Raw genomic sequence first — 57189 nt, forward strand, 5'->3', positions numbered from 1 at the left:
GCGGTCGCCTGCAGTTGATCATCTCCCCGGATGGGGCCAAGGGTTCGCTGTCGGTACGCCAGGATGCGCGGGTGTACGCCGGGCTGTTCGACGGCAAGGAAAGCGCGACCCTGGAACTCGCGGCCAATCGTTACGCCTATGTGCATGTGGCTCGTGGCAGTGTTGAGCTGAACGGCGTGCAGTTGCAGGAAGGCGATGGTGTACGGGTTCGTGAAGAACAGGTGCTCACGCTGAGCAATGGCGTGGATTCGGAGGTGTTGGTGTTTGACTTGCGGCCGCAGGAATTGCCGGAAATGCCATAACAACCACATGCCCCCGTAGCAGCTGTCGAGCCCCGGCGAGGCTGCGTTCGGCGGCGAAGCCGTCGTCAAATCAGCCATCGCGGTGTTTCAGGTACACCGAGGTAGCCGGATTGACGACGGCTTCGCCGCCGAACGCAGCCTCGCCGGGGCTCGACAGCTGCTACAGGGCTACGGGCTACTCGCCTGTACCGGAAAACCCCGCCACAATCTCATCAATCACCGCCCTCACCCGCGCCGTGTGCCGCAAATCGGCGTGGGTCACCAGCCATACGTCATACGGCACCGGTCGCGTGCGTTCCGGCCACAACCGGACCAGCCCGTCCCGCTCACCCATGTACACCGGAATCTCGCCCACCCCGATCCCCGCCGCAATGGATCGACGCACCAGCAGCCCGGACCCCAGGCTCGACACAATCCGTCCACGGGTCAGCGGTTCCGAGACCAGCGTCATCTCCTTGTTGCCCGCCAGATACGGCTGATACACCACCAAATCATGCCCTTCAAACGCCGAGCCCGGCTCGGGCACGCCGTGAGCGTCGACATAACCTCGGGAAGCGAACAATCCCACCGGCCAGCGCGCAATGCGCCGGGCGATCAGGTCCGGGTTGTCCGGCCGCGCATTGCGCACCGCGATGTCGGCTTCGCGCTTGGCCAAGCTGATCATTTGCGTAGAGGCATCGAGTTGCACCTGCACATCCGGGTGTTTGTCGTGCAATCGGGCAATTGCCGGGATCAGAAAATCGATGGCCAGCGAATCCGTGGTGCTGACCCGCACCGTGCCGGTCAGCCGATCATCCAGGCCCTGGATCTGCCGTTGCAGGTCCAGCGCCGACACCTCCATTTTTTCCACAGCTTGCAACGCCGCTTCGCCCACCGCCGTCAGCGCATAGCCTTCGGAAGTACGCAGGAACAGCGTCGCGCTCAAGGATTTTTCCAGCGCCGTGACCCGTCGCCCGACCGTGGCCTGATCGACCCCCAGCACCCGCGCCGCACCGCGCAACGTGGATTCGCGGCACACCGCCAGAAACACCCGTGCGTCATCCCAATTCATACCGTACCCCTGCGATGCATATATGCATCACTGTAGCGCGAAATCGCTGCAATACTGCATCAATCATTCTCGGTAGGCTGGAGGCCAGAGATAACCTCACAGGACTGCTCTCATGCACAGCACATCGACCACCTCACCCAGGGCCATTTGGCTGCCGATCTTTGCCGGCCTCTGCGCCAGTCTGGTCAGCATCGGCCTGGCGCGTTTTGCTTATACGCCGTTGATTCCTTCGTTGATCCAGGCGCAATGGTTTTCCGCCAGTGACGTGGTGTACCTCGGCGCCGCCAATCTGGTGGGTTACCTGATCGGCGCGCTGATCGGTCATCCAATGGCCCGCCGGATAGGCAACAGCAGCGCCCTGCGCCTGATGATGCTGGCGGTGACGCTGTCGTTTTTCGCCTGTGGCTTTCCCTTGTCGGTGAGCTGGTTCTTCGGCTGGCGTTTGCTGTCGGGCGTTGCTGGCGGCGCGATCATGGTGCTGGTGGCGGCGACCGTGTTGCCGCATGTTCCAGTGTCCCGTCGAGGCCTGGCCAGCGGTGCGATTTTTCTTGGCATCGGCTTGGGCATTGCCGGCTCGGGGACGATTGTTCCGCCGCTGCTGAGCCTGGGTTTGCAGAACACCTGGTTCGGGCTCGGTGCGCTGGCGCTGGTGCTGACCGCAGCGAGCTGGTTTGGCTGGCCGACCTCGACCCCGCAGCACGCCGCGCCAGCTCACAATGACAGCGTGAAATCGTCAACCCCGCCCGCTCTTTACCTGCTGTTCGCCCAATACGCTTTCATGGCGGCGGGCCTGGTGCCGGCAATGGTGTTCCTGGTGGATTTCGTCGCTCGCGGCCTCGGTGCCGGGGCGCATGTGGGTGCGCTGATTTGGGTCATGTATGGCCTGGGGGCGATTGTCGGGCCGGTGAGCTACGGTTTTCTGGCGGACAAACTCGGCGCGCGGTTGAGCATTAGGATCGTGCTGGTGGTGCAGGCGATTGCCTTGGGTTTGCTGGCGGTTTCCAATTCGTTCCTGGCCTTGGCGTTGCTCGCCGTGATCCTCGGCTCGTTCCCGCCGGGCATCGTGCCGCTGGCCTTGGCCCGGGTGCATGAACTGGTGCCCAATCACCATCAGCAACAAATCGCCTGGAGCCGCGCCACGGTATCGTTCGCCACATTCCAGGCGCTGACCGGGTTTGCCTACTCGGCGATTTTCAATGCCACTGGCGGGCATCACGCGCTGTTGTTTGTGATCGCGGCTGGGGCCATTGTTGTGGCATTGGTTTTGGAGTTGGCGATGCGTTTATTCAACAACCCCCAATCCCCTGTGGGAGCGGGCTTGCTCGCGAAAGCGGCGGCCCATCCAACATAAAAGGTGGCTGACACACCGCTTTCGCGAGCAGGCTCGCTCCCACACTGAATTATTCGATTGCTCAGGCGATCCCATTTACAAATCCCTTTCACCACAGGAACCCAAAAATGACCCTGCCGCAAACCATGACCCTGATCGAAATCACCGAACCCGGCGGCCCCGAGGTCTTGAAACCTCGCGATGTGCCCATGCCCACCGTGGCCGCCGGTGAAGTGCTGATCCGCGTGCACGCCGCCGGGGTCAATCGCCCGGATGTGCTCCAGCGCGCCGGCAAGTACCCGATGAAACCTGGCATGAGCCTGATCCCCGGCCTGGAAGTGGCCGGCGAAGTCGTGGCCATCGGCAAAGGCGTCAGTGAGTTTGTGCTGGGCGACAAGGTCTGCGCCCTGACCAACGGCGGCGGCTACGCGCAATATTGCGTCGCCCCGGCCAGCCAGACGTTGCCGATCCCCGACGGCATGGACTGGATTCAGGCCGCCGCCATCCCGGAAACCTTCTTCACGGTCTGGGCCAACCTGTTCGAAATGGGCGGCGCGAGCAAAGGCCAGCGTGCCTTGATTCACGGCGGCACCAGCGGCATCGGCACCACCGCGCTGATGCTCTGCCGCGAGTTCGGCGTTGAAGCATTCGCCACCGCTGGCAGCGAAGAAAAGTGCGAGGCGATTCGCAAGCTCGGGGCCAAGGCGATCAACTACCGCGATCAGGATTTCGCCCAGGTCATCGCCGAGAAAACCGGCGGCAAAGGCGTCAACGTGATCCTCGACATCATGGGTGGCTCGTACTTCAACAACAACGTGGCCGCGCTGGCGATGGAAGGCCGACTGGTGATGCTCGGCTTCCTCGGCGGCGCTCACGCCGACGGCGTCGACTTGCTGGCGATCATGGCCAAGCGCGCGATCATCACCGGCTCACTGCTGCGCTCGCGCACCCGGGAAGAGAAAGCCGCCATCGCCCAAGGGTTGTACGAATACGTCTGGCCGGTGCTGTCCGCCGGGCGTTGCCTGCCAATGATCGACAGGGTCTACCCGTTCACCGACGCCGCGCAGGCTCATGCGCGGATGGAAGCAGGCGATCACATCGGCAAGATCGTGTTGCAGATGAACTGACATTCAACGCGTCTCCCCTGCCCGGTTTCTGACCTTCAGAACCCGGGCTTTTTATTGGGAAAAACTTGTACAACCTTTTCACACAAACAACCGCTCATCGCTCTATACCGGCCACTCAACAAATAATTAGTTGTACACAGAACTTTTAATGTACAAGAAAAGTCGTAATACGAGACACTATATTGACATCACCCAGGCGATCGCTCCAGGAGCAACACATGCATGATCATCATTCGGAAAAAATTCGCCTGGAAGCAGTACAAGCCCTGGAATGGCTGAAAACCGCAGAGTCGGAAAACTTCGACCGGATCTGCCGCCTGGCCGCCGCCTATTTCAAAGTCCCTACGGTCCTGATTTCGCTGGTGGAGAAAGATCGCCAGTGGTTCAAGGCGCGAATCGGTTTTGACCGGGACGAAACCCCTATAGACCAGTCGTTCTGCGCTTACGCCATTTGCGAAGCCGAGGTGCTCCACGTTCAGGACGCTTCACGCGATCTGCGTTTTTGCGCCAACCCGCTGGTGACTGCGCCCGACGGTATCCGCTTCTACGCCGGAGCCCCGCTGCGCACCCGGTCGGGACACGCCATCGGCAGCCTGTGCATCATCGACAAAGAACCCAAGCAGCTCAGCGATGACGAGCGCCTGGTGTTGCAGGATCTGGCAGAGATGGTGATGGCGCAGATCGAACAACGGCAGCTCACCGACTGCCATGACCCGGTCAGTGGCCTGCCCAATCAGCGGCGGTTTTTTGCCGACCTCCATGATTTGGGCCTGCAAGCCGGTACGGAACAACGGGTATTGGTGCTGATCGATGCCCTCGATTCGCACCGACGCCATGAAATGGCTTTGGAGCTTGGGGCCGGTGCGCTGCAGTCGATCATGCTCGATATTGCCCTGCACCTGAAAAAAAGCCTGGTGGGTATCAGCTGTGCGTACCACGTCAATGATCGGCAGTTCTGCTTCATGTTGCCGGCCACGATGCCAGACTATGAGTTGTTCGTTCACCGACTGATCGACCGCTTGCGCTGCATGACGCAATCGGACAGCGCCCTGACCAGTCCTTCGCCGCGCGCCGGCATGGTGATCTTCGATCACGATGCGCAGTCCCACGCCGACCTGTTGCGCAAGGCCATGCACGCCGTGGAATCGGCCCGTCAGGCCAACACCTATTGGGGACTCTATGATGTCGCGCGGGACTGCGCGTGGCGTCGCGCGTTTGCGCTGGCCAGGGACGTCGACCGCGCGCTGACCACGGATCAGATGTACCTGATGTTCCAACCGCGTTTCAGCCTGCTGGACGGTCGTCGGATCAGCGCCGAAGCCTTGCTGCGCTGGAACCATCCGCAATTGGGCGCAGTGTCCCCGGCAGAGTTCATTCCGGTGCTCGAACGCAATGGCTTGATTCAGCGGGTTACGCATTGGGTGATTGATCAAACGCTGAGCACGATGGCGCTTTGGGACGATGTCGAATGCCGGGTTTCGATCAACCTCTCACCCAAGGATTTTGATGACCAGGACATCGGGGAAATTCTCAGGCTCGCCTGCAAGCGCTTCAACATCGAGCCGCATCGTCTGGAAATCGAAATCACCGAGGGCGAATGGATCCGGTCCAACCCGCATGTGATCCAGCAACTCAAGGGAATACGCGAGCTGGGCATGGACGTGGCGATCGATGATTTCGGCACCGGCTACAGCAACTTTGCCTACTTGCACGAAATCCCGGCCAACATAATCAAGCTCGACAGGTCGATTGTGACGGACCTGCCTGGCAGCCTGCGCAACCAGATCATCGCCCGCTCCATTCTGCAACTGGCCAGGGACCTGGGTTACCGCACCGTCGCCGAGGGCATCGAGGATTTCCAGTGCCTGGCGCTGATTTCCCACTATGGTTGCCACGAAGCCCAAGGCTATTTTCTGTCCCGGCCCCTTACGCAGATGCAGTTCATGGCACAAGGACAAAAGAGCCGTTGCTTGCTGCCCGTCCAGCTTCTGGAGAATGCGCCGCTGGAGCAGCGGATCCCGGGAGCCCTGTGCCAATCCGTCGAACCCGCGGAGGCGCCGCAGTTGGCGCTGCGCTGACTCAGTAGCCCTCGCCCGCCGCCAGTGCTCCACCGATGATCGCGATGCCGGAGCTGCTGCCCAGACGGGTCGCGCCGGCCTCGATCATCGCCACGGCGGTCGGGTAATCGCGCACGCCGCCCGAGGCTTTCACGCCGATGATCGGGCCCACGGTGCGGCGCATCAGGGCCACGTCTTCGACGGTGGCGCCGCTGCGGCTGAAACCGGTGGAGGTCTTGACGAACGCGACGTTCAGCTCGCGGCAGATCTCGCAGGCCTTCACTTTTTCCGCGTCAGTGAGCAGGCAGGTTTCCAGGATGACTTTCAACGGCACATTGCCGCAGGCCTGTTTGACCTGGGCGATATCGTCCTGAACCTCGGCGAACAAACCGTCCTTCAACCAGCCGATGTTCAACACCATGTCGATCTCGCCCGCGCCGGCGGCAATCGCTCGCTCGGCTTCAAAGGCCTTGGTGTCGCTCAGCCCGGCGCCCAGCGGGAAGCCAACTACCGCGCAAACCTTGACGCTGTGCCCGGTCAGGCACTGCGCGGCGTGGGGCACTTGCCCGGAATTCACGCACACCGAATAGAAGCCATGTTCCGCAGCTTCGCGGCACAGGGTGGCGATTTGTTCGCGGCTGGCGTCCGGCGCCAGCAAGGTGTGATCGATGTACTGCGCCAGTGCCTGGGGTGGGAGATGGGCCATCGCAAAAACTCCTGTTTGTATATTCAAATGCCCCTGCGCCACAATCGAGGATCATTTGCGCAAAAACGTTACAAAACTCACAATTAATGTTACTTAAATAACATCAACAATCAACCCCGGAATGCCTGTGGACAGTAAAAAAGCCGAGCGTCTCAAGCTGATTCAACAAGCCCTGCAAGACCAGAGCGCCATTCACCTGCGCGAAATGGCGGCATTGCTGGATGTATCGGAGATGACCCTGCGCCGCGACCTGAGCAAGTACACCGACCATCTGCGCCTGCTCGGCGGCTATATCACCAAAATCCACGACGGCAACGAACCCGGCGATTACCGCGTGGCCGAACAGGACACCCGGCATGTCGAGGAGAAACGCCGCATCGGCAAACTCGCCGCGCGGTTTATCCAGCCCGGCGACACGGTATTTTTCGACTGCGGCACCACCACGCCATTCGTGGTGGATTTCATCCCCGACGAGCTCGAATTCACCGCCGTGTGCAACTCCCTCAACGTGTTGCTCAAGCTCTCGCAAAAACCCAATTGCCACATCGTGGTTTGCGGCGGCACGTTCCATCGCAAGAACCAGGTGTTCGAGAACACCACTGAAACCGGGATCCTCGATGGCGTGCGCCTGACCTGGGCCTTTGTGTCCGCCGCCGGGGTCAGCCAGGACTTCGGCGTGACCTGCTTCAACTTCAATGAAGTGGAGGTCAAGCAGAAGGTCCTGCGCCAGGCCCAGCAACGGTTACTGCTGGCCGATCACAGCAAGTTCGACACGGTGCGCACTGCGCATTTCGCCGCCCTTGAGGATTTCCAGTACGTGGTCAGCGACAAGAAAATCCCCAAGGCCTATCGCGACGCCATCGCCGCCAGCGGTGCACAGCTGATTATCTGATCAGGGCCTGTTGCTCGGCCTTGTTCAGATAACCGGTGGTGACTTTGAACGACGCCGTCTCCCCCGCCGCCAATGCGCGCACATGCCCCTTGGCGGACTCGGCGCGATAGCCTTCCGGCTCGCAAGTGGCGGGCAAGATAAATGCCGCCACTTGCTGATCGGCGTTGTGCAGGATCCAGCGTGCGGCGTGGTCGAATTGGTCGGGGCGATAGCGCGTGTAGAACGCTGCGCCGTCCGGATGACTCAGCAGGAAATGCGCATCGCCATTGGCATCGGCGTGCACGCCGTCGAAGAAAAACACAATCTCCGGGTCGTACAGCTCCGGACGATCCAGGCAACGGAACTGTTCCGGCTCCAGCGCCAATTGCTCCATGTAGCGGCTCCAGACCGGCGTCGGCTTGACGTGGGCCGGCACGCTGCTGCGCAACCGCACCTGTTCAAAGCCCAATGGTTCGACAAATCGCGCGCCCTCGACGTAGGCGTAATTCATGTGCGCCATGTACATCAGGTCCATGGGTTTGCCGGCCAGGTTGGTCACGTGCATGGCGATATCGAACAGGCCTGAATCGGCACGCAACGTGACGCTCGGGCTGGCCAGATAACGGTCGCCAAAACCCTGGGCGTATTCGTACTCGCCACCCAGGCGCAGGAACGCTCCGGCGCTGTCTTCACCGACTTCCAGCCAGGCACGATCCATCGCCGCGCAGGGCATTTCGCCGTGCAGCGGATGGTCGTCCTCGGGCGTCGGGCACCCGTTGCGCAGCAGGCCGCTGTGGAACATGAAACAGCCGTAGGTGCCGATCACTGTCGGACTCGGTCTGGGTTGGCTAAACAGGTTGCTCATGGTCAGGTCGCAACCGTCGAACACGGCGTCCCAGATCATCTGGCCCTGATACGGCAGCACCACCAGTTTTCCGCGGCTGTTGCTCATTTCCAGTGCCAGTACGCCGCTGGGATAAACGCTGGCGCTGACGCTGAATTGTTCGGACTCCAGCAACGTCTTCGGTGCCTCGCCAAACAGCGCCGGATAAAGATTGATCCGCGTGCTCATGAGGTCACCGCCGCACCAACGGGTGCCGTTTCGCTGGCGGAATGACGCAGGCAACGCACGGCGTAAGCGACGATCACGATGAAGCACAACAACGGCACGCTGTAGGCCAGTTGCATGTTGCCGCCGCTGTAATCGGACAGCAGGCCCTGGAAGATCGGGATCACCCCGCCACCGACGATGCTCATCACCAGCAGCGAACCGCCGACGCCGGTGTCTTCACCGAGGCCGTCGATGGTCAGGCCATAAATGGTCGGCCAGCATGGGCCGAGGAACACGCTCACACCGACCGCTGCATAGACTGCGGTGATGTTCGGCACGAGGATGGTGTAGGCCAGCAACACAATGCACAGCACGCCGTATATCGCCAGAACCTTGGCCGGGTGCATTTTGCGCATCAGCACGTTGGCGATCATTTTGCCGATGAAATACGCGGCGAAGGTCGTCAGCAAAAACCACGACGCGCTGCGCTCGTTCATCCCGCCCAATTGCATGGCCAGGCGAATGGTGAAACTCCACACGCCGACTTGTGCACCGACGTACAGGAACTGCGCCAGCACACCGAAAGTGAACCGCTTGTTACTCCACAACCGCGAAAGGCTCTGGCCAAGGCTGGCGGTTTTCTTGGTGGCGGTTTGCACGCCTTTGCACGCCGGAAAACGGGTGATGGCGATCAGGATGAACATCAACACCAGCACCGCGATCATCCATTTGTACGGCAGCAAGGTGGACTGGATCATTTGCAGTTGCTGGACCGCCGCATCCGAAGCGCTCATTTGCGTGAGCTGCTCGCGGGTGGCGTCGGTGTCCTTGAACATCACGAAACTGCCGACGTACACCCCGGCCATCGCGCCGAACGGGTGGAAGGTCTGGGAAATGTTAAGGCGGCGGGTGCCGGTTTCACGCGGCCCCATCAGCGTCGAGTAGGTGTTGCACGCGGTTTCGAGGAACGACAGACCCGCCGCGATCACGAACAGCGCCAGCAGGAACATGCCGTATTTGGCGGTGGACGCCGCCGGGAAGAACAGCAGGCAGCCGAACATGTAGAGCATCAGGCCGATGAGGATGGTGGTCTTGTAACTGAAACGCCGCACCACCAGCGCCGCCGGAATCGCCACGAAGAAGTAGCCGAGGTAAAACGCCGATTGCACGAACGCGGTCTGGAAATCGCTGAGCAGGAAGGCTTTCTTGAAATGCGCGATGAGCACGTCGTTCATACTCGCGGCCGCCGCCCACAGCGCAAAGATGCTGCACAGCAAGATGAAGGCGAACCAGGGCGTGCGGTTCAGGTAGAAACCATCGGGCGTCTGTTGGAGCGGAGGCTTTGTCATTGTTGTTCTCCGGGTGAGCGTTAGGTGGTGAATCGGGTCGGCGTCAGGCGTCGAACTGGCGCTGGAATTCAGCGAATGCAGTGGCATCCGGGTAGGAGGTCTGGGTGCCGAGGCCGGTGACCGAGCAAGCGGAATAGGCCACTGCTTCGAGCATGGCGGCGCGGATATCGCGATCGCGGCTCCAGCGCTGGATGAAGCAACCGATGAAGGCATCGCCCGCGCCGGTGGTGTCGCGGGCAGCGACTTGCAGGCCGGGAATCTGGAATTCGCCCTCCTCGCCGACGTACAGCGCACCTTTCTCACCGAGGGTCACGATCACGTGGCGAATGCCGCTGGCGACCAGGGTTTTCGCGGCTTTCAGCGCGGACTCGGGCGAATCCACGGTCTGGCCGCTGATCAGCGCCAGTTCGGATTCGTTGGGTACGAGGAAATCCAGTTGCGCCAGGTGCTCGCGGCTCAGGCCGGCCAAGGCTGGCGCCGGGTTGAGCAACACCGGGATGTTGTGTTCGCGACCGAAGGCGATGGCGTGGTAGACGGTTTCGACATTGATTTCGAGTTGCAGCACGATCAGGGAGCATTGACGCAGGGCTGGCGCAGCGGCGTCGATGTCTGCCGGAGCCAGGTGGGCGTTGGCGCCTTTGACGATCAGGATGCTGTTGTGGGAATCGGCCTGGACGAAGATCGGCGCCACCCCGCTGGATACGCCGGGGACGCGCTGCACGTAGCGGGTATCGATGCCGAAGCGCTGGAAATTCGCCAGGGTGTTGTCGGCAAACATGTCATCGCCAACCTTGGTCAGCATCAGCACATCCGCCCCGAGCTTGGCCGCGGCCACCGCCTGATTGGCACCCTTGCCGCCGCAACCGAGGGCAAACCCCGGCGCTTCCAGCGTCTCGCCCTGGGCCGGCATGCGGTCGATGTAGGTGATCAGATCCACCATATTGCTGCCGATGACTGCGATCTTGCTCATTGCTATCCCACCTTGTGACGGCTTGCCGGACTGGAGTCGGCGTTGTTGTTTTGTTATTTAAATAACATTTGATGTGATTATTCAATCTTTTTTATTGGATTGGTGGACAGGCAAAGACGAGCGGCTTTGCGCAAATGCGTTGCGGGGCCAAGGCGAACGTGGATCCTCTGTGGGAGCGGGCTTGCTCGCGAAAGCGGTGGGTCAGGCGACATCAATGCTGATGGTCCGGACGCCTTCGCGGGCAAGCCTCGCTCCTACAGGGGGACTGCGGCGAGCATTGATTGGGTGAACGACGCGGAAACACTGTGGGAGCGGGCTTGCTCGCGAAAGCGGTGGGTCGGGCGACATCAATGCTGATGGTCCGGACGCCTTCGCGGGCAAGCCTCGCTCCTACAGGGGGACTGCGGCGAGCATTTATTGAGTGAACGACACAGAACCATTGTGGGAGCGAGCTTGCTCGCGATAGCGGAGTGTCAGGCAACATCCATGCTGACTGTGCCGCCGCCTTCGCGGGCAAGCCTCGCTCCTACAGGGGGCGGCGGCGAGCATTGATTGGGTGAACGACGCGGAAACACTGTGGGAGCGGGCTTGCTCGCGAAAGCGGTGGGTCAGGCGACATCAATGCTGGATGTGCTGGCGTCTTCGCGAGCAAGCCCGCTCCCACAAGGGGATCGGGGGTTATGCATCACACCGTGCAACACTCACGACTGTCGAAATAATTCCCATCCCCGTCGTGCATCTGTTAAAACCCGTGCTTTCCCCTGTTCGACTGGACTGCTGCATGTTTTCTACCCTCATGAGCCGCTTGGGCCGGCGCTGGTTGCCGTTGTTGTGCATGGCGCTGTTGATCGTCGGTCTGCCGGTGGGTTGCGGGGTGCTCAAGTACAAAGAGCGCGAGTTGCTGTTTCGTATCGAGCCGGGCACGGCGGGCTGGTATCACGGTTTGCCGCAGGACGTTCAGGAGTTCGACATCAAGCCTGCCAGCTTCAAGGGCGGTCAAAACCTGCATGCCTGGTGGTGGCCGGCGGCGCGCCGCGATGCACCGTCGATTCTTTATCTGCACGGCGTGCGCTGGAACCTCACCGGCCAGGCGTTCCGCATCGAGCAAATGCGCGCCATGGGCTATTCGGTGCTGGCTATCGACTATCGCGGGTTTGGCCAAAGCAAAGGGGATCTGCCGTCGGAAGCCAGCGTCTACGAAGATGCGCGCGTCGCCTGGGAGCGTTTCACGTCGATGCAACCAGACCCGAACAAACGCCTGATCTACGGCCATTCGTTAGGCGGCGCGGTCGCTATCGACCTCGCGGCCGACCTGGCAACCCAGGCGAAAAAAGACCACGTCCCAGTACCGGTACGCGGGTTGGTGATCGAATCCACCTTCACCACACTGGGCGATGCCGTCGCGCAAGTGGCCGACAGCAACCTGCCAGTGAAATCACTGCCGGTGCGCTGGCTGCTGTCACAGAAATTCGATTCCATCGACAAGATCACCGACATCGACATGCCGTTGCTGGTGGTCCACGGTCTGGCGGATGCGTTCATGCCGTCGCGCTTCAGCCAGCAGCTGTTCAATGCCGCCAACGAGCCAAAGCGCCTGCTGCTGATTCCCGGTGGAACGCACAACAACAGCATGAGCCTGGGTGGCAGTCAGTATCGCCAAGCCATCGAAAACCTGATGAAAGCCAAGCCTGCCCAGGTCGCCGCGGTGAATCGCAGTTCGCCAGAGACGTAAGTTCTAGCGATAACCCCGGGCCTGCAAATCGAACAACTGCGCATAACGCCCACCCGCCGCCACCAGGCTGTCGTGATCGCCGCGCTCCAGAATCGTCCCTTGGTCCAGCACGATGATGTGGTCGGCGTTGCGCACACTGGAAAACCGGTGCGAGATCAGCAGGGTCATGCGGTCCTGGGTGTGCTGGCTGAAATGCTCGAACACCGCCGCTTCCGCTGCAGGGTCGAGGGCTGAAGTCGGTTCGTCGAGAATCAGGATGTCGGCGTCGCGGCGCATGTAGGCGCGGGACAACGCGATCTTCTGCCATTGCCCGCCGGACAACTCCTGACCACCGGCAAACCAGCGCCCCAGTTGCGTGGCATAACCACGATCCAGCCCTTCGATAAACGGTGCGGCCATGCCTTCGGCGGCCGCCGCTTTCCAACGTTGTTCATTGTCAAAAGCCAGGGTGTCGCCGACGCCAATGTTCTCGCCCACGGAGAACTGATAGCGAATGTAGTCCTGGAAAATTACGCCGATACGCCGGCGCAACGCATCTTCTTCCCAGCTATTCAGGTCACTGCCGTCCAGCAGAATTCGGCCCTGATCAGGGCGATAGAGCCGGGTCAGCAATTTGATCAGCGTGGTCTTGCCCGAACCGTTTTCTCCCACCAGCGCCACGCTGCGACCGGGCACCAAATGCAGGTCGATGCCTTCCAGCGCCGCGCGACTGGCCCCCGGATACTTAAACCCGACGTTCTCGAGCCGCAGCCCATCGCCGGGCACTGCGCCCACGATCAGGCTGCCGTTATCGCTCACCACCGGTTCGGCCAGATATTCGTAAAGGGCCGACAGGTACAAACCGTCCTCGTAAAGACCGCTGATCGCACTGAGACTACTGCTGACGGCGGTTTGCCCCTGCTTGAACAGCACCAGGTACATGGTCATCTGCCCGAGGCTGATATTGCCGTGCACGGTGTCCACCACCACCCACGCATACGCCAGGTAAAACGCCCCGGTGCCCAGCAACCCGAGCACAAAACCCCAGCCATCGCGGCGCAAGGTCAGGCGCCGGTCTTCGGCGTAAAGCCGGGCAAACGTGTCGCGATAACGCTTCAACAGCAACGGCGCAAAGCCGAACAGCTTGACCTCTTTGATGTAGGCCTCGTGGGACAGCAGCGTCTCGATGTAACTCTGCTGCCGACTCTCCGGCGCCCGACGGGTGAACAGCCGAAATGCATCCCCGGAAAAATGCGCCTCGGCAAAGAACACCGGCAACGCACCGACCACCAGCAACACCAGCGCCCACGGCGAAAAATGCACCAGCAGCACACCGAAACTGATCAGCACAATCAGGTTCTGGATCAACCCCAACGACTTCATCACCAACGCCAACGGCCGGGTCGAAGCCTCGCGCCGGACCCGCACCAACTTGTCGTAGAACTCGGAATTCTCGAACTGCACCAACGACAACGTCTGGGCCTTTTCCAGAATCATCGTGTTGACCTTCTGCCCCAACTGCACCCGCAACAGCGACTGCTGAACCGACAACGCCCGTTGCGTCCCGGACAACAACGCCAACACCCCCGCCTCGAACAACACATAACGCACCACCGGCCACAACGGCGCACTGCCCTGCTGCGCGTGTAATTGCATGGCGGTAACAACCGCGTCGACGATGCGCTGGCCGAGCCAGGCAGCGAGTGCCGGCAGCACACCCGCGATCAGGGTGGCCAGCACCAGGCCGAGGAATAATCCGCGAGACGTGCCCCAGACCAACAGCAAGGCGCGTCTCGCCTGGTCGAGCAGAGCGGCGAAACGGGTAAGGGTTGGCATGGGGCGATTGGCTCGGCAAGGACGGACGTTGATGAGCCATGGTACTTCAGCATAGCGATGAGAGGAGCTGCGAAAGAACTGTAACGTTTGTTCGCTTGACGCACGCACACGTGCGGCTGAGGATCGCCTGCCATTTAAGCTGCTATGCAAGGAGGCCAGAATTGATACCTGAATGGAATCCACAAGGACTTATTCCTCCAATCAATGAGCACAATCCAGCGGGGATGGACAGATCTCCCTACCAAGTTGATCTAGTAGCATTCGTGGAGCGCTTCGCTATCAACCTGGACCGGTGTGCTATTTTGGAAGGCTATCTCTCACACCGTTCTGAGCTTCATAGAATGGGCATGATTGAGGGTTTCCAATGGTTGGATGGCAGTTTCACAGAGAACATCGAGCTCTCTGATCAACGATCACCCCGAGATATTGATGTCGTTACCTTCACTTTTGAGGGAGACGAGTTCTACGATTGCTTACAGCCTGATCAACTAAGATTATTGGGAGCAACATGGGAGGATCAGTCCTTCATAAAAAATCAATTCAAAGTCGATTTTTATGTTCAATCTCTCAGTGATGCGCCAGAGCGCCTGGTAGAAATAACATCGTACTGGTACAGCATGTGGTCCCATCGAAGAACCAAGCAGTGGAAGGGTTTCCTGCGGGTTGATCTTGCCCCACGCCAGGATCAAGCAGCAATCGCCATGCTGAAGGCTCGTAAAAAGGAGCTCACTCATGAATAGGAATGAATATCTGCATAAATCAGCAGAACTTCTTTTCCTAGAGAAGCAGCTGGAAAAGCCTGGGCTCAGCAAGCTTTCTGCGATGTCCATTCGCTCTCGGATAGCTGAAGCAAAATCGTATCTGGAAACGAATAGTCAGGACACCTATCAGCCGGCCAAGGTCATTCTGACCTATCGTGGCGCGCCTGTTTGGGGAACGCACGGTGTTCTAGCCGAATTTGGCGCAGCTGCCACCCAGGCATTCAGCGAGGCTATTGCCACAATTGCTGCTTCTATCTCCGGCACCCTCGCCGACAAAGGACCTATCCCAAACCGTTCGAGTAATCAGTTGCTCATAACAGGGACCGCTTTGGGCTCTTTTGGATTCGAGCTGGAAGAAGTGCCCGCGCAAACGCAACTTGAGATTGAGGGCACAACCTCAGTGTCACTGGCGATAGATTTGATGGCGGAATTGCTGGAAGCAACGACTAAAAGTGACGAAGAGTTATCCGAGCCTGTTTCACGGCTTGCCGATAGAGCGATATCCAGCGTTTCTGATTTTTTGGGAAAGCTTTCCAGCTACGATGCTTCTTGCTCGCTGACCACCCGCACCAGGCAATTTCAGTTTACCGATAGCGAACAGGTTCGACGCAGCAAGGCCCGACTGAACCTGGATAACATTCAGGAAACCGTAGAGACGTTCACGGGTGAATTTATTGGAGCACTTCCAGACAAGCGCTCGTTCGAATTTAAAACTGCCGATGGATTGGTGATTTATGGAAGCATCGCACGAGAACTCCCTAACCCCAATGCTGTGAATCTGCACCTCTATAAAACCTATGACGTCACATTGAGCACCAAGCGAATCGGCTCCAGCAAACCCCGCTATATTCTGCATCGATTTCCTTGGACTGATTAATTCAGAGACTCGGTTATCCGAGTACAAACAGCCCACCCTGTCATACGAAAAAGTGGGCTGTTTCTCGAAGTCGCAGATAAAACCTCATCTGCGCAGGTTTTAGAGTTGATCTGAATCGGGCCCATTCGCGGCCCTTTCCTGAAACCGCGCCCGATACCGCCCCGGGCTCTCCCCCGTCCATTTCTTGAACGCCCGGTGAAACGCACTCGCTTCCTGAAACCCCAGTTGCTCGGCAATATCGCCCACGCTCGCCTTGCCATGGCGCAACTGCTCAAACGCCACCCCACGACGCACTTCGTCCTTGATCTCCTGATACGAGCAACCTTCGCGCTCCAGTTTGCGGCGGAAGGTGCTGGGGCTCAGGTGTTGTTCGAGGGCGAAGGCCTGCAGGGTTGGCCATTGGCTGTAATGGCTGTTGCGCAGGCGTTGGTGAACCTGGGATGCGAGGCCGTGTTGATTGCGGAAGCGGATCACCAGCCATTGCGGCGCGGTGCGCAGGAATACTTTGAGTGACGCCAGGTCTTGCACCACGGGCAGGCGCAGGTAATGGCTGGCGAACTCGATTTCGGTGCGTTCAGTGCCGAAGGTCAGGTTGGGGCCCCAGAGCAGTCGGTCGTCGCTGAGGGAGACGCGGCCGTGGCGAAAATCTGCGCGATCGATGGGGATGCGTCGTCCGCCGAGCCAGCACAACAGGCTGATCATCAGCACCATGAAGGTTTCTTCGCCCAGGCAACTGACGTCGTTGTCGGTCGAGCGGGTTTGCAGGCTGATGACTGCACGCTTGCCACGCACGGTCAGCGTGCCGCGAAAGTCGCTGAGGAACAGGGCGAAGTAGGCCAGGCATTGGCGCATGGCTTTGTGCAGGTCGGGTTCCTGGATCAGCGCCCGGCAAATCAAAGCGAAACTGCCGAGTGGCATGCCGTGGCTGTCGAGGCCGAAGAACTCGTCGTTGAGCTCGCGTATCTGCAGCAACCACAGCGCGGCAAAAGCGTTGGCCGGAACGCGGGCCGTGGGCTGGTCGAGCAACGCCGGGTCGATATTGGCCTGCTCCAGCACGGCCGCCAGACGCTGCGGATTGTCCTCCAGCCGATGGATCATCGCCCGCACGAAGTAGGCTGCCACTGAATCCTTTTCCCGCATGTGAACGCTTTTCTCCCCATCGCCCGAATGGCAAAAAACACCACTGCCGTTGAACAGTTGCGGCATAGGACAAGCGCCCTGCCGCCTCTAGACTCGCGCCATAGTACGCCTTCGGCTGTTCTGGCGGCCAAGGTATCGAAGGGTTTGATCGCAAGGATTTCAAGCATGCATCTGCAACACATCGGCGTGATTGGCGCGGGCACCATGGGCAACGGGATTGCGCAGGTCTGCGCGGTGGCCGGCTTCAACGTGACCTTGATCGATATCAGCGAGAGCGCCCTGCAAAAAGCCCTCGCGACCGTCGGCAAGAACCTTGATCGGCAAGTCGCCAAAGCGACGTTGAGTGAAGAGCAGAAGCTTGCCGCCCTCGACAAGATCCGCACCAGCACCGACTACAGCAGCCTGCACAGCGTGCAACTGGTGATCGAAGCCGCCACCGAAAACCTCGACCTGAAACTGCGAGTGCTGCAACAGATCGCCGCGCAGGTCAGCGCCGAGTGTGTGATTGCGTCCAACACTTCATCGCTGTCGATTACCCAACTCGCCGCCAGCGTAAGCCAGCCCGAGCGTTTCATCGGCCTGCACTTCTTCAACCCGGTGCCGGTGATGGGGCTGATCGAAGTGATTCGCGGCCTGCAAACCAGCGACGCGACCCACGCACTGGCGCTGGACATGACCACCACCCTGGGCAAAACCGCGATCACTGCCGGCAACCGTCCGGGTTTCGTGGTGAACCGGATTCTGGTGCCGATGATCAACGAAGCAATCCTGGTGCTACAGGAAGGCCTGGCCACGGCAGACGACATCGACGCCGGCATGCGCCTGGGCTGCAACCAGCCGATCGGTCCGCTGGCGTTGGCCGATCTGATTGGCCTGGACACGGTGCTGGCGATCCTCGAAGCGTTCTACGACGGCTTCAACGACAGCAAATATCGCCCGGCGCCGCTGCTCAAGGAAATGGTCGCCGCCGGCTACCTGGGACGCAAAACGGGGCGCGGCTTCCATGCCTATGCCTGAGCGTTGTTCGCGCTTCGCCGAGTACCGGGACAAAGTGCTGGAGCTGTTCGCCAGCAAGGGTTTCGGCCAGGTCGGCATGCGCGAACTCGCCACCTGCCTGGGGCTCGCCCCGGGCTCGTTGTATCACCACTACCCGAGCAAGCAGCACTTGCTGGCGGACTTGATTGAAGAGTTCTACGAAGAGCTGCTGGCGACGCTTGGGCGCATCGAGAAAAAGACCAAACGCGACTTGTTGCCAAGGCTGATTCAGGCGCACCTGAACCTGCACCGGGAAATGCCCTGGCATTTTCGTCTGGCGGAGCGGGACAGCGGTTGTTTGAATGACGATCAGCAGGCGCGGGTCCGGCAGTTGCGCGAGCAATACGAACGCACGCTAATGCAAATGCTCGGCAGCAAATCCCGGCTCGGTGACCCGGCTCAGTCAGCCGTCGGTCACGCAATCGCCAACTTGCTCAACAGCGCACCAGGCTGGCTGACCCAGCATCCATTGGCCGATGCCGAGCGTGATGAATTGCTGGAAAACCTGGTGAGCGGCGCCGTCGAGCGCTTGCTGCGTCCCTCGGCCCCGCGAGCGGTTGCCTGAGGCCCGCACCTTCACGGCATAATGGCGCCCCCTCAAAACACCAAAAGGATTTCGTGTGTTCTCGCGCCTCAATACCCTGTGGACAGGGCTGTTCTACGCCATGAGCTGGCTCGTTGTACTCGTCTTGATGTTGCACTACGCCTTCTACGATTGGTTGTTGATCACACCGATTGATGTTGGCGGCACGTTTATGGGCGGCGGCATGGCCACGCAGCTGTATCTGATGGGCTGGACCGTGGCCACGCTGGGCCTGATCGTCGCCGTGCTGTTACGCCTGCCCGGCGCCCTCTACGGCTGGATCGGCGCCGGCCTGGTGCCGTTGGGCATCGGTGCCTGGTGGCAACTGAACTACCCGGACAATGGGGAAGAAGTGATCTACAGCACCAGCCCCCACGAGATCGGCACCGTGATGCTGATCGGCGTAATGTTGCTGGGCAGCGGACTCTACGTGCGCGCCAAACGCAAACGCTGGGCGCTGGACCGGGAGTTCATGTCGGTGCAATTCATTGTCGCCATGATGCTTGCCGCATTCTTCATTGGCGTGCCCATGGCGATTTACAAGCAGCAAAACCTGCCCCACTGCGCCTTCAGCAAGGAAGGTCAGCAATTGACGGTGTGCCTGGGCGATGACGACAACGAAAGCGTCATCGTCGATTGATCGGGCAATAAGCCGCGCCTTGTCTATAGAAAAAACGTCTGAACAATCCCGGCAAAAGTTGCCCTCTAACGCTTTGCTATTTGAGGTCAAACCCCATTGAAGCTGGCGGCCGCCGTGGCCTCCAGCCAGACTCGGTTACCGGGAGTACAACATGAAAATCAATCCCTACCTGATCTTCAACGGCGACTGCAAAGCCGCGTTCACTTACTACGCCAAGGCCCTGCCCGGCACCATCGACGCCATGATGACCTTCGGCGAAACCCCGGCCAAGGATCACGTACAGGCTGACTATCACAACCTGATCATCCACACCCGCCTGTCGGTGGGCGACCAGGCAATCATGGGTTCGGACACCACACCCGACCGCCCGACCGATGACATGAGCGGCTTCTCGATTTCGCTCAACGTCGACAGCATCGCCGAAGCTGAGCGTGTTTTTGCCGCACTGGCGGATGGCGGCACGGTGCAGATGCCGCTGGAAGCGACGTTCTGGGCGGCGCGATTTGGAATGTTGGTGGACAGGTTTGGCGTGGCGTGGATGGTGAATTGCGAGAAGGATCAATAAACAGAAAATCTCCACCGTCAAAGATTGGGCTGTCTGGCTGACGCAGATTGACGAGTACCTGTGGCGAGGGAGCTTGCTCCCGCTGGACTGCGTAGCTGTCCCAAATTTTTGTGAGCGCTACGCACTCAAGCGGGAGCAAGCTCCCTCGCCACAGGTTCCGTGTTCAACCGGGCCTTGTGGCAACTCCCTGCCCGTCTGCTACCTTCAACACGCCGTCCCCCGTCGCGTCAACGGAGTTCCAATGAATCATCTGCTGATCGCACTGATCGTGTTCACCTGCCTGTTCGGCAGTGCGTTGGTGGGCTCGTATGTGCGGCAGCGCTTGCCCTCGCATCACCTGAGCGATGATTCCGTCGCCGTGCTGAAACTGGCCACCGGACTGATCGCGACCATGTCGGCGCTGGTGCTAGGCCTGCTGGTTTCGTCGGCAAAAGGCACGTTCGAAACCACCAACGCGCAACTGGAGAGCGCGGCGGCCAAGGTCGTCGAGTTTGACCGGGTGCTGGCGCGTTATGGCCCTGACACTCAACCGATCCGCACGCAACTCAAACACAACTACGCCGAAATCGTGCAGGTCCTCGCCTCCCGGGAGCCGTCCCGCCTGGCTCTGCTCGACAGCCCCGAAGCGATCAAACGCTCCGAAGCGCTGCAACAACAGGTCGCCGAGCTGTCCCCGACCACAGACTACCAACAAGCGCTCAAGGCTTCGGCCCTCCAGACGATGAATGCCGTGTTCGCTGCCCGCTGGCTGACCATGTTGCAGGCCAACCAGTCTATCCCGCCGGTGATGCTGGTGATCCTCATCACCTGGCTGTCGATTATCTTTGGCTCATTCGGCTTGTTCGCTCCGCGCAATGGCACGATTGTGGTGGTGTTGCTGCTGTGCGCCGCGTCGACAGCGGCGACGATTTTGCTGGTTGAAGAGCTGAATCGACCGCTGGACGGGTTGATCAGTGTGTCGCTGGAGCCGATGGTGCACACCATGGACCGGTTGGGGCAATAACCGTCCTGTGGCGAGGGAGCTTGCTCCCGCTTGAGTGCGCAGCGCTCACAAGATTTTGGGGCCGCTTCGCAGCCCAGCGGGAGTAAGCTCCCTCGCCACATTGAGATCCTGTTACGCCATCGACTGCACCACGCACTGCTCACCCAACGCATCCATCCGCGGCCGACCAAACAGATACCCCTGCCCCCACTCGCTGCCGCACCCAGTCGCCAACGCACGATCCGCTTCGGATTCGATCCCCTCGATAATCACGCACGGCGCCAGGGTTTTGCACAGTTGCACCAAGTGGCCAAGGGTCTGGGCGTTGTTGGTTTCCAGGCGCGCGCGTTGCAGGTAGCCCTGATCGATCTTGACGATATCGGGGCGGGTCTGGCGGATGAATTCCAGGGTGCCGAGGCCTGCGCCGAAGTCGTCGATGGCCACCCGGCAACCTAGCTCGCGCAGGCACAGGACGAACTCGATGGCGGCCGAGATGCTCGGCGGTGTGGCGCTTTCGGTGATTTCGATCACCAGTCGCGCCGCCACCGAAGGCGCGTCACGCAATTGCGCGAGGATGTCTCGCCAATGACCATCGACGATCGCACTTTGCGCGGAGATGTTGCAGCCCAGGCGCAGGTGTTCGTTTTGCTGCAAGCGCTCGATCACGCTGTGCACCACGCTGCGGTCGAGCTCGCGCATCAGTTGGTGTTTCTCCAGCATGGCGAAGGGATAGACGCCCTCGCCCTGGGCATCGATGTGGCGCAACAACCCTTCCTGATACAGCACCCGACTGCTGTCAGGCAACCAGACCACCGGTTGAAACGCCAACACCAACCGGCCCTGTGCCAACTCTCGATAAAAGCTTCTGACTCTGTGCATGTCATATCCGTAGACAAAGCGGCGGCCGGCCGCGGTTGAGCGTTGACTGCCGGCCATAATCGACGCTCACCCCGCCCTCAGGAAGTGTTCCGGGATACCTTTCGCTTGTCCTTGGAAACCTGCAGATACCGTTTATCGACTGCGATCATTTGTTTATTGCGATCATGCGCCGGCTTGCGCGACATCACTTAGCCATCACCGCGGGAAAGACTATGCACAGAATGACCAGCGCCAGTTTTCAGGTGCTTGCCGACGTCCTGACTGACGGTGGGGCCAACGTTGATGCCTTGCTCAAACAATTCGACAGCAGCGAAGAGGTCTTTGCGAACCCCAAGGGTGTCGGGCTGGAGTTGGTCTATCAGGTGATGGCGGAAGCGGCCAAGCGCACCGGCAACCCGGACATCGGCCTGCTGGCGTATACCCGGGCGCACCCGGCGAATCTGGAGGTGTTGGGTTACGCGGTGATGTCATGTGCAACTCTGGGCACGGCATTGCAACGGCTGGTGGACTATCACTCACTGATCTGCAATGGCTTTTATATGTGCCTGGACCACAAGCCCCGGGCGCTGAAGCTGATCGGTTTCGACATCAGCATCGAGCCGTCGCTGACGCCCCGGCCCTTTATCGACGCGGGCGCTGCGCAAACCCTGGGGCTGGTTCATTGGCTGTTGCCCAAGCACAAACCGCATCCGCTGGCGGCAACGTTCACCTACCCGGAACCCGCTGACACCTCCCGACTGGAACGATTGCTGGGCAGCAACCTGATGTTCGGCGCGGCGTATAACAGCCTGACGTTCAGCAAGGACGATTGCTCGATTGCCCTGCCCACCGCCGACCCGGCGCTGGATGTGCTGCACGTCGAATACGCGCGCGCACGCTTGAACGTGCTGCTCAATGGCTCGATGACCGCGCGGGTACGGCGGGTGTTGTCCGAGCGCCTGGCCCAGGGCGTGCCCAGTGATCTGGACAAGATCGCCCAGGTGGTCGGCGTCAGTGCGCGCAGTTTGCAAAGGCGTTTGAGCAATGAAGACATGCACTTCTCGGCGTTGCAGGATGAAGCGCGGTTGATGCTGGCGCATAACTTTTTGCGCAACTCGGCGCGCAGCGTGAAGTACATCGGCGCGTTGCTCGGGTTTCGGGATCAGAGCAGTTTTCACAAGGCGTGTATTCGCTGGTTCGGGATGACGCCGGGGCGGTATCGGCAGGCTTCCTGATTCGCCATCCCACCACTGAACCCCTTGTGGGAGCGGGCTTGCTCGCGAAAGCAGTGTGTCAGGCGGCATAGATGTCGACTGACATAGCCACTTCGCGAGCAAGCCCGCTCCCACAGGGTTCCGTGTTTCTTCCGAACTTACCCCCGCCACTTGTCGCCTCCCCCCACCACAATCTCCTTTGTGGGTCTTGCGCAACCAGTATTATGGTATACCATCATACGCACAGACAGTTTTTAACCTGATAGGAGCCGCCCATGAGTTTCGAAATCCGCAAGATCGTCAGCTACGTCGAAGAAATCTTTATCGAAGGCGGCAAGGCCACCGACACCCCGGTGACGATGGTGGGCCTGGCGGTGGTGATGAAAAACCCATGGCTGGGCCGTGGTTTTGTCGACGACTTGAAGCCGGAAATCCGCGCCAATTGCTCCGACCTCGGTGCGCTGATGGTGGAACGCCTGGTGAAGATCATCGGCGGCGCGCAAAAGATCGAAGCGTATGGCAAAGCGGCGGTAGTCGGTGCCGACGGTGAAATCGAACACGCCTCAGCGGTGATCCACACCCTGCGCTTCGGCAATCACTATCGCGAAGCGGTCAAGGCCAAGAGCTACCTGAGCTTTACCAACAAACGCGGCGGCCCGGGCACGTCGATCCAGATTCCTATGATGCACAAGGACGACGAAGGCCTGCGTTCACACTACATCACCCTGGAAATGAAGATCGAAGACGCACCTCGCGCCGACGAAATCGTGGTGGTGCTGGGCTGCGCCGACGGCGGTCGCCTGCACCCTCGCATCGGCAATCGCTACATCGACCTGGAAGAACTGGCCGCCGAAAAAGCCCAGTGATCCGGCCGGTGCAACGCCAATAATAAAAGCATGCAGGAGCGCTCCATGATTCGGCTCACCGCTGAACGCACCCCGGCTGGCACCAGTTACCTGGCGACCGGCCAAGGCCAGCCTGTGGTTTTGATCCACGGCGTGGGCCTGAATAAAGAAATGTGGGGCGGCCAAGTCGTTGGCCTGGCCACAAAGTACCGCGTGATCACTTACGACATGCTCGGTCACGGCGCCAGCCCACGCCCGCGAAGTGGCACCGACCTGCTCGGTTATGCCGACCAGTTGCTGGAGTTGCTAGATCATCTGCAAGTGCCCCAGGCGACCGTGATCGGATTCTCCATGGGCGGGCTGGTGGCGCGGGCGTTTGCCTTGCATTACCCGCAACGTTTGCAAGGCCTGGTAGTGCTCAACAGCGTGTTCAACCGCAGCGAAGAGCAGCGCGCCGGGGTCATCGCCCGCACCGCTCAAGCCGCCGAACACGGGCCGGATGCCAATGCCGAGGCGGCGCTGTCGCGCTGGTTCAGCCGTGAGTATCAGGCAGCCAACCCGGCGCAGATCGCAGCCCTGCGCCAGACCCTGGCCGACAATGATCCGCAAGGCTACCTGACCACTTATGAACTGTTCGCGACTCAGGACATGTACCGCGCCGAAGATCTGAGCGGTATTCAGGTGCCGACGCTGGTCGCCACCGGCGAACTCGATCCGGGCTCAACGCCGCAAATGGCCGAGCAACTGGCCGAACGCATTCCCGGCGCGCGGGTTGCCGTACTCGCTGAGCAGCGGCATATGATGCCGGTAGAGTCGCCGCGCCTGGTCAACCAGTTATTGCTGGAGTTTCTCGACACCGCGCACGCCCAACAAAAACCTATAAAGGGGATCGTTGCATGACACTCGCACGCTTCCAGATGTGCATCGGCGGTGAATGGGTCGATGCCCTGTCCGGCAAGACTTTTCAAAGCCTGAACCCGGCGCTGGCCCAGCCTTGGGCGGAACTGCCCGATGCGGATGAAGCGGACGTCGAACGCGCCGTGCAAGCCGCGCAGACCGCGTTCGACGGCAAGGCCTGGCGCGGTTTGACCGCCACTGCCAGGGGCAAATTGCTCCGCCGCTTGGGCGACCTGATCGCTGAAAACAAAGAGCAACTGGCGCAACTGGAAAGCCGCGACAACGGCAAGTTGATCCGCGAAACCCGTGGTCAGGTCAGCTATCTGCCGGAGTTTTTCCACTACACCGCCGGCCTCGCCGACAAGCTTGAAGGCGGCACCCTGCCCCTCGATAAACCCGACCTGTTCGCCTACACCGTGCACGAAGCCATGGGCGTGGTCGCGGCGATCATTCCCTGGAACAGCCCGCTTTACCTGACGGCGATCAAACTCGCGCCGGCCCTGGCGGCGGGCAATACCATCGTGATCAAACCGTCCGAACACGCGTCAGCGACCGTCCTCGAATTGGCGCGACTGGCCCTGGAAGCGGGCATTCCGCCGGGCGTGGTCAACGTGGTCACCGGTTACGGCCCGAGCACCGGCGCCGCCCTGACCCGCCATCCGCTGGTGCGCAAAATCGCCTTTACCGGTGGTGCCGCCACGGCGCGGCATGTGGTTCGCAGCAGCGCCGAGAACTTCGCCAAGCTGTCCCTGGAACTGGGCGGAAAATCGCCGAACATTATCTTTGCCGACGCCGACCTCGATAGCGCAATCAACGGCGCCATCGCCGGGATCTATGCGGCGTCGGGGCAGAGTTGCGTGTCCGGTTCGCGGTTGTTGGTGCAGGACGAAATCTATGATGAATTCGTCGAGCGCCTGGTGGAGCGGGCCAAGCGCATCCGCATCGGCAACCCGCAGGACGACGCCAGCGAAATGGGCCCGATGGCCACCGCGCAGCAACTCGCTGTAGTGGAAGGTCTGGTCGCCGACGCGATTGCCGAAGGTGCGCGTTTGAAGCTCGGCGGCAAGCGGCCGCAGAATCTCGGCGACGGCTGGTTCTACGAGCCGACGCTGTTCGAATGCGACAGCAACACGATGAAGATCATGCAGGAAGAAGTCTTCGGCCCGGTGGCCTCGGTGATCCGCTTCAAGGACGAAGCCGAAGCGCTGGCGATCGCCAACGACTCACAGTTCGGCCTAGCCGCCGGCATCTGGACCCGCGACCTGGGCCGCGCCCATCGCCTGGCCCGGGACGTGCGCTCGGGGATCATCTGGGTCAACACCTACCGCGCCGTATCGGCCATGGCGCCGATTGGCGGGTTCAAGAACAGTGGCTATGGACGCGAAAGCGGCATCGATTCGGTGCTGGCCTACACCGAGCTGAAAACGGTGTGGATCAACCTCTCCCAGGCACCCATGCCTGACCCGTTTGTGATGCGCTAGGAGTCTTGCGAAATGATCGAACCCGGCATTTATAAAGAAGTCATGAGCTCCTTCCCTTCCGGCGTGACCGTGGTGACGACGCTGGACCCGGACGACGGCATCGTCGGCATCACCGCCAGTGCCTTCAGTGCGCTGTCGATCGACCCTGCGCTGGTGTTGTTCTGCCCCAACTATGCTTCCGACACCTACCCGGTACTGCGTGACAGCAAGCAGTTTGCGATTCATTTGCTGTCCGCCGACCAGACCGCCGAGGCCTATGCGTTTGCCGGTAAAGGCAAGGACAAGGCCAATGGCATCGACTGGCATTTGAGCGAACTGGGCAACCCATTGCTGCGCAAGGCCACGGCGATTATCGAGTGTGAGTTGTGGCGCGAATACGACGGCGGCGACCACGCGATCATTGTCGGGCTGGTGAAGAACCTGATCCTGCCCGAGCAACCGGTGACGCCGATGATTTATCACAAGGGCAAGCTCGGTCCGCTGCCTGCGCTGGCCTGACGGGCTTACACGAACCCCGTAGGAGCTGCCGCAGGCTGCGATCTTTTGATGTTGGCTTTTAAAAGATCGCAGCCTCGTTGCACTCGACAGCTCCTACAGGGGATATGTGGCGAGAGGATGATCATGAACAACGAAAAATACGAAAAAGGCCTGAAAATCCGCACTCAGGTGTTGGGCGAAGCCTATGTGCAGCGCTCCATCGACAACGCCGATGACTTCAACCGGCCCTTGCAGGAAATGGTCACCGAGTATTGCTGGGGCCATGTCTGGGGCCGGGAGGGTTTGTCGCTTCAGGAACGCAGCATGATAAACCTGGCCATGATCTCGGCCCTCAACCGGCCGCACGAACTCAAGCTGCATGTGCGCGGCGCCTTGCGTAACGGCCTGAGTCGTGAGCAAATACGCGAAATTCTGCTTCAGGTCGGCATATATTGCGGTGTGCCCGCAGCCGTGGACAGTTTCCGGCTCGCCCGTGAAGCCTTCGCCGAAGCCGATGCCGAGGCCTCAAGTTAACCCTTGGCTGTTTGATCTGACCGAGCACGCAGATTCCCGTAATCGAAGTGCTCTTTTGCATGGACAGCCACACTCAGAGCGGACCCCATGAAACGCCTGCCACTCGACGACAGCTTCAAGGTCAATCGCAACCCCATTACCCTGCGCGAAATCGTGCTGGATAAACTGCGAAGCGCCATCATGAACTTCCAGCTCATGCCGGGTGACCGCCTGGTGGAACGCGATCTGTGCGATCGCCTGGGCGTCAGCCGCACGTCGGTCCGTGAAGCCTTGCGCCACTTGGAATCCGAAGGCCTGGTGGAATTCGCCGATGCCAAGGGCCCACGGGTCGCGATCATTACCCTGTCCGACGCCGGCGACATCTATGAGCTGCGTTGCGTGCTCGAAGGCCTGATCGTCCAGCTGTTCACCCTGCGTGCCAAGGCCAAGGACATCAAGGCCCTGGAAAAAGCCCTCGAGGTCAACCGCCAGGCCCTCAAGGACGGCGAGTTGCAACAGGTGATCGATTCGGTCCAGGGCTTCTACGACGTGCTGCTGGAAGGCTCGGGCAACCATGTCGCAGCCACTCAGTTACGTCAGTTGCAGGCACGGATCAGCTACTTGCGTGCGACTTCGGTGTCCCAGGAAAACCGTCGCGGCGCCAGTAATCAGGAAATGGAACGCATGGTCGAGGCGATCAAAAGCGGCGACCCGTTGGCGGCCCATCAGGCGTGCGTCGACCACGTGCGTTCCGCCGCCAAGGTGGCCATGGATTACCTCAAGAGCAAGCAGGAAGAGACCGGTGAAATCCCGGAAATCACCCTGCCGATCGCGCTCAAAGAACCGCGCATAGGTCGCTGAAATGTTCAGCCCGAGCTTTTGCCCAAAGTGCGGCGGCAGTGACCTCAAGTCACAGCTGCCGCCGGGTGATACGCACGAGCGCCTGATGTGCCGCGGCTGCGGCTACATCCACTACATCAATCCGAAAATCATCGCTGGCTGCATCATTGAGCAGGATGGCAAGTACCTGCTGTGCCAACGCGCGATCCCGCCGCGTCCGGGCACCTGGACCTTGCCGGCGGGATTCATGGAAGGTGGCGAAACCACCGAGCAGGCAGCGCTGCGGGAAGTCTGGGAAGAGAGCGGCGTGCGCGCGGAAATCCTCTCGCCCTACTCGATCTTCAGCGTGCCGAAGATCAGCGAGGTGTACATCATCTTCCGCGCCATCGCGCTGGAGATCACCGACCAGTACGGCCCGGAAACCCTGGACTACAAATTCTTCGCGCCCGAGGACATTCCTTGGGACAGCATCTACTACCCGGCGATCCGGCAGATCCTCGAACGCTATATCGAGGAACGCCAGGCCGGGGTCTACGGCATCTACATCGGCAACGATGACAGCGGCAGGATTCACTTTATCCGCTAGCGCCGCCCACCGCTTTTGCAGGAGCAAGGCTTGCTCGCGATGGCGTCCTTGAAATCGCCTTCGCGAGCAAGCTTCGCTCCTACAGGGGTTCTGTGTGATTCACACAATCCGCGTCTCACCCGATCTTCTGTAGGAGCAAAACTTGCCCGCGATGGCGTCCTCGAAATCGCCTTCGCGGGCAAGCCTCGCTCCTACAGGTTCTGTGCCGCTTGTCAGGCCGGCGCCACGCCGTCCACGATGATGATATCGGCCAGCGCCACGCCCGCGCGGTGCCCTTTCGCCTCCTGATACTGCTCGGAGTGGTAGCACGCCACCGCTTGCTCATACGAGTCGAACTCAATCACCACGTTACGTTGCGCCGCAGGCCGACCTTCCAGCGCTTCACTGCGCCCGCCCCTGGCCAAAAACCGTCCGCCGTACAACGCAAACGCCGCCGGAGCGCGCTGGGTGTACTGCGTGTATTGATCGGGGTCGGTGACTTCTACATGAGCAATCCAATACGCCTTCATAGTGACCTCTCGGTTTATTTTGTATTATGGTATACCACACTATCCATCCCCCAGACATCGAGAATCCAGCATGGCCTTCAACAGCATCGAAGACATCATCGACGATTATCGCCAAGGCAAAATGGTGATCCTGGTCGATGACGAAGACCGGGAAAACGAAGGTGACCTGCTGCTGGCCGCCGATTGTTGCACCGCCGAAGCTATCAGCTTCATGGCCCGCGAAGCACGTGGGCTGATCTGCCTGACCTTGACCGATGAGCACTGCCAGCGCTTGGGCCTGGAGCAAATGGTGCCGACGAATGCCAGCGTGTTCAGCACCGCGTTTACCGTGTCCATCGAAGCAGCGACCGGTGTGACCACGGGCATCTCCGCCGCTGATCGGGCGCGCACTGTGGCGGCGGCCGTTGCCCCCGATGCCGGCCCCGCCGACATTGTGCAACCTGGCCATATCTTCCCGTTGCGCGCCAAGGAAGGTGGCGTGCTGACCCGCGCCGGACATACCGAAGCCGGTTGCGACCTGGCGCGCCTGGCCGGCCTCACCCCCGCTTCCGTTATCGTCGAAGTGATGAACGACGACGGCACCATGGCCCGCCGCCCGGACCTCGAAGTCTTCGCCCGCACACACGGGATCAAGATCGGCACCATCGCCGACCTGATCCACTACCGCCTCAGCACCGAACACACGGTGCTGCGCATCGGCGAGCGGGAACTGCCGACGGTGCATGGCGTCTTCCGCCTGATTACCTTCGAAGACCGGATCGAAGGCGGCGTGCACATGGCAATGGTCATGGGCGATGTGCGCCGGGACGAACCTACGCTGGTGCGCGTGCATGTCATCGATCCGCTGCGGGATCTGGTCGGCGCGCAATACAGCGGGCCGTCGAACTGGACGTTGTGGGCGGCGCTGGAACGTGTGGCCGCTGAAGGTTGCGGTGTGGTGGTGGTGCTGGCCAATCACGAGTCGTCGCAAGCGCTGCTGGAACGGGTGCCGCAGCTGACGCAGCCGCCGCGCCAGTTCAGCCGTTCGCAGTCGCGGATCTATTCTGAAGTGGGCACCGGAGCGCAGATTCTGCAGGACCTGGGCGTGGGCAAACTGCGTCACCTCGGCCCGCCGCTGAAGTACGCCGGGTTGACCGGATACGACCTGGAAGTGGTGGAAAGCATTCCGTTTACCCAATGATCTGGAAGCTCTACCCATACTTGTAGGAGCGAGGCTTGCCCGCGAAAGCGCCCTTGAGATCGCCTTCGCGGGCAAGCCTCGCTCCTACAAAAAAGCGGCTCAGCGCCGTGAAAAACCCAAATTTGGCAGATAGCCGGTACGGCAAAGTGCTTGCACAAAGTTTGGAATACCATAATATGATATTCCATAGACCGGACAGTCGTAATTGACCCGACGGACCTACTGCTCCCGATAGGGGCATTCAAAAGCCCCACTCATAAACACAACAATGAGGGCGTGAAAATGGTGTTGAACAAAGGTGCCACCGCAATCCTGTTTGCGGGTTTGTTGGCCACAGCCAGCCACGCGGCCATGGCGGCGGAAAGCGTCAACTTCGTCAGTTGGGGCGGCAGCACCCAGGATGCGCAGAAGCAGGCCTGGGCCGATCCGTTCAGCAAGGCCAGCGGCATCACCGTCGTCCAGGATGGCCCGACCGACTACGGCAAACTCAAAGCCATGGTCGAAAGCGGCAACGTGCAGTGGGACGTGGTCGATGTCGAAGCCGATTTCGCCCTGCGCGCCGCCGCCGAAGGCTTGCTCGAACCCCTCGATTTCTCAGTCATCCAGCGCGATAAAATCGACCCACGGTTTGTCTCCGATCACGGCGTCGGCTCGTTCTTCTTCTCCTTCGTCCTCGGCTACAACGAAGGCAAGCTCGGCGCCAGCAAACCTCAGGACTGGTCCGCGCTGTTCGACACCAAGACCTATCCCGGCAAACGTGCCCTCTACAAATGGCCAAGCCCAGGCGTGCTAGAACTGGCCCTGCTCGCCGATGGCGTAGCCGCCGACAAGCTCTACCCGCTGGACCTGGACCGCGCCTTCAAAAAACTCGACACCATCAAGAAAGACATCGTCTGGTGGGGCGGCGGCGCGCAGTCGCAACAGCTGCTCGCCTCCGGTGAAGCCAGCATGGGCCAGTTCTGGAACGGCCGGATCCACGCTTTGCAGGAAGACGGCGCACCGGTCGGTGTGAGCTGGAAACAGAACCTGGTCATGGCCGACATTCTGGTTGTACCAAAAGGCACGAAAAACAAAGCCGCCGCCATGAAGTTCCTGGCCAACGCCAGCAGCGCCAAAGGCCAGGCTGACTTTTCCAACCTGACCGCCTATGCACCGGTCAACGTCGACAGCGTGGCGCGCCTGGACTCAGTGCTGGCCCCGAACCTGCCGACTGCCTACGCTAAGGATCAGATCACTCTTGATTTCGCGTACTGGGCCAAAAACGGTCCGGCCATCGCGACACGGTGGAACGAATGGCTGGTCAAATGAAAATGACGGCGGCGTCCCGTCCCTCCACACCGATCGGGAGCGCCACTGGCGCTGCCGGTTCGGTTCCCGGCAAGGCGCCTGCGATGCAGCCATCCCCTTCCCTGGCCCAGCGCTGGCGCGGCTCGAGCAACCTGATCCCCGCCCTGCTGTTCCTCGGTTTGTTCTTCCTCGCGCCGCTGATTGGTTTGCTGCTGCGCGGCGTGCTTGAACCGACGCCGGGCCTGGGCAACTACCAACAACTGTTCGCCAACTCGGCTTACGCCCGGGTCTTGCTCAACACCTTTTCGGTGGCTGGGCTGGTGACCGTGTTCAGCCTGCTGCTCGGCTTTCCATTGGCCTGGGCGATCACCCTGGTGCCCAAAGGCTGGGGTCGCTGGATCCTGAGCATCGTGCTGCTGTCGATGTGGACCAGTCTGCTGGCGCGGACCTATTCCTGGCTGGTGCTGTTGCAGGCCTCCGGGGTGATCAACAAGGCGTTGATGGCCATGGGCATCATCGATCAGCCGCTGGAGATGGTGCACAACCTGACCGGCGTGGTGATCGGCATGAGTTACATCATGATCCCGTTCATCGTCCTGCCGTTGCAGGCGACCATGCAGGCCATCGACCCGATGATCCTGCAGGCCGGCTCGATCTGTGGCGCCAGTCCCTGGACCAACTTCTTCCGGGTGTTCCTGCCGCTGTGCCGGCCGGGGTTGTTCTCCGGTGGCCTGATGGTGTTCGTGATGTCGCTCGGGTACTACGTCACCCCGGCGTTGCTGGGCGGGGCGCAGAACATGATGCTGCCCGAATTCATCATTCAGCAGGTGCAGTCGTTCCTTAACTGGGGCCTGGCCAGCGCCGGTGCCGCGTTGCTGATCGTGATTACCCTGGTGTTGTTCTACTTCTACCTGAAGCTTCAGCCGGAATCCCCGGTTGGCGCCAGCAACGCGAGGTAAGCCGTCATGCTCCTGACCCCTAATGCCATGAGCCGGCGCATGCGCTTCGGTTTGTATGCGACCACCGGGTTGATCGGCCTGTTCCTGCTGTTGCCGATCGTGTTCATCGTGCTGCTATCGTTCGGTTCCTCCCAGTGGCTGGTGTTCCCGCCGCCAGGCTGGACGCTGAAATGGTACGGCCAGTTTTTCTCGAATGCCGACTGGATGAACGCCGCGTTCGCCAGCCTCAAGGTCGCGGTGCTGACCACCATTTGCGCCGTCGCCCTCGGCCTGCCGACCGCGTTCGCCCTGGTGCGCGGACGCTTCCCCGGCCGGGAATTGCTCTACGGTTTGTTCACCCTGCCGATGATCGTGCCGCTGGTGATCATCGCGGTGGCGGTGTACGCGCTGTTTCTCAAACTCGGCTACACCGGGACGATGTTTGCCTTTGTCGTCAGCCATGTGATCGTCGCGTTGCCGTTCACCATCATCTCGATCATCAACTCGCTGAAGCTGTTCGATCAGTCGATTGAAGATGCGGCAGTGATCTGCGGTGCATCGCGCTTGCAAGCGGTGTTCAAGGTGACCTTTCCGGCGATTCGTCCGGGCATGGTCGCCGGTGCGCTGTTCGCCTTCCTGGTGTCGTGGGACGAGGTGGTGCTGAGCGTGATGATGGCCAGCCCGACCCTGCAAACCCTTCCGGTAAAAATGTGGACCACCCTGCGTCAGGACCTGACACCCGTGATCGCCGTCGCTTCGACGCTGCTGATCGGCTTGTCGGTATTGGTCATGGTGATCGCCGCCGCCCTGCGCCGGCGCAATGAAATCAGCGCCTGAGCGCCCAGGAGAAAACAATGAGTGCCGTGATCAAAGACCCCGCGCAGCAGGACAACAAAACCCTGGTCAGCCTGCGTAACCTGAACAAGCACTACGGCGACTTTGCCGCCGTGGACAACATCTCGCTGGACATCCAGGACGGTGAATTCCTCACGTTCCTCGGCTCCAGCGGCTCCGGTAAAAGTACGACATTGTCGATGCTTGCCGGCTTCGAAACCCCGAGCAGCGGCGAGATTCTGGTCAGCGGCCAATCGCTGGTGAACGTGCCGCCGCACAAGCGTGACATCGGCATGGTGTTCCAGCGTTATTCGCTGTTCCCGCACTTGTCGGTGCGCGACAACATTGCCTTCCCCCTGGCGATTCGCAAATTAGCCGCTGCCGAACGCGAGCGCCGGGTCGATGCGATGCTCAAACTGGTGCAACTGGAAGAATTCGCCCATCGCCGCCCTTCGCAACTGTCCGGCGGCCAGCAACAACGGGTGGCCATCGCAAGGGCGTTGGTGTACGAACCACGCATCCTGTTGATGGACGAGCCCCTCGGCGCACTGGATAAAAAGCTGCGCGAGGATCTGCAAGATGAGCTGCGCCAACTGCATCGGCGCCTCGGCATCACCATCGTTTACGTGACCCATGATCAGGAAGAAGCCATGCGCCTGTCCCAGCGCATTGCGATTTTCAGTCACGGCAAAATCGTCGGCCTGGGCAGCGGTTATGACCTGTACCAGAACCCGCCGAATGCGTTTGTCGCTTCGTTCCTCGGCAACTCCAACTTCCTCAAGCTTAAGGCGCAGGGCAATGCGGTAGCCAGTTTCGAAGGGCAATCGCTGTCGATCCGCCTGACCGCCGGTCTGCACACCGATCAGGATGTGTTGCTGATGGTGCGTCCGGAAAAGGCCCAGGCGCTGAGCGTTCAGCAGGCGACCCAGGAACCTCTGGCGGCAGGTTGGAACGAAGTCTCGGCCAAGGTTGTTGAGGTGTTGTTCCTGGGTGAAAGCCAGACCTGCAGCGTGGTGACCCAGGGCGGGACTTCGATGACCGTCAAGGCGTTGTCTGCGGCGGGTATGCCACTCAAGGCCGGTGACCCGGTGCAAGTGCGTTGGGCGACCGCGGATGCCTGCGTGTACACGCAATGGGCTGAGAGCGATCTGAACAAGGCGGCGGGCGCGCATTGACCTGAAAGTGACGGCGATCCTGTGGCGAGGGAGCTTGCTCCCGTCGGACTGCGCAGAAGTCCCGCCCTTCTTTTCAGGAAAAGCGGGGCCGCTTCGCAGCCCAGCGGGAGCAAGCTCCCTCGCCACAAATCGCCTCACCTTAAAAAGCCCTTGCAAACGATGTATTACGGTATACCATCATACCAACAAACATAAAAACCCGTCTTACACCGCCCGAGGACCGTCCAATGATCGATGCCGCCATCTACAAACAAGTCATGGGTTCGTTCCCGTCCGGTGTGACTGTCATCACCACTCTGGATGACGACGGGCAAATCGTCGGCCTCACCGCCAGCGCCTTCAGCTCCCTTTCCATGGAGCCGGCCCTGGTGCTGTTCTGCCCCAACTACAGCTCCGATTCCTACCCGATCCTGATCAAGAACAAGCGCTTCGCCATTCACGTGCTTTCCGGCGGCCAGCAGAACGAAGCCTATGCCTTCGCCCGTAAAGGCAAGGACAAGGCCCAAGGCATCGAATGGACCTTGAGCGAACTGGGCAACCCGCTGCTGAGCAATGCCACGGCGATCATCGAATGCGAGCTGTGGCGCGAGTATGAAGGGGGCGACCACGCGATCATGGTCGGCGCGGTGAAGAACCTGATCGTGCCGCAGCGCACCACCGGCCCGCTGGTGTACTGCCACGGAAAAATGGGCGCCCTGCCCGTCCTGGCTTGAAGCGACCGTCAAAAATAAAAATTCGAGGTAAGCGTCATGAAATTTTCCCTGTTCGTGCACATGGAACGGTGGGACGAGAGCATCAGCCATCGTCAGTTGTTCGAAGACTTGACCGAGCTGACCCTGATGGCCGAGGCCGGTGGTTTCAGCACAGTCTGGATCGGCGAACACCACGCCATGGAATACACCATCTCGCCAAGCCCGATGCCATTGCTGGCCTACCTGGCCGCCAAGACCACCACTATTCACCTGGGCGCCGGCACCATTATCGCGCCGTTCTGGCACCCGATACGGGTCGCTGGCGAATGCGCGCTGCTGGACGTGATCAGCAACGGGCGCATGGAAGTCGGGTTGGCGCGCGGTGCTTACCAGGTTGAATTCGATCGCATGGCCGGTGGCATGCCCGCCTCGTCAGGCGGTCAAGCATTGCGGGAAATGGTTCCGGTGGTGCGCGCCCTGTGGCAAGGCGATTACGCCCACGATGGTGAGATCTGGAAATTCCCCACCTCTACCAGCGTGCCGAAACCGATCCAGAAGCCCAACCCGCCGATGTGGATCGCCGCTCGCGACCCGGACTCACATAACTTTGCGGTGGCCAACGGTTGCAACGTCATGGTCACGCCGCTGATGAAAGGCGACGAAGAAGTCCTCGACCTGAAGAACAAATTCCAGGCTGCGCTGGACAACAATCCCGACGTGCCACGTCCGCAATTGATGGTGCTGCGCCACACCCACGTGCATGCGGCCGATGATCCTGACGGCTGGAAAGTCGGGGCCAAGGCGATCTCCAGGTTTTACCGCACCTTCGATGCCTGGTTTGGCAACAAGGAAGTGCCGGTCAACGGTTTCCTGGCGCCGAGCCCGGAAGAGAAATTCGCCGCGCGGCCGGAGTTCGAATTGGAGAGCTTGCACAAGACGGCCATGATCGGCACCGCCGAAGACATCATCCCGCGCATCAAGTATTACGAAGAGCTGGGGGTTGATGAGTTCAGCTTCTGGTGCGACAACAGCCTGCCCCATGCCGAAAAGAAAAAGTCGCTGGAGTTGTTTATCAAACAGGTGGTGCCAGCGTTTCGCTGACCTCGAGGCATCAGAGATACATTGTGGGAGCGAGCCTGCTCGCGAAAGCGGTGTATCAGTCAATGTAGATGTTGACTGACACGACGCCTTCGCGAGCAGGCTCGCTCCCACATTGCTTACTGCGTTCACAATTCCCCCGCGACATCCTGTCCATCCGCTGCCGGTGGTCGACGGCTACCCTCGACTGGTAACCTGCGCCCTGCTCTTTCAATGACGACGGTGACGCATTTGATCAGCAGTACCCCCACCCTGGCCCGGGATATCGACGGCAAAGCCATCTCCGCCCAGGTGCTCGACGAGGTTCGGGAAGAGGTTCAGGCCCTGGCCGCGCAGCAGATTTATCCCGCGTTGGCGGTCCTGCTGGTCGGCGACGATCCGGCCAGCCACGTGTATGTGCGCAATAAATTGCTGCGGGCCAAGGAAGTCGGGATTCGCTCGCTCGAATACCGTCTGCCGGACGATGCCAGCCAGGCGCAGGTGCTGGAACAGATTGCGCAGTTGAACGCCGATGCTTCAGTGAACGGCATTCTGGTGCAGTTGCCGTTGCCGGGGCATATCGACGAGGCGGCGGTGATTCATGCCATCGACCCGATCAAGGACGTGGACGGTTTCCATCGCGAAAACGTCGGTGGCCTGGTGCAAGGCATGGAGGTGCTGACGCCGTGCACGCCCAGCGGTTGCATGCGTCTGTTGAAGGAAACCTGCGGCGACATCAGCGGTTTGCACGCGGTGGTTATCGGCCGCTCGAACATTGTCGGCAAGCCGATGGCGACCTTGCTGTTGCAGGCTCATTGCTCGGTCAGCGTGGTGCATTCGCGCAGCGTCGATGCACCGGCGCTGTGTCGATTGGCGGACATTGTGGTGGCAGCAGTGGGTCGGCCGCACTTGATCGATGCCAGTTGGCTCAAGCCTGGGGCGGTGGTGATCGATGTCGGGATCAATCGCGTGACCGATGCATCCGGCAGCCATTTGGTCGGTGATGTCGACTACGCCAGTGCGCGGACGGTTGCCAGTGCGATCACCCCGGTGCCGGGGGGTGTTGGGCCGATGACGATTGCCTATTTGCTGAAGAACACGTTGATCGCCAGCCAGTTGCAGCGTGCGGCGCAGGCGCGTGATTCGGATCCGGATGGGTGTGATTCGGATATCAACTGACCGACGCTAATCTGTGGCGAGCGGGCTACCCGGTTATTACAACCTGTAGCAGCTGGCGAAGCCTGCGTTCGGCTCTGTAGCAGCTGGCGAAGCCTGCGTTCTGCTCTGTAGCAGCTGGCGAAGCCTGCGTTCGGCTCTGTAGCAGCTGGCGAAGCCTGCGTTCGGCTGCGCAGCAGTCGTCAAATCAGGCAACGCGGTGTTTCAGGAAGACCGCGTGCTCAGGTTTTACGACTGCTTCGCAGCCGAACGCAGCCTCGTGCCTCGACAGCTGCTACAAGCCGAACGCAGGCTGCGTCAGTAGCGATCAAAACCTCGGCTTAACCGTCTTCCACTCCGGCTTGTACCGCTGCATCTGCTTCACATCATCGCGCTGACGAATCCCGCAGGTCAGGTACTGATCATGCAGCTTGCCCAGCTGATCGTGATCCAGTTCCAACCCCAAACCCGGCGCCCGGGTGATCTTCACGCAGCCCTCCACGATCGGCAACTTGCCGCCCTTGATCACCTCTTCGTCCGGTTCCTGCCACGGGTAATGAGTGTCGCAGGCGTAATCCAGATTCGGCACCGACGCCGCCACATGCGCCATCGCCATCAGGCTGATACCCAGGTGCGAGTTGGAATGCATGGACACGCCGAGGCCAAAGGTCTGGCACATTTTCGCCAGCGCCTGGGTGTCGCGCAGGCCACCCCAATAGTGGTGATCGGCGAGCACGATCTGCACGCTGTTCAATGCCACGCTGCGGCGGAACTCATCGAAATCGGTGACCACCATATTGGTCGCCAACGGCAGACCGGTGCGTTTGTGCAGCTCCGACATGCCTTCCAGACCCGGCGTCGGGTCTTCGTAATATTGCAGGTCGTCGCCCAGCAATTCGGCCATGCGAATCGAGGTTTCCAGCGACCAGTTGGCATTCGGATCGATGCGCAACGGATAACCGGGAAAGGCTTTCTTCAGGGCTTTGATGCACGCCACTTCACGTTCCGGCTCCAGCGCGCCAGCCTTGAGCTTGATGCTCTTGAAGCCGTAGGTTTCGATCATTCGCCGCGCCTGGGCGACGATCTGTTCTTCGTTCAGCGCCTCGCCCCAACTGTCCGGTTTGTAGGGTGAATCAATGTGCTGCGCGTACTTGAAAAACAGGTAGGCACTGAACGGGATTTCATCGCGAATCGCCCCGCCCAGCAGGTCCACCAACGGCACGTTCAACGAGCGCGCCTGCAGGTCGAGAAACGCCACTTCGAACGCCGAATACGCGTTGCTCACCGCTTTGCTGGCGTGGGAGCCGGGGGCCAGTTCTGCACCGGCAATGCTCGTGGTTTTGTTGGCCGCCACGGTCGCCTGGACGATGGCGCGCAGCTGGTTGAGGTTGAACGGGTCGAGGCCGATCAGTTGATCCTTAAGCTGCATCTGGATCGCCAGCGCCGGGGCATCGCCGTAGCTTTCGCCGAGGCCGATGTAGCCGTTGTCGCTCTCGATTTCGATGATCGAGCGCAGCGCAAAAGGTTCGTGAATGCCGCTGGCGTTGAGCAGAGGCGGATCGCGGAAGGCGATGGGGGTCACGGTCACTCGTGTGATTTTCAAAGGGTCAGGCTCCGATTATCCAAGTCTTAATGTGAAGCGGCGTGGCGCGGCACCACGACGTCGTTGCGCGGGGTTGGCTTACCGGCTTTCGGGGTGGTGCGGGCAAAGAAGATCACCACGGCGGCCACCAGCGACGTCGCCGCCAGGCCGTACAGGCCACCTTCGATCGAACCGGTGGATTGCTCCAGGAAGCCGAACGCCGTTGGGGCGACGAAGCCGCCGAGGTTGCCGATGGAATTGATTAGCGCAATCACCGCCGCCGCGATCCGCGCATCCAGATAACTTTGCGGAATCGGCCAGAACAGCGCCGACGCAGCCTTGAAGCCGATGGCAGCAAAACAGATCGCGACAAAGGCGAAAATCGGGCCGCCGGTGGTGGACATGAACATGCCGAACGCCGCGATCACCAGGGTCAGCGCGACCCAGGCCTGCTGGAATTTCCATTTGCTGGCCATGGCCGCGAAGCCGTACATCGCGATGATGGAAATGATCCACGGCACCGAGTTGAACAGGCCGACCTGGAAGTCGCCGAGGTTGCCCATTTTCTTGATCATGCTCGGCAGCCAGAACGTGGCGCCGTAGATCGTCAGAGCGATGGAGAAGTAGATGAAGCAGAACAACGCAATCTGCCGGTCCGCCAACAGCTTGAACATCGAAGGCACAGGGCCTTTCGCAGCCTCGCGGACTTGCTGTTCTTCGGCGATGGCAGCAATCAGCGCACCCCGCTCCTCATCGCTCAGCCATTTCGCTTCGCGTGGATGGGATTGCAGCCAGAACCAGACAAACCCGCACAGCACGATGGAAGCGAAGCCCTCGATCAGGAACATCCACTGCCAGCCATGCAGATTCAAACCGTTGACGTTCAACAATGCGCCGGAGACCGGGCCGGAAATCACCGAGGCAATCGCCGAACCGCTAAGGAACACCGCCATGGTCTTGCCGCGTTCAGACGCCGGCAGCCACTGGGTGAAGTAATAAATGATGCCGGGGAAGAATCCGGCCTCTGCCGCGCCGAGGATAAATCGCAGCACATAGAAACTGGTTTCACCTTTGACGAAGGCCATCGCCATCGCGGCGGCGCCCCAGGTGAACATGATCCGCGTCAGCCAGACGCGCGCGCCGTAGCGCTGCAGCAGCATGTTGGACGGCACTTCGAACAGCGCGTAACCGACGAAAAACAAACCGGCGCCCAAACCATAGGCTGCGGCGCCAATGCCGAGGTCCGTCTCCAGGTGGCTGCGCACGAAACCGATGTTGACCCGGTCGATGTAGTTGACGATGAACATGACCACGAACAGCGGCAGCACATGGCGCTTCACTTTCGCGGCGGCACGCGCAAGTACCGTGGGCTCCGGCGAACTCTGGAGGGTTTTCAAGGGGCTACTCCCGATCTTGTTTTTTTGGGGACGAATCGATCATGGACGCAGCAATTGATCCCGTCTAATCTAACTTGGCATTCGATTGATACCTGGATTAGATCAATGTTCGAACTCACCCAGCTGCGCTGCTTCACCACGGTCGCCACCGAACTGAATTTTCGTCGCGCCGCCGAACGCTTGAACATGACGCAACCGCCGCTCAGTCGACAGATTCAATTGCTGGAGCATCACCTGGGTGTCGAGTTGTTCACCCGCACCACCCGCAGCGTCGCCCTGACCGCCGCCGGTCGCGCGTTCTTCATCGAAGCGCAGAACCTGCTGGAGCGTGCCCAGCAAGCGGCAGCCACCGCCCGGCGCTTTGCCGAGGGCGACATCGGCACGGTCAACATCAGTTTCGTCGGCAGCGCAGTGTATGAATTCCTGCCCAAGGTCATCGCCGAAGCACGGCTCAAACAGCCTCACGTGAAAATCGATCTGTCGGAGATGAACACCTACCAGCAGCACGAAGCGCTGCGCGCCCGCCGCATCGACCTGGGCATCGTTCGTGCGCCGTTGCTGGAACCGGGCTACGCCACCGAATGCCTGGTGCGCGAGCCGTTCGTCCTCGCCGTGCCGAGCAATCATCGGCTGGCGAGTGCCGAAAGCGTGTCCGTGCAAGACCTCGACGCCCAACCATTCCTAATGTACTCCCACGCCGCCTACCCGCCGTTCAACGAACTGCTGACCGGTATGCTGCGTTCGGCGCGCGTCGCCCCGGAATACGTGCAATGGCTGGGCTCGTCGCTGACCATCCTGGCGCTGGTCAACGCTGGCATGGGCCTGGCCCTGGTACCGCGTTGCGCTACAAGCGTGGTGTTCAAGAACGTGGTGTTCCGCGACATCGACCTGGGGGAAGGTGTGCAAAGCGAGCTGCATTTGATCTGGCGCGAGAACAATGACAACCCGGCGTTTGCGATGTTGCTGGAAGGGATTCGGCGGGCGGTCCGGGACGGCTGGGGAGCGCCGTGAACGCCTTTTCGACAGGCATGAAAAAGCCCAATCTTTTCAGATTGGGCTCCGACCACTCCAGCACAGCCCTAAAGCATCGGTGAAGTGCTCACCACCCGTAGCGCCAGACCTTCAAACGCATCCAGCGTAATGGTGAACTCGCCCTCAGGCGTGAGATCACCTTCGACCCGTTCATTGATGATGTCGACCACCGGCCCCGGCGCGATATTGGGCAGGTGCAGGGTTTCGGTGATCGGCGTCGAGCCGAAGTTCAGCGCGGTGATTTGCGTGCCTTTGCCGGCCGGCAATTCGTGAACCATGATCAGCAGCCCTGGATGTTCGACGTCCGGGATCAGGATCTGGCGGCTGGCGGCAATGTCGTAAGCGCGACGTGCGGCGAGGATTTTGCGCAACTGCGAGACGAACGAATCCGGGTCTTTCAATTGGCTCGGCAAGCTGCCGTACAACGTCTTCGGTCGCGGCATTTGCCCGGCGGACAATGGCGCATCCGGGTTGAGGTCCACCAGATCGTAGGCGCCGCGATGAATCCAGCGCGTGTCACCGTCGCCCATTAGATGTTCAACCTGTTCCGCCGGCAACGGCAGCGCACCGACCAAATCCCAACCCGACAGCGCGAACACGCCCGGCTGCATGGCGTTGTACATCACCAACAGTAAATGCACCTGGCGAATCTGCTGGATGTCGGCGGTGGTGATCGCGTCAAGGTCACGAATCCCCAGCGCGGCGGTGATGATGCTCGCGGTGGTGCAAGACACCCCGTTGGTGACGAATTTCAGGTTGTACGGCGCGTGCTCGCCGGCCAGGCGTTCGTACATTTGCTCGCGAATGTGCTCACGCAAAATGCTGCCGGGAAAGGTCTGGCCTTGGAAGAGGTAGGTGTCGTGGGCGTGCAACGTCCAGAAATGCACGAGTTCCAGGGTCAGTTCGTCGTGGTTCTGCAACGCATGGATCAACGAGCCCGGATCGATGCCCTGGGTGTGCATCTGTCGCAGCATCAGGCGCAGGAATTCGGTATCGCCCATCAACAGCGCATGCTGGTAAGCCGGACGCGTGATGAAGTCGTACGAAAGATCAGCACCGCCATGGGACATCGCGGCGATGTCGTCGACGGTCAGGTTGAGCTCCTGGAAGCTGAAGCCGCCGGCCTTGCGGATCGCCCCGGCGAGCAACTGATTGCCGGTGATCGACAATGGATGGCTTTCAGACCAGGCAGTGCCGTCGAGCTTGCGTTCAACGCCGAGGAAGCCGTTGGCATCCAGGCGCAGAATCTTCGCGCCCATCACATCGATGGCATGCAACGCATCACCGATGATCATTTGCTGCGCGGCGAAGGTCGGGTCCAGCCAGTTCAACGACGGCTGCCCTTCCTTGAAGTAATGCAGGTAAACCCAGCGCCGTGGCTTGCCGTCGACGCCGATCACGACATCGGTGGCGCTCCAGTCGGTTTCCTTGACCCCCGGCTCGAAGAAGATCACACGCTGCAATTGCCCGACGATGTAATGTTTGTCCCGCAGCACATCGACCTGCGCCGGGCTGAGGTTCTGAGCGTCGCGGCCTTCGGCGATGTCCGGCAGCAGCGGCCAGTCTTCCTCGCGGATCTCGACCATGTGGTACAGGCCCGGATAATCCTCATACGCCATCTCGGCCAGGCGGAAATCCGCGCCTTTGCCGGTGTGCGAAGGGATCACGTCATCGATGATCACCGCGTTGTGCGCAGCGGCCATGCGGGTCAGCGCCTGAAGCTGGGCCTCGGTGCCCAGTTGCGGGTCGATCTCGAAACTGATGCGGTCGAAATTGCCGTCAATCGTTGGCGTGTGTTCAGTGCCCGTCAGGCCACCGGACATTTTCAGCGGCCCGTTGTGGATGCCCTGGATACCGATTCTCGACAGTGCATGCCACAGGGTTTCATCCCCCAACGCCTCCAGCACCGTGCCATTTTCACGGGTCACGATGGAGGCCGGGTACGCGGTGAACCACACCGACGCCAGGGCCGAAGCATCCCGGGGCCGCGTATGCGCATACGGTTGTTGCCACAGGCGGCCTTGCCCGGAATACAACTTGGCCCGTTGTTTTGCCGCATGCAGCATGGATTGCTCGACCAGCCAGGTCACTTGGTTCTTTTCAGCAGCCGTCATAAAACAATTACCTATTGTCGGAGTAAAACCGCAATTGGCCAGTGCCTACGTACAGCAAAGGCTTCGCTCGTCTTTATATGAGGGCCTGGCGTGGCATTCGTTGCGTCGGAGTGGCAGGAAGCTGGAGATAGGCAATTATTTCGAAGCCCCGCGTCAGGTACGTCGGTGACAGATCAGTCGCAGCAACCACCTGCGGCAGACCTAGACCTCGCTCACTAGCACATCAGCGATGCGGATGCTCAGCGCAGCGCCGGTCAGCGTCGGGTTGACACACGATGACGACGGCATGACGCTGGTGCCGGCGATGAACAGGTTGGCGTGGTCGTGGCTGCGGCAATCGCGGTCCACTACCGAGTCCTTCGGGTCGTCGCCCATGATGGTCGTGCCCATGATGTGCTGGCGGTTCTGAAAGTTGACATCGGTGCTGAGGATATCGGCGTCCAGCAGTTCCGCGAACTTTTTGAAGTCCACCAGCGCTTTCTCTTTGCCGGCATGCCAGTAGTCAGGAACGCTGTAGTAGATCTCCGGTACTGGCAGCCCAACGGCGTCGAACTTGGTCTTGCTCGGCGTCACGCGGTTTTCCGGCAGCGGCAGTGTTTCAAAGTCTACGGCCCAGTTGAGTGAGCGTGCCGACTGCAAACGAATCTGCTCGTCCAGCCTGGAGCCCAACACACCCTTGGCGATCAGGTTAGTGGTGATCTGCGAGGTCGGAACCGTGTTGCGGACCTTGATCTTGTAACCCGGGTAATCCTTGCGGAAGGCACCGTCGCGGCTGTTCAGATACACCAGCAGTTGCGTCGGTCCTTCACCGGGCCACATGTCCTCCTTGGTCATGACGTTCATGCTGATACCGGTGTGGTCCATCAGATTACGGCCCACCTGATCGGAAGAGTTGGCAATGCCGTTCGGGTACTTATCGGAGGTCGACATCAGCAGCAGCTTCGGCGATTCGATGCCATACGCGGCAAGTACGAAATAACGAGCCGTCAACTTGTGGGTCGACTTGTCAGGGCGCATGTACCAGATGGCGTTGATCTTGCCGTCATCCCCGGCTTCGATTTTGTAGACGACTGAGTTTTCCAACACCTTGGCGCCATGGCGCTCCGCTTCGTCGATGTGCATTGAGCCGTCGTATTTGGCGGCAATCGGGCACACCGGGTTGCAGTTGTTGTTACCGGCGCAGGGTGGTCGCTTGCCGTATGGGCGGGTGGCGCGGCCATTGGGTTCGAGTATCGGATTGTATCCGCCCTTGCTGAGCATTTCCGAGAGTCGGGTGAACATGTAGCTGGGCTTGAGACCTTCCATCGGGTACGGAATCGAACGTGGCGGAAAAGCGTCGCCGCCCTGCCCGCTTTCATCCTGACCATCGACGCCGGACACCCCCAATTCAGTCTCGGCCCGGGCATAGAATGGTTCCAGTTCGTCGTAGCTGATCGGCCAGTCACGACCGCGACCGTACAAGGACTTCAGCCGGAAGTCGTTGGGCAGCATGCGCCATAGCGACGAGCCGAAGTGCCAAGTGGTGCCGCCGACAACCCGCAAGTAGGACGTGTTGTATTTGACCGGCCCGACCTGTTGCAAATAGTCACCGTACGTCGACGGCGCGTGTGGCAAGCTCGGGTACGGCGATCCGGCCCCCTGCAACTTGGCGTTGGCCAGGGACAGCTTGACGGGCGCGTTGCGGAAGGTCTCGACCACATCCCGCCGATTGACCCGCGGCCCCGCCTCGAGAACGATCACCGATTTGCCCGCTTTGGCCAGACCGGTTGCAATCAGGCCGCCCATGACACCGGAGCCGATGATGACTACGTCGGCGTCGAAATCACCGTTGCTCATAGTTTGAAATCCTGAGTGGCTGCTGGTTTGGGACCCCAAGAGTTCGGGCCGCCACCATAAGTAGGGATGATGAGAATGCCGTGGGTCGGGCCGTACATCATGGCTTGCGAATAGCTGATCATTTGCGCATCTGCCGGCTCACCGACAACGCCGAGGTACCAGGCTGAAATAATGCTGGTCGCGGTCGCCTTCAACGAGGGATCTGCGTCGGTCAGTGCCAGGTATTCATCGACGTGTTTGAAGCCCCGCTCGCCCACCAGTTGTTTGAGGGCAATCACGTTGGTCATGAAGTTCGGTGCTCGCTTGGCCAGTGCCGCGTAATAGCGTGCCGCCAGAACCGGGTTGACCGTACGGCTCACCAGAAACTGCGACAGAGCGATGAAATCAGCGTCTGACTGCGCAGCCGCCATGACCGATTGCCAAGGCATCAGGCCGCTGACCATCGCGGTCACACCCACGGCGACAGAGGCGCGCAGCAGGCTGCGACGCGACAGTACCGAAGAGGCGGAGGGAATCGGTGTGGGTTTGTCAGTCATCGAATTTTCCATCGTTCAGACCTCCTGGCGTCTACGGCGCGAGATCAACATCATTGCCATCAGACCGATCAGCACGACCGCAAGGACGATGACTGGAATGGTCAATTTCGCCATGACCGCCAGCGGCGCCTTCGGCCCGCCCTCCCGCACCTGCGCCACGTCGGCGGCAGTGACGTTCAGGGCGGCGTTGCCGTAACGAGACAGCACATAGTTGCTGACGTCGGCAATCTGCTGGTCGTTGAGGCGGTCGGTGAACAGTGCGTCGGGGCCGAATGCCGGCATGTCGATTGCCACACCGTCTACTTCGCGATGCACGCCGTAGACAATCGCGGCGATCAAGTTGTCGCTGCGACTGGTGGCGGTGTTGTGGAACAGCGAAGGATACTCACGAGTGCCCTGGCCGTTGGCCTGGTGACAGTTGGCGCATGTGCCACTGAAGATGTGCCAGCCCGGATTGTCCTCGGGTTTGCCGCCGCGCAGGGTCAGCTCATCGGTCGAGGCTTGGCCGAATTCGTGTCGGGCCTTGGTCTCCCCGGTGTTGATCGGTTGTGTTTGCAGCAGGTAGGCCGCGATGGCCTTGAGGTCCGCGCCCTCCAAGTGTTGCAGGCTGTGCTCGACCGCTTCGGCCATCGGTCCGGCGGCTTGCGCTTTGTCGTCGGCGTGACCGGTGCGCAGGTAAGCGACCAGTTCATCGCTGGACCAGGCGCCGATGCCGCTGGTTTTGTCGGACGTGATGTTAGGCGCATACCAACTGCCGAGCGAACCACCAGCAAGCGGCTTGCTGGTATCGGCGGCCATCAGGAAGTTGCGCGGGGTATGGCAGGTATCGCAATGGGCCAGTGCGTTGACCAGATAGTCACCTCGGTTCACCTCGGCGGATTTGTCCGGATCCGGTGTAAAGCGCTTCTGACTGTGGAACAGCGCGTTCCAGCCGAGCATCGAGGAGCGGATGTTGAACGGGAAATCGAGGTCGGTTTTATGCGTCGTCGCATCGACGGGCTGCACTTCGTGCATGAAATAGTTGTAGAGCTCACCCACATCGGCGTCGGTCATTTTCGCGTAAGAGGTATACGGCATTGCCGGGTAGAGATGCGTGCCATCTGGCGTTACCCCGTCTCGTACTGCACGGGCAAACTGCTCGCTCGTATAACCGCCGATGCCAGCGGTTTTGGAGGGGGTGATGTTGGTCGAATAAATGACCCCCATCGGCGAACCGAGCGGATAACCACCCGCAAATGGCTTGCCCCCTGGCGCGGTGTGACAAGCCACACAATCTGCCGCGACCGCCAGGCGCTTACCCGGCGACGCCGAGGCATCCAGTACTTGACCGTGAGCGCCGCCAGCGGCGCAAACCAACAGCGTTAGTAATCCGTTAAAAGCAGTTCTCATGCCTTTTCCCTTACCCGTTTTACTCGGCATGTCTTCTATCCTGAGCAACTGCATTCATGACTTTCAAGATTCGGCCATCACTGACAAATTTGACATGTCGTACGATGTCATATGTTTACCTGGAAAGAATATTTCACACTCCGAAACGCCTGGCAATACGCCATCATGCAAAAATTTATTATTCGATAAAGGCGTCTATTACGGCCGTCTTAACGATATTTACGGCCTGAGAATCGTCACATTAATGTGAATCTGAGCGCGGGCGAGTGGATTTTTTTCAGTTTTGCTCATGCTTGCATGCCTGTGCTTTTATTTTTGATTGCCGTCATCAACATAAAAGCATCTATATAGTTGATTTAAATGGTTTTATTTCAAAAATAACGACTTGCACAGATCGTCTGACAATTTCTGAAAAAAGCCTCACAAATGCACGAAACAGGTGAATTTTGGCGTCGAAACGCCCGTTCTAGAGGGGTTTTTCAGGCATTCGCATTACGTGGCGCTTTAGCCTTTTGCGAATTTGTCGATAGACATACGACGACCGATCACATCAGTGACGTCGGTGCACTTCATAGACTGTTCAGTCAAACCCTTTTCAGGACATACCGATGAGCTGGCTTAACGACGCAAAACTTTCGACTAAATTAATCACTTCATTCGCGCTCTGTGCGCTGATTACTCTCGGCGTTGGCGTACTGGGAAGCCAGGGCGTGGCCGCGCTGTCGGAGAGCCTGAAGTCCGTGTTCAACAACAACCTGGTTGCCATCGCGAACACCGCTCAAACCAAAACCAAGGCCGTTGGGCAAAGCCGCGATCTTTATCGGCTATACATCGCCCACGCCTCCAACGCGCCGCAGAATGTGAAAGACGAGTTCATCGCCTCGATGAAGGCCAACCAACTGGCGAGCGAGCAAGCGTTTGCCGAATACCGTAAGCGCCCCTTGGCTGACGATGAGCGGGCGGCAGGTGACAAGATGTTGCTTGACTGGCCGGTGTATCAGGCGAAGGTCCAGCAATACATCACGTTGCTGAACGCCAATGATTTGGAACCAGCCCGTGCCCTGCTCCTCGGCGACCTGCAAAAAAATTATCGCGTAGTCATGGATGAACTGACCGTGATGGTCGACTCCAATGACCGTCAGGTCGCAGAAAGTGCGGCGGACGCCACCGCTCAAGAGTCGTCTGCCAAAAATACCCTGTACTCGGGCATCGTCTTGGCGTTCATCGCTGCGATTCTGCTGGGGTTGTTCATCAGCCGCCTGATCAGCCGTCCCATCGCCACCGCAGTAGCCAGCGCCCAGCGCATTGCCGAGGGTAATTTGACTGAGGCTATCGTCAGCACCGGGCGCGATGAAACCGGCCAGTTACTGACCGCCCTCGGCGACATGCAACTCAGCTTGAAGGAAACGATCCAGCAAATTGCCAGCGCCTCTGACCAACTGGCCTCGGCAGCGGAAGAACTGACCGCTGTCACCGATAACGGCAGTCGAGGCCTGATCCGCCAGAACGATGAAATCCAGCAAGCCGCTACAGCGGTAACCGAAATGACCTCGGCGGTGGAAGAAGTGGCCCGCAATGCTGTGTCCACGTCCGAAGCCTCACGCTCGACCAGCGAACAGGCCAGCAATGGCCGCGACAAAGCCCGGAACGCCGTCACTGCAATCAACAACGCCACCTCTGAAATTGCCTCGTCGACCACCATGGTCAAGGATCTCGCGGGGCGAGTGCGTGACATTGGTAAAGTGCTGGACGTGATTCGCGGTATCGCCGAACAGACCAACCTGTTGGCCCTCAACGCCGCCATTGAGGCCGCCAGGGCCGGCGAGCAGGGTCGCGGCTTCGCCGTGGTCGCCGACGAAGTTCGCGCACTCGCCGCACGCACCCAGGCGTCGACCGGCGAAATCGAAGGCATGATCAATGCCGTGCAAACCAGCGCCGATCAGGCCGTGTCCGCCATGGGCAAAAGCCAGGCACTGGTCAACGATACCCAGTCACTCGCTCACGCCACTGGCGAGGCGCTGGAACTGATCGCAGAAGGCATTTCGCAGATTAACGAGCGCAATATCGTCATCGCAACGGCCTCGGAGGAGCAGGCCAACGTTGCCCGGGAAGTCGACCGCAACCTGGTCAATATTCAGGACCTGTCGGCGCAAACAGCGGCGGGTGCGCATCAGACCAACGCCTCAACCCAAGAGCTGTCGAACCTGGCAATCTCGTTTAACACCTTGGTCAACCGCTTCCGCTTGTAAGCACCGAAACAGGACGAGCGGCTCTGCTTAAGCTGCACGTCCACCGTTAAAACAACCTCTTCTCAATCGATCACGTGTTGGAGGGTGATTGCGGCGTATCGGGATTGAGCTGCTGACGCCTGAACTGTCCGGGAGGCTGGCCATGGATCTGACGAAAGCGTCGCGAGAAATACGCCTCGTCAGCGAAACCGCACAACCTCGCCACCTCCCCCACCGGCCGGGTTCCGTTGAGCAAATAATTGCGCGCTGCGTGCATCCGGCGTTCGAGCACCAGCTCGGTGAAGGTCTTGCCGATTTCCTTGCGCAGCCAGTGCGTCAGGTACGTCGGTGACAGGTAAGTCGCCGCAGCCACCTTGATCAGGTTCAGGTCGGGGTCGGCTATGTTCTTGCGCAAGTATTCCGACATCCTGCTCAACGCATCGCGTCGGCTGACCTCGGCGGCATTCTCTTCGGCCAGGCGTTTCAGCGGCTCGGCATACAGGGCGCAGACGCTTCCCACCAATTGCAGCAGCAGGCCCTTGAGCATCTCGCGGGTACCGAACTGACGATTTTCGTCCAACACGCGCATCTGTTCTATCAGGCCACAGACTTTGTGGAAATCCTCATCACCGAGGATGAAATCCAGATGCTCCTGGAAGCGGAATGGCGATAACTCCGGGGCCAGCAGAATCGAGACTTCCTCCAGGTCCATCGGGTCGCACTGCAAGTGCGGCAGCAGAAAGGTCTGGGAAAAATTGATCACCATGAAATTGCTGTCGGCCGGGTGCGGAATCACGTGCACGCGATGCGGCAGGATAAACGCCAGCGTGTTGCGCGGAAACGGACGTTCGACGTTGCCAATGTGCTGCACGGTGTCGCCACCGAGGTTGACCTGAATCTGGAAATACTCGTGGCGATGCGGACTGGTTTCGGCGCGCCGGCCCTTTTTATCGCGGATGTAGAAATCCGTCAGTTCGCTGCGCTGCTGCATGACGTAGGTGGGGACTCGACTCGGTGACGACATTTCCTGAGGATCCTCGACAGGTGCATGGGCAGGTTGTCGTCGCGCCGAGGTGCTGGCGGCGACGTGGGTGATTGTGATGGTGCACGCCGGCAGATTTCAACCTGTCATAGGATGACCATGACATTCAATGAATTAATTGAACCCGTGTGCTCTCTGTCGCCTGTCCAAAAAACACAGCGCGGTCATAATATTTTTATCCATATATAACAACAAGTTATCGACAATTTACGCAACACCGCTGGAAATTAGCGGATCGCCGTTTTCTTGGACACCCCCATTAATCCCTGTTTTCAGAGGAAAAAACGATCTAACGCCTCCGTTGATTTTGAAAGGTTGTACGACCACTGTGGCAGCCAATGCAGCCCGATCTTCCAAAAACAATCAAAAGGTGCGCACTCATGAACCGACTTTTTTCCCCCGCGACTCCTCCCCCGACCAGCCCTGTCCGAAGGCGTATCTGAGCGCCTGACAGCAGCTGTCCGCGCCTCCCACTCAAGCAACGATTGCCCTGCCCCGGTACTGGGGGCTTCGGTTTCGGCTGCGCGCGAACATCTCGATTTTTCTAACAATAAAAAGGTCCATCCATGTCGAACTCGCAAACCTCCCCGTCCACCGCGTCGTCGGTGAGTATCGGCGCACGGGACGCCGTACAGACTCAGCGCCTGCCAACCCGCCGGCGCTGGTTCATGCTGTCGTTGCTGCTGATTGCGACCATCATCAACTACATCGACCGCGTGAACATCTCGATCGCCGCACCCTTCATGGCCAAGGACCTGGGCCTGGACAAGATTGAAATGGGCCTGATTTTTTCCGCGTTTGCCTGGACCTACGCCCTCGCCCTGGTGCCCGCCGGGTTCATTGCCGATCGCTTTGGGTCGCGGTTCACTTATGGGGTGTCGCTGATCAGTTGGTCGACGGTCACCGTGTGCCAGGGCTTTGCCACGGGATTTGCCTCGCTGTTCGGGCTGCGCCTGGCCGTCGGCGCCATGGAAGCGCCGGCCTTCCCCGCCAACAGCCGTGCGGTGACGGTGTGGTTCCCTGCCCGCGAACGCGGTCTGGCCAGCAGCATTTATGTGTGCGGCCAATATCTGGGCACGGCGTTGTTTACCGGCGTGCTGTTATGGCTGGCCACGACCTATGACTGGCGCCATGTGTTTTACAGCACCGGGATACTCGGCATCGTATTCGGGGTGATCTGGCTGTGCGTGTACCGTGATCCGCTGAGCTGCAAGAAGGTCAGCAAGGAAGAGTTGAAATACATCGAATCCGGCGGTGGCCTGGTCAAGAGCAGTCAGGAACGCACCCGGTTCAACTGGCGGCAAATCGCCGAGCTGTTCAGCTATCGGCAGATCTGGGCGATTTGCATCGGCAAGTTCGCCAGCACCTCGGCACTCTACTTCTTTCTCACCTGGTTCCCGACCTACCTGATCGAAGAACGCAAGCTGACCATGATCAAGGCCGGGATCTTTGCGGTGCTGCCGTTCGTGGGCGCCACGGTGGGTATTTTGCTGGCGGGTATCGTCTCCGATCTGCTGATACGCCGGGGCTATTCCATGTCCTTTGCGCGCAAGTTGCCACTGGTGGTCGGCTCAATGCTGGGCATGTCGATTGTGCTGGTGAATTTCACCGATTCGAACGTGATCTGCATTGCCGTGTTGACCATCGCCTTTTTCGCCCAGGGCATCGCTTCATCGTCGTGGGCGGCAGTGTCGGAAGTCGCGCCCAAAGAGTTGATCGGCCTGACCGGCGGAGTCACCAGCCTGGCGGCCAATATCGGCGGGATTGTCACTCCGATCGTGATTGGCGGCATCGTCCACGCAACGGGCTCCTTTGCCTACGCATTCTGGTTCATTGGCGGCGTGGCGCTGATCGGAACCTTGTCCTATTCGCTGCTGCTTGGCCGCTTGTATCGCATCGAACTCAAGGTGCGCTGAGCCGGAAAAAAGCGTTTTTCTCCAACACGAGGCGGCATTCGTCCAACTTTGCAAAAGAATGCCGCCGTACGCTGACGTGACTAACCGGACGACTACAAAAATGACTATGACCGAATACGTGTTTACCCCGGATCTACCCGTAACCCTGCCAGTTGCCGGCAGCCCGCAGCGCTTTCCCGTTGGCCGGGTATTTTGCGTCGGCCGCAACTACCCTTGGCCAGACACCCAAGGCCAGTCTCGCCAGCCACCGGTGTTCTTCATGAAACCGGCGAGCACAGTGGTGGATGCTTCCGGTGAAGTGACTTTCCCGCCGCTGACCGAAGAGTTTGCCCACGAAATCGAATTGGTCGTGGCCATCGGTGAAGGCGGCGCCAATATTCCGGAGAGCCAGGCGTTGGCGTATGTCTGGGGCTACGCCGCCGGGCTGGACCTGACCCGGCGTGATGTGCAGCGCGCAGCCAAAAGCAACGGTATGCCGTGGGAAGGTGCCAAGGTGTTCGACGGCGCCGCGCCGATGACCGCCATCGTGCCAATCACTCGCGCCGGGCACCCTGACGGCGATTTGTGGCTGAGCGTCAACGGCGAAGAGCGCCAGCGCGACAGCCTCGCCAGCCAGATCTGGTCAGTGAGTGAAATCATCAGCCGTATCTCGCAGTCGGTCGCGCTGCGGGCCGGTGACTTGATCATGACCGGCAGCCCGGCAGGCGTCGATGTGCTGCAACCAGGCGACATCATCAACGCCGGGATCGACGGCATCGGCCAACTGGAAATGCGTGTCGGCCAGCGGCCTTGAGCCCGGCACATGCCCTCATAAATCGAAAAGGAGATAACAACATGAACAGTCCTTTGAAAGTCGCCCTGGTCACCGGCGCCGGCAGTGGCATCGGCCGCGCCGTGGCCCTGGCCCTGATGGCCGACGGATTCACCCTGGTATTGGCCGGACGCCGACCAGAGCCGTTGCAAGCGGTGGTCGAATTGGCGCTCAGCGAGGGGCACCAAGCGTTGGCGGTGCCCACGGATGTGCGCGACCCGGCCAGTGTCGATGCGCTGTTCGCAACCATCAGCGAGGTTTACGGACGCCTCGATGTGGTGTTCAACAACGCCGGGATCAACGCCCCTGCAGTGCCGCTGGATGAGCTGACCTTCGAGCAGTGGCGCAACGTGATCGACACCAACCTCAACGGTGTTTTCCTTTGCGCCCGAGGTGCCTTCGGATTGATGCGCCGACAACAGCCACAAGGCGGACGCATCATCAACAACGGCTCGATCTCGGCGCATACCCCTCGCCCGTTCAGCAGCGCCTACACCGCCAGCAAACACGCGGTGTTGGGACTGACCAAATCCCTGGCCCTGGACGGCCGCGAATTCAACATCGCCTGCAGCCAGATCGACATCGGCAACGCCCTGACCGACCTGTCGGTGCGCATGACCAAAGGCGTGCGCCAGGCCAACGGCACCATCGCCGTGGAGCCGATGGTCGACGTCAAGCATGTGGCCGATGCCGTGCGCTACATGGCCGGCCTGCCGCTGGAAGCGAACGTCCTGAACATGACCGTCATGGCCAGCGCCATGCCGTTTGCCGGTCGCGGTTAAACCGGCTTTTTTATTCTGTTACGAGGTCCACATGAAGCCAGAAGTCTTGCAGCTCAGCCCGATCCTGATCCCTGAAATCAACACGCGGCTCGATGAGCTGTTCACCGTCAGACGTTACTTCCAGCAGGCCGACAAGCAGGCTTATATCCAAGAGCACGGCGCGAACATTCGCGGGGTAATCACTGGCGGGCACACGGGGATCAGCCAGGCACTCATGGCGCAGCTGCCCAAACTGGAAGTGATCGCGGTCAACGGTGTCGGCACCGATGCGGTGGATTTGGCGTATGCCAGGGATCGCGGGATCCGCGTGACCGCCACCATCGGCGCGCTGACCGAGGATGTCGCTGACCTGGCCATCGGCTTGTTGATCGCCGTGTGCCGCGGACTGTGCACCAGCGATCGCTATGTACGTTCGGGCGAATGGCCCCAGAGCCCGACGCCGTTGGCTCCGCTACCGCTGGCGCGTCAGGTGTCGGGCATGCGCATCGGCATCGTCGGCATGGGCCGGGTTGGCCGTGCAGTGGCGATCCGGGCTGCCGCGTTTGGCTGCCCGATCAGTTACACCGATCTGCAACCGATGAGCGATGTGAGCCACACCTTTGTCGCCGATCTGAAGCAACTCGCCAGCCAAAGCGATGCGCTGATTCTCGCGGCCGCCGCCGACCAGGCTGAGGCCATCATCAATGCCGAGGTGTTGCAGGCGCTGGGCAAGGACGGATACCTGATCAACGTCGCGCGGGGCAAACTGGTCAACGAGACTGATCTGGTGGCGGCGCTGGCCGCTCAAGAAATCGCGGGTGCGGCGCTGGATGTGTTTGTCGATGAGCCGAATGTACCCGAGGCGCTGTTCGCCAACGAAAACGTGGTGCTGCAACCGCATCGTGCCAGTGCGACGTTGCAGACCCGCACGCGAATGGGCGAAATGGTGGTGGCGAGCCTGGTGGACAGTTTCGCCGGGAGAATACCGCAGGGTTCGGTGACTGACTGAGCCATCGCTGCCGAGGGGACATTGCATCCCCTCGGCGACGCGATGTCAGGTAAACAGATCGACACCCAACTGGAAGGCGACCCACAGCGCCAGGCCAGTGGCAAACAGCAGCGCAACGTTCTCAAACAGGTTGTTGCGATATTTCTTGTCCAGCAACGATTTCTGGTTGGACATGATCAGCAGGCCCAGGGAAATGACCGGCAAGCCAATGATGTTCAGCGCGCTGACACCGATGGTCAGGGTCACGAAATCCGGCATGCCTGGCAACGACCAGATCAACGGCGTCACAAGGATGAACAGCATGAACCACTTGTGCATCGGATCATGGTGAAACTCTTTGCCGTACTTCTCTCGACGCTCAGGAAGAACGTGCTGGAAGGCATCGGTAATCAGCATCGGGAACGCGGTGGTCTTGCCTGAAATGCTGGCAAACAGCGTGGCGAATACACCGATGAAGAATACGTACCAACCGATCGGGCCGAAGAAAATTTCCAGCGCCTTGCCCAGGTCGGCCAAGGTCTTCACCTCGATGCCGTTGGGCCGCAGGATTTCCGCGCCGACGATCCAGATGGCCAGGTTGATGACGATCCCGACGAACACGGCGAACAGCAAATCGTTGCGTTGAACGCGCTTGTGTTGCGGCCCTGTCCAGCCCTTTTGGCGCATGACGTAAGGATGGACGAAGTTGGCAATCGAACCGGCCACCGCGCCGATCACCGAGACCGCCACCAGCAGCGCGCCATGCACGCCTTCATCCGGCGGAATATTGAAACCGATGGTGCCTTTGACGATGCCGACGACATCGGGGCCGGACATCACGGCCAGGGCAATGAACGCCAAGGTCATGATCGCCAGCAACACCTTCATCACGCCTTCGATCATCGAATAAATATTACGCCCCACCAGCATCCACACTGCGAGCACCACCGCCAGTGAACACAGCAGCGGCTGGTCGATTTTCAACAGCATCGCCAGCGACTCACCCGCCCCTTTGATCATGTAGGCGTTCATCAAGTGCCCCATCAGCAGGGCGTAAACGAGCATGAACCAGGCGAAAAACGGATTCAGCTGCGCATAGCCTTGCAGGATGGTCATGCCCTGGTTATTGCACAGCTGGAAGCGAGCGATGATGTTGACGATCAGGTATCTCAAGAGCAGAGAGACCGCCAGCACCCACATCATTGCGTAACCGTAGTTGGCACCGGCCACGGATGAGGTGATCAGGTCACCTGCGCCCAGCCAGGACAGCACCGCGATGATGCCGGGGCCCAGCAGCTTGAGTACTCGTGAGAATCGGTTTTGTGCGGGCGCCGCAGCTTTGCCTTCGACCGAAGGAATGCTCGTCATAGAGGGTATCTCCGTTTATTTTTTTTGTGAGACCGAGCGCAGTCGAACACAGTAGATAAGACGTCGTACAACTATTATTGAGCCAGAGTATGTAGAAATGTTTCCACTGTTCGGCCTTTACCTACTGGCTTTAGCCAGAATTTCCCGCTATCCAGGTAAAACAGGTATTGATGCCATACAGCGACAGTCATAGGATGACCGATCACAATCATAAAAATAAGGAATCACTGTGACCAAACCCCTTCTCATCGCCGCTGCCGTTGTGTGCGGTATCAGTCTGCAAGCCAATGCCGCCACTTTTGCCTACATCTCCAGCCCCGGAGACGGTCTGATTTCCCAGTATCGCCTTGACCAGAGCAACGGTGCGCTAAGCCTGATCGAACAGGTCAGCGCCGGCGATCAGGTCAATCCGATGGCCATCACGCCTGACGGCAAAGTGTTGTTTGCGGCATTACGGGTCAAGCCGTTTCAGGTGCTGGGTTACCGCATAGATCCCAAGAGCGGACACCTGGCTCCGCTGTCCAAAGCACCCTTGGCAGAAAGCATGGCTTACCTGTCTACCGACAGAAAAGGACACTATTTGCTCGGCGCATCCTATGGGGCCGACACCGTCAGCGTTCAGGCCATCGACAAGGCCTATCAGCCTTCTGCCAACATCCTGACCTACAAGACCGGCCCACATGCGCA

53 protein-coding genes and 1 pseudogene (2 of these 54 cut by a window edge) are annotated in these 57189 nt (G+C 60.0%); 37 read left to right on the top strand and 17 right to left on the bottom strand.

Translation table 11 applies throughout. The features are described 5' to 3' along the window. On the top strand, positions 1-302 hold the 3' end of the coding sequence (locus NK667_RS15815) for a pirin family protein (RefSeq protein WP_054615386.1). Its footprint begins 421 nt before the window's first position; the window shows 302 of its 723 coding nt (coding positions 422-723); the start codon falls outside the window, past its left edge; its stop codon occupies positions 300-302. A 175-nt stretch (positions 303-477) separates the two neighbouring features. Here the strand turns inward: NK667_RS15815 and NK667_RS15820 are convergent, their stop codons facing one another. After that, the gene (locus tag NK667_RS15820; protein WP_054615387.1) at positions 478-1353 is read right to left on the bottom strand and encodes a LysR family transcriptional regulator; all 876 of its coding nucleotides are present in this window, start codon (positions 1351-1353) and stop codon (positions 478-480) included. A gap of 112 nt (positions 1354-1465) precedes the next feature. On the opposite strand from NK667_RS15820, the gene NK667_RS15825 reads away from it, so the two are divergent. From NK667_RS15825 to NK667_RS15835, 3 genes are all read left to right on the top strand, one after another. Continuing rightward, positions 1466-2704 (top strand): YbfB/YjiJ family MFS transporter, encoded by a 1239-nt coding sequence (locus NK667_RS15825; RefSeq protein WP_054615388.1) that lies wholly within the window; start codon positions 1466-1468, stop codon positions 2702-2704. A 107-nt stretch (positions 2705-2811) separates the two neighbouring features. Then, a complete protein-coding gene (locus NK667_RS15830; protein ID WP_054615389.1) occupies positions 2812-3810 on the top strand; it encodes an NAD(P)H-quinone oxidoreductase in 999 nt (332 codons plus the stop codon). A 218-nt stretch (positions 3811-4028) separates the two neighbouring features. Then, positions 4029-5888, top strand: a complete 1860-nt coding sequence (locus tag NK667_RS15835) for a sensor domain-containing diguanylate cyclase (RefSeq protein WP_063869677.1) — start codon at positions 4029-4031, stop codon at positions 5886-5888. Between the two features lies 1 nt (position 5889). On the opposite strand, the gene deoC is transcribed toward NK667_RS15835, so the two are convergent. Further along, positions 5890-6573: a deoxyribose-phosphate aldolase gene (gene deoC / locus NK667_RS15840; protein ID WP_054048949.1), complete on the bottom strand. Its 684-nt coding sequence runs from the start codon at positions 6571-6573 to the stop codon at positions 5890-5892. Between the two features lie 121 nt (positions 6574-6694). Between deoC and deoR the strand changes: the two genes are divergently transcribed. After that, positions 6695-7465: a DNA-binding transcriptional repressor DeoR gene (gene deoR, locus NK667_RS15845; protein WP_177331441.1), complete on the top strand. Its 771-nt coding sequence runs from the start codon at positions 6695-6697 to the stop codon at positions 7463-7465. Here the strand turns inward: deoR and NK667_RS15850 are convergent. Genes NK667_RS15850 through rbsK form a run of 3 tightly spaced genes read right to left on the bottom strand, consistent with a single transcriptional unit; the run spans position 7458 to position 10814 of the window. Continuing rightward, on the bottom strand, positions 7458-8516 hold the full coding sequence (locus NK667_RS15850) for an aldose 1-epimerase family protein (RefSeq protein ID WP_054615391.1): 1059 nt from the start codon (positions 8514-8516) through the stop codon (positions 7458-7460). The two genes, deoR and NK667_RS15850, sit on opposite strands and share 8 nt — an antisense overlap. After that, on the bottom strand, positions 8513-9844 hold the full coding sequence (gene fucP / locus NK667_RS15855) for an L-fucose:H+ symporter permease (RefSeq protein WP_054615392.1): 1332 nt from the start codon (positions 9842-9844) through the stop codon (positions 8513-8515). The genes NK667_RS15850 and fucP overlap by 4 nt, the downstream gene beginning before the upstream one ends. A 43-nt stretch (positions 9845-9887) precedes the next feature. After that, entirely contained in the window at positions 9888-10814 is a 927-nt protein-coding gene (gene rbsK / locus NK667_RS15860) for a ribokinase (RefSeq protein ID WP_054615393.1), read from the bottom strand. 781 nt (positions 10815-11595) lie between these two features. Between rbsK and NK667_RS15865 the strand changes: the two genes are divergently transcribed. Beyond that, complete coding sequence (locus NK667_RS15865) at positions 11596-12546, top strand: alpha/beta hydrolase (protein ID WP_054615394.1); 951 nt, start codon at positions 11596-11598, stop codon at positions 12544-12546. 3 nt (positions 12547-12549) lie between these two features. Here NK667_RS15865 and NK667_RS15870 read toward each other — a convergent pair whose 3' ends face one another. After that, a complete protein-coding gene (locus tag NK667_RS15870; RefSeq protein WP_054615395.1) occupies positions 12550-14361 on the bottom strand; it encodes an ABC transporter ATP-binding protein in 1812 nt (603 codons plus the stop codon). A 161-nt stretch (positions 14362-14522) separates the two neighbouring features. On the opposite strand from NK667_RS15870, the gene NK667_RS15875 reads away from it, so the two are divergent. Together NK667_RS15875 and NK667_RS15880 are read left to right on the top strand one after the other, a co-directional pair. Then, complete coding sequence (locus NK667_RS15875; protein WP_063869678.1) at positions 14523-15101, top strand: DUF6932 family protein; 579 nt, start codon at positions 14523-14525, stop codon at positions 15099-15101. Continuing rightward, positions 15094-15999 carry a hypothetical protein gene (locus NK667_RS15880; protein WP_054615396.1) on the top strand — a complete coding sequence of 302 codons (906 nt, stop codon included), beginning with the start codon at positions 15094-15096 and terminating at the stop codon, positions 15997-15999. Before NK667_RS15875 ends, NK667_RS15880 begins: the two co-directional genes overlap by 8 nt. Before the next feature lie 99 nt (positions 16000-16098). On the opposite strand, the gene NK667_RS15885 is transcribed toward NK667_RS15880, so the two are convergent. Further along, on the bottom strand, positions 16099-17139 hold the full coding sequence (locus tag NK667_RS15885; protein WP_054616285.1) for an AraC family transcriptional regulator: 1041 nt from the start codon (positions 17137-17139) through the stop codon (positions 16099-16101). Positions 17140-17304: 165 nt separating this feature from the next. Here NK667_RS15885 and NK667_RS15890 point away from each other — a divergent pair, with 165 nt between their 5' ends. The 5 genes from NK667_RS15890 (at position 17305) to NK667_RS15910 (ending at position 20965) form a co-directional block, all read left to right on the top strand. Then, positions 17305-18156 carry a 3-hydroxybutyryl-CoA dehydrogenase gene (locus NK667_RS15890; RefSeq protein ID WP_054615397.1) on the top strand — a complete coding sequence of 284 codons (852 nt, stop codon included), beginning with the start codon at positions 17305-17307 and terminating at the stop codon, positions 18154-18156. Continuing rightward, positions 18143-18739 (top strand): TetR/AcrR family transcriptional regulator, encoded by a 597-nt coding sequence (locus NK667_RS15895; RefSeq protein WP_054615398.1) that lies wholly within the window; start codon positions 18143-18145, stop codon positions 18737-18739. The genes NK667_RS15890 and NK667_RS15895 overlap by 14 nt, the downstream gene beginning before the upstream one ends. A 55-nt stretch (positions 18740-18794) precedes the next feature. Continuing rightward, a complete protein-coding gene (locus tag NK667_RS15900; protein ID WP_177331442.1) occupies positions 18795-19397 on the top strand; it encodes a hypothetical protein in 603 nt (200 codons plus the stop codon). 151 nt (positions 19398-19548) lie between these two features. Then, positions 19549-19962 carry a VOC family protein gene (locus NK667_RS15905; RefSeq protein WP_054048973.1) on the top strand — a complete coding sequence of 138 codons (414 nt, stop codon included), beginning with the start codon at positions 19549-19551 and terminating at the stop codon, positions 19960-19962. 241 nt (positions 19963-20203) lie between these two features. Next, positions 20204-20965 carry a bestrophin-like domain gene (locus NK667_RS15910; protein ID WP_054615399.1) on the top strand — a complete coding sequence of 254 codons (762 nt, stop codon included), beginning with the start codon at positions 20204-20206 and terminating at the stop codon, positions 20963-20965. 111 nt (positions 20966-21076) lie between these two features. Here the strand turns inward: NK667_RS15910 and NK667_RS15915 are convergent, their stop codons facing one another. Further along, positions 21077-21823: an EAL domain-containing protein gene (locus NK667_RS15915; RefSeq protein WP_054616286.1), complete on the bottom strand. Its 747-nt coding sequence runs from the start codon at positions 21821-21823 to the stop codon at positions 21077-21079. A gap of 212 nt (positions 21824-22035) precedes the next feature. Here NK667_RS15915 and NK667_RS15920 point away from each other — a divergent pair, with 212 nt between their 5' ends. The 8 genes from NK667_RS15920 to NK667_RS15955 all read left to right on the top strand — a co-directional run bounded on the left by NK667_RS15920 (position 22036) and on the right by NK667_RS15955 (position 28655). After that, positions 22036-23037 carry an AraC family transcriptional regulator gene (locus NK667_RS15920; protein WP_054615400.1) on the top strand — a complete coding sequence of 334 codons (1002 nt, stop codon included), beginning with the start codon at positions 22036-22038 and terminating at the stop codon, positions 23035-23037. Positions 23038-23291: 254 nt separating this feature from the next. Next, positions 23292-23882 carry an amino acid synthesis family protein gene (locus NK667_RS15925; protein WP_054615401.1) on the top strand — a complete coding sequence of 197 codons (591 nt, stop codon included), beginning with the start codon at positions 23292-23294 and terminating at the stop codon, positions 23880-23882. Positions 23883-23927: 45 nt separating this feature from the next. Continuing rightward, positions 23928-24761: an alpha/beta fold hydrolase gene (locus NK667_RS15930; protein ID WP_054615402.1), complete on the top strand. Its 834-nt coding sequence runs from the start codon at positions 23928-23930 to the stop codon at positions 24759-24761. Next, positions 24758-26239, top strand: a complete 1482-nt coding sequence (locus NK667_RS15935) for an aldehyde dehydrogenase (protein WP_054048981.1) — start codon at positions 24758-24760, stop codon at positions 26237-26239. The genes NK667_RS15930 and NK667_RS15935 overlap by 4 nt, the downstream gene beginning before the upstream one ends. A gap of 12 nt (positions 26240-26251) precedes the next feature. Next, positions 26252-26737: a flavin reductase family protein gene (locus tag NK667_RS15940; protein WP_054615403.1), complete on the top strand. Its 486-nt coding sequence runs from the start codon at positions 26252-26254 to the stop codon at positions 26735-26737. A 123-nt stretch (positions 26738-26860) separates the two neighbouring features. Then, complete coding sequence (locus NK667_RS15945) at positions 26861-27250, top strand: carboxymuconolactone decarboxylase family protein (RefSeq protein WP_054049012.1); 390 nt, start codon at positions 26861-26863, stop codon at positions 27248-27250. An 87-nt stretch (positions 27251-27337) separates the two neighbouring features. Then, entirely contained in the window at positions 27338-28090 is a 753-nt protein-coding gene (locus NK667_RS15950; protein ID WP_054615404.1) for a GntR family transcriptional regulator, read from the top strand. Between the two features lies 1 nt (position 28091). Beyond that, the gene (locus tag NK667_RS15955; RefSeq protein WP_054615405.1) at positions 28092-28655 is read left to right on the top strand and encodes an NUDIX hydrolase; all 564 of its coding nucleotides are present in this window, start codon (positions 28092-28094) and stop codon (positions 28653-28655) included. Between the two features lie 212 nt (positions 28656-28867). Here NK667_RS15955 and NK667_RS15960 read toward each other — a convergent pair whose 3' ends face one another. Then, a complete protein-coding gene (locus NK667_RS15960) occupies positions 28868-29164 on the bottom strand; it encodes a DUF1330 domain-containing protein (RefSeq protein WP_054615406.1) in 297 nt (98 codons plus the stop codon). Between the two features lie 70 nt (positions 29165-29234). Between NK667_RS15960 and ribBA the strand changes: the two genes are divergently transcribed. From ribBA to folD, 8 genes are all read left to right on the top strand, one after another. Next, positions 29235-30344: a bifunctional 3,4-dihydroxy-2-butanone-4-phosphate synthase/GTP cyclohydrolase II gene (gene ribBA / locus NK667_RS15965; RefSeq protein ID WP_054053122.1), complete on the top strand. Its 1110-nt coding sequence runs from the start codon at positions 29235-29237 to the stop codon at positions 30342-30344. A gap of 282 nt (positions 30345-30626) precedes the next feature. Continuing rightward, entirely contained in the window at positions 30627-31652 is a 1026-nt protein-coding gene (locus tag NK667_RS15970; protein WP_054615407.1) for an ABC transporter substrate-binding protein, read from the top strand. Beyond that, positions 31649-32590, top strand: a complete 942-nt coding sequence (locus NK667_RS15975) for an ABC transporter permease (RefSeq protein WP_054053117.1) — start codon at positions 31649-31651, stop codon at positions 32588-32590. The genes NK667_RS15970 and NK667_RS15975 overlap by 4 nt, the downstream gene beginning before the upstream one ends. Positions 32591-32596: 6 nt before the next feature. Beyond that, positions 32597-33406: an ABC transporter permease gene (locus tag NK667_RS15980; RefSeq protein WP_054053116.1), complete on the top strand. Its 810-nt coding sequence runs from the start codon at positions 32597-32599 to the stop codon at positions 33404-33406. 17 nt (positions 33407-33423) lie between these two features. Continuing rightward, positions 33424-34578 carry an ABC transporter ATP-binding protein gene (locus tag NK667_RS15985; RefSeq protein WP_054615408.1) on the top strand — a complete coding sequence of 385 codons (1155 nt, stop codon included), beginning with the start codon at positions 33424-33426 and terminating at the stop codon, positions 34576-34578. A 227-nt stretch (positions 34579-34805) separates the two neighbouring features. After that, the gene (locus tag NK667_RS15990; RefSeq protein ID WP_054053113.1) at positions 34806-35291 is read left to right on the top strand and encodes a flavin reductase family protein; all 486 of its coding nucleotides are present in this window, start codon (positions 34806-34808) and stop codon (positions 35289-35291) included. A gap of 36 nt (positions 35292-35327) precedes the next feature. Then, positions 35328-36371: an LLM class flavin-dependent oxidoreductase gene (locus tag NK667_RS15995; RefSeq protein ID WP_054053110.1), complete on the top strand. Its 1044-nt coding sequence runs from the start codon at positions 35328-35330 to the stop codon at positions 36369-36371. 210 nt (positions 36372-36581) lie between these two features. After that, positions 36582-37526, top strand: a complete 945-nt coding sequence (folD, locus tag NK667_RS16000) for a bifunctional methylenetetrahydrofolate dehydrogenase/methenyltetrahydrofolate cyclohydrolase FolD (RefSeq protein ID WP_054615409.1) — start codon at positions 36582-36584, stop codon at positions 37524-37526. A gap of 304 nt (positions 37527-37830) precedes the next feature. On the opposite strand, the gene NK667_RS16005 is transcribed toward folD, so the two are convergent. Then, a complete protein-coding gene (locus tag NK667_RS16005) occupies positions 37831-39105 on the bottom strand; it encodes a glucarate dehydratase family protein (protein WP_054615410.1) in 1275 nt (424 codons plus the stop codon). A 26-nt stretch (positions 39106-39131) separates the two neighbouring features. Continuing rightward, positions 39132-40481, bottom strand: coding sequence for an MFS transporter (locus NK667_RS16010; protein WP_054615411.1), 1350 nt, complete (start codon positions 40479-40481; stop codon positions 39132-39134). 105 nt (positions 40482-40586) lie between these two features. Between NK667_RS16010 and NK667_RS16015 the strand changes: the two genes are divergently transcribed. Further along, positions 40587-41492, top strand: a complete 906-nt coding sequence (locus NK667_RS16015; RefSeq protein ID WP_054615412.1) for a LysR family transcriptional regulator — start codon at positions 40587-40589, stop codon at positions 41490-41492. A 68-nt stretch (positions 41493-41560) separates the two neighbouring features. Here NK667_RS16015 and treS read toward each other — a convergent pair whose 3' ends face one another. The 4 genes from treS to NK667_RS16035 form a co-directional block, all read right to left on the bottom strand. Next, the gene (gene treS, locus NK667_RS16020; RefSeq protein WP_054053100.1) at positions 41561-43627 is read right to left on the bottom strand and encodes a maltose alpha-D-glucosyltransferase; all 2067 of its coding nucleotides are present in this window, start codon (positions 43625-43627) and stop codon (positions 41561-41563) included. Between the two features lie 201 nt (positions 43628-43828). Then, positions 43829-45463, bottom strand: a complete 1635-nt coding sequence (locus tag NK667_RS16025; protein WP_054053098.1) for a GMC family oxidoreductase — start codon at positions 45461-45463, stop codon at positions 43829-43831. Continuing rightward, positions 45460-45999, bottom strand: coding sequence for a sugar dehydrogenase complex small subunit (locus tag NK667_RS16030; protein WP_236708601.1), 540 nt, complete (start codon positions 45997-45999; stop codon positions 45460-45462). Before NK667_RS16030 ends, NK667_RS16025 begins: the two co-directional genes overlap by 4 nt. Positions 46000-46014: 15 nt before the next feature. Next, complete coding sequence (locus tag NK667_RS16035) at positions 46015-47388, bottom strand: c-type cytochrome (protein WP_054615414.1); 1374 nt, start codon at positions 47386-47388, stop codon at positions 46015-46017. Positions 47389-47996: 608 nt separating this feature from the next. On the opposite strand from NK667_RS16035, the pseudogene NK667_RS32850 reads away from it, so the two are divergent. Together NK667_RS32850 and NK667_RS32855 are read left to right on the top strand one after the other, a co-directional pair. Continuing rightward, positions 47997-48779, top strand: a pseudogene (locus tag NK667_RS32850) (MCP four helix bundle domain-containing protein); the annotation flags it as partial. Then, complete coding sequence (locus NK667_RS32855) at positions 48774-49637, top strand: methyl-accepting chemotaxis protein (protein ID WP_413786154.1); 864 nt, start codon at positions 48774-48776, stop codon at positions 49635-49637. The pseudogene NK667_RS32850 and the gene NK667_RS32855, both read left to right, overlap by 6 nt. Positions 49638-49707: 70 nt before the next feature. On the opposite strand, the gene NK667_RS16045 is transcribed toward NK667_RS32855, so the two are convergent. Continuing rightward, on the bottom strand, positions 49708-50640 hold the full coding sequence (locus NK667_RS16045; RefSeq protein ID WP_054053089.1) for a helix-turn-helix transcriptional regulator: 933 nt from the start codon (positions 50638-50640) through the stop codon (positions 49708-49710). 584 nt (positions 50641-51224) lie between these two features. On the opposite strand from NK667_RS16045, the gene NK667_RS16050 reads away from it, so the two are divergent. The 4 genes from NK667_RS16050 (at position 51225) to NK667_RS16065 (ending at position 55155) form a co-directional block, all read left to right on the top strand. After that, positions 51225-52574, top strand: a complete 1350-nt coding sequence (locus NK667_RS16050) for an MFS transporter (protein WP_054615416.1) — start codon at positions 51225-51227, stop codon at positions 52572-52574. 100 nt (positions 52575-52674) lie between these two features. Beyond that, a complete protein-coding gene (locus tag NK667_RS16055) occupies positions 52675-53367 on the top strand; it encodes a fumarylacetoacetate hydrolase family protein (protein ID WP_054615417.1) in 693 nt (230 codons plus the stop codon). 41 nt (positions 53368-53408) lie between these two features. After that, the gene (locus tag NK667_RS16060; protein WP_054053083.1) at positions 53409-54167 is read left to right on the top strand and encodes an SDR family oxidoreductase; all 759 of its coding nucleotides are present in this window, start codon (positions 53409-53411) and stop codon (positions 54165-54167) included. A gap of 31 nt (positions 54168-54198) precedes the next feature. After that, positions 54199-55155, top strand: a complete 957-nt coding sequence (locus NK667_RS16065; RefSeq protein ID WP_054615418.1) for a 2-hydroxyacid dehydrogenase — start codon at positions 54199-54201, stop codon at positions 55153-55155. A 45-nt stretch (positions 55156-55200) separates the two neighbouring features. Here NK667_RS16065 and NK667_RS16070 read toward each other — a convergent pair whose 3' ends face one another. Next, the gene (locus NK667_RS16070; protein ID WP_054615419.1) at positions 55201-56502 is read right to left on the bottom strand and encodes an Nramp family divalent metal transporter; all 1302 of its coding nucleotides are present in this window, start codon (positions 56500-56502) and stop codon (positions 55201-55203) included. Positions 56503-56731: 229 nt separating this feature from the next. Here NK667_RS16070 and NK667_RS16075 point away from each other — a divergent pair, with 229 nt between their 5' ends. After that, positions 56732-57189, top strand: partial view of a lactonase family protein gene (locus tag NK667_RS16075; protein WP_054615420.1) — the beginning only. Its footprint extends 676 nt past the window's final position; only the first 458 of its 1134 coding nucleotides appear in the window; it begins with the start codon at positions 56732-56734; its stop codon lies beyond the right edge, outside the window.

Source organism: Pseudomonas nunensis (genome assembly GCF_024296925.1).
Lineage (GTDB): Bacteria > Pseudomonadota > Gammaproteobacteria > Pseudomonadales > Pseudomonadaceae > Aquipseudomonas > Aquipseudomonas nunensis.

Bases quoted from the DNA above. Each gene is read 5' to 3' on its own strand.
- deoR (WP_177331441.1), top strand. From the start codon at position 6,695: ATGCCTGTGGACAGTAAAAAAGCCGAGCGTCTCAAGCTGATTCAACAA.
- NK667_RS16065 (WP_054615418.1), top strand. From the start codon at position 54,199: ATGAAGCCAGAAGTCTTGCAGCTCAGCCCGATCCTGATCCCTGAAATC.
- NK667_RS15955 (WP_054615405.1), top strand. From the start codon at position 28,092: ATGTTCAGCCCGAGCTTTTGCCCAAAGTGCGGCGGCAGTGACCTCAAG.
- deoC (WP_054048949.1), bottom strand. From the start codon at position 6,573: ATGGCCCATCTCCCACCCCAGGCACTGGCGCAGTACATCGATCACACC.
- NK667_RS15950 (WP_054615404.1), top strand. From the start codon at position 27,338: ATGAAACGCCTGCCACTCGACGACAGCTTCAAGGTCAATCGCAACCCC.
- NK667_RS15935 (WP_054048981.1), top strand. From the start codon at position 24,758: ATGACACTCGCACGCTTCCAGATGTGCATCGGCGGTGAATGGGTCGAT.
- NK667_RS15870 (WP_054615395.1), bottom strand. From the start codon at position 14,361: ATGCCAACCCTTACCCGTTTCGCCGCTCTGCTCGACCAGGCGAGACGC.
- NK667_RS16060 (WP_054053083.1), top strand. From the start codon at position 53,409: ATGAACAGTCCTTTGAAAGTCGCCCTGGTCACCGGCGCCGGCAGTGGC.
- NK667_RS15990 (WP_054053113.1), top strand. From the start codon at position 34,806: ATGATCGATGCCGCCATCTACAAACAAGTCATGGGTTCGTTCCCGTCC.
- NK667_RS16025 (WP_054053098.1), bottom strand. From the start codon at position 45,463: ATGAGCAACGGTGATTTCGACGCCGACGTAGTCATCATCGGCTCCGGT.
- NK667_RS15850 (WP_054615391.1), bottom strand. From the start codon at position 8,516: ATGAGCACGCGGATCAATCTTTATCCGGCGCTGTTTGGCGAGGCACCG.
- NK667_RS15885 (WP_054616285.1), bottom strand. From the start codon at position 17,139: ATGCGGGAAAAGGATTCAGTGGCAGCCTACTTCGTGCGGGCGATGATC.
- NK667_RS15890 (WP_054615397.1), top strand. From the start codon at position 17,305: ATGCATCTGCAACACATCGGCGTGATTGGCGCGGGCACCATGGGCAAC.
- NK667_RS16055 (WP_054615417.1), top strand. From the start codon at position 52,675: ATGACTATGACCGAATACGTGTTTACCCCGGATCTACCCGTAACCCTG.
- NK667_RS15830 (WP_054615389.1), top strand. From the start codon at position 2,812: ATGACCCTGCCGCAAACCATGACCCTGATCGAAATCACCGAACCCGGC.
- NK667_RS32855 (WP_413786154.1), top strand. From the start codon at position 48,774: ATGCAACTCAGCTTGAAGGAAACGATCCAGCAAATTGCCAGCGCCTCT.
- treS (WP_054053100.1), bottom strand. From the start codon at position 43,627: ATGACGGCTGCTGAAAAGAACCAAGTGACCTGGCTGGTCGAGCAATCC.
- NK667_RS15915 (WP_054616286.1), bottom strand. From the start codon at position 21,823: ATGCACAGAGTCAGAAGCTTTTATCGAGAGTTGGCACAGGGCCGGTTG.
- NK667_RS15835 (WP_063869677.1), top strand. From the start codon at position 4,029: ATGCATGATCATCATTCGGAAAAAATTCGCCTGGAAGCAGTACAAGCC.
- NK667_RS16050 (WP_054615416.1), top strand. From the start codon at position 51,225: ATGTCGAACTCGCAAACCTCCCCGTCCACCGCGTCGTCGGTGAGTATC.
- NK667_RS15980 (WP_054053116.1), top strand. From the start codon at position 32,597: ATGCTCCTGACCCCTAATGCCATGAGCCGGCGCATGCGCTTCGGTTTG.
- NK667_RS16070 (WP_054615419.1), bottom strand. From the start codon at position 56,502: ATGACGAGCATTCCTTCGGTCGAAGGCAAAGCTGCGGCGCCCGCACAA.
- NK667_RS15925 (WP_054615401.1), top strand. From the start codon at position 23,292: ATGAGTTTCGAAATCCGCAAGATCGTCAGCTACGTCGAAGAAATCTTT.
- NK667_RS15895 (WP_054615398.1), top strand. From the start codon at position 18,143: ATGCCTATGCCTGAGCGTTGTTCGCGCTTCGCCGAGTACCGGGACAAA.
- NK667_RS15865 (WP_054615394.1), top strand. From the start codon at position 11,596: ATGTTTTCTACCCTCATGAGCCGCTTGGGCCGGCGCTGGTTGCCGTTG.
- NK667_RS15880 (WP_054615396.1), top strand. From the start codon at position 15,094: ATGAATAGGAATGAATATCTGCATAAATCAGCAGAACTTCTTTTCCTA.
- NK667_RS15975 (WP_054053117.1), top strand. From the start codon at position 31,649: ATGAAAATGACGGCGGCGTCCCGTCCCTCCACACCGATCGGGAGCGCC.
- NK667_RS16035 (WP_054615414.1), bottom strand. From the start codon at position 47,388: ATGAGAACTGCTTTTAACGGATTACTAACGCTGTTGGTTTGCGCCGCT.
- NK667_RS15905 (WP_054048973.1), top strand. From the start codon at position 19,549: ATGAAAATCAATCCCTACCTGATCTTCAACGGCGACTGCAAAGCCGCG.
- NK667_RS15820 (WP_054615387.1), bottom strand. From the start codon at position 1,353: ATGAATTGGGATGACGCACGGGTGTTTCTGGCGGTGTGCCGCGAATCC.
- NK667_RS15960 (WP_054615406.1), bottom strand. From the start codon at position 29,164: ATGAAGGCGTATTGGATTGCTCATGTAGAAGTCACCGACCCCGATCAA.
- NK667_RS15945 (WP_054049012.1), top strand. From the start codon at position 26,861: ATGAACAACGAAAAATACGAAAAAGGCCTGAAAATCCGCACTCAGGTG.
- NK667_RS15940 (WP_054615403.1), top strand. From the start codon at position 26,252: ATGATCGAACCCGGCATTTATAAAGAAGTCATGAGCTCCTTCCCTTCC.
- NK667_RS15920 (WP_054615400.1), top strand. From the start codon at position 22,036: ATGCACAGAATGACCAGCGCCAGTTTTCAGGTGCTTGCCGACGTCCTG.
- NK667_RS16045 (WP_054053089.1), bottom strand. From the start codon at position 50,640: ATGTCGTCACCGAGTCGAGTCCCCACCTACGTCATGCAGCAGCGCAGC.
- NK667_RS15930 (WP_054615402.1), top strand. From the start codon at position 23,928: ATGATTCGGCTCACCGCTGAACGCACCCCGGCTGGCACCAGTTACCTG.
- folD (WP_054615409.1), top strand. From the start codon at position 36,582: ATGACGACGGTGACGCATTTGATCAGCAGTACCCCCACCCTGGCCCGG.
- NK667_RS15995 (WP_054053110.1), top strand. From the start codon at position 35,328: ATGAAATTTTCCCTGTTCGTGCACATGGAACGGTGGGACGAGAGCATC.
- fucP (WP_054615392.1), bottom strand. From the start codon at position 9,844: ATGACAAAGCCTCCGCTCCAACAGACGCCCGATGGTTTCTACCTGAAC.
- NK667_RS15985 (WP_054615408.1), top strand. From the start codon at position 33,424: ATGAGTGCCGTGATCAAAGACCCCGCGCAGCAGGACAACAAAACCCTG.
- NK667_RS16015 (WP_054615412.1), top strand. From the start codon at position 40,587: ATGTTCGAACTCACCCAGCTGCGCTGCTTCACCACGGTCGCCACCGAA.
- rbsK (WP_054615393.1), bottom strand. From the start codon at position 10,814: ATGAGCAAGATCGCAGTCATCGGCAGCAATATGGTGGATCTGATCACC.
- NK667_RS15910 (WP_054615399.1), top strand. From the start codon at position 20,204: ATGAATCATCTGCTGATCGCACTGATCGTGTTCACCTGCCTGTTCGGC.
- NK667_RS15970 (WP_054615407.1), top strand. From the start codon at position 30,627: ATGGTGTTGAACAAAGGTGCCACCGCAATCCTGTTTGCGGGTTTGTTG.
- NK667_RS15825 (WP_054615388.1), top strand. From the start codon at position 1,466: ATGCACAGCACATCGACCACCTCACCCAGGGCCATTTGGCTGCCGATC.
- NK667_RS16030 (WP_236708601.1), bottom strand. From the start codon at position 45,999: ATGACTGACAAACCCACACCGATTCCCTCCGCCTCTTCGGTACTGTCG.
- ribBA (WP_054053122.1), top strand. From the start codon at position 29,235: ATGGCCTTCAACAGCATCGAAGACATCATCGACGATTATCGCCAAGGC.